38 protein-coding genes, 2 tRNA genes and 1 pseudogene are annotated in these 55,594 nt (G+C 65.9%); 27 read left to right on the top strand and 14 right to left on the bottom strand.

What is annotated here, in order from left to right; all coding sequences use genetic code 11:
* The 9 genes and pseudogenes from K206_RS0117575 to K206_RS0117540 all read left to right on the top strand — a co-directional run.
* Positions 1 to 288 (top strand): annotated as a pseudogene (locus tag K206_RS0117575) (hypothetical protein); the annotation flags it as partial.
* Positions 289 to 517: 229 nt separating this feature from the next.
* Entirely contained in the window at positions 518 to 1,876 is a 1,359-nt protein-coding gene (tig, locus tag K206_RS0117570; RefSeq protein WP_020203706.1) for a trigger factor, read from the top strand.
* A 96-nt stretch (positions 1,877 to 1,972) separates the two neighbouring features.
* Entirely contained in the window at positions 1,973 to 2,623 is a 651-nt protein-coding gene (gene clpP, locus K206_RS0117565; RefSeq protein ID WP_020203705.1) for an ATP-dependent Clp endopeptidase proteolytic subunit ClpP, read from the top strand.
* A 211-nt stretch (positions 2,624 to 2,834) separates the two neighbouring features.
* Positions 2,835 to 4,109, top strand: coding sequence for an ATP-dependent Clp protease ATP-binding subunit ClpX (gene clpX / locus K206_RS0117560; RefSeq protein ID WP_020203704.1), 1,275 nt, complete (start codon positions 2,835 to 2,837; stop codon positions 4,107 to 4,109).
* A gap of 249 nt (positions 4,110 to 4,358) precedes the next feature.
* The gene (gene lon, locus K206_RS0117555; protein ID WP_029043756.1) at positions 4,359 to 6,770 is read left to right on the top strand and encodes an endopeptidase La; all 2,412 of its coding nucleotides are present in this window, start codon (positions 4,359 to 4,361) and stop codon (positions 6,768 to 6,770) included.
* An 81-nt stretch (positions 6,771 to 6,851) separates the two neighbouring features.
* The gene (locus tag K206_RS42940; protein WP_155888115.1) at positions 6,852 to 7,046 is read left to right on the top strand and encodes a hypothetical protein; all 195 of its coding nucleotides are present in this window, start codon (positions 6,852 to 6,854) and stop codon (positions 7,044 to 7,046) included.
* Positions 7,047 to 7,093: 47 nt separating this feature from the next.
* Positions 7,094 to 7,169: transfer RNA gene (locus K206_RS0117550), tRNA-Val, on the top strand.
* Between the two features lie 92 nt (positions 7,170 to 7,261).
* A tRNA-Asp gene (locus K206_RS0117545) sits at positions 7,262 to 7,338 on the top strand.
* Between the two features lie 196 nt (positions 7,339 to 7,534).
* The gene (locus K206_RS0117540) at positions 7,535 to 9,472 is read left to right on the top strand and encodes a SurA N-terminal domain-containing protein (protein ID WP_020203702.1); all 1,938 of its coding nucleotides are present in this window, start codon (positions 7,535 to 7,537) and stop codon (positions 9,470 to 9,472) included.
* A gap of 151 nt (positions 9,473 to 9,623) precedes the next feature.
* Here the strand turns inward: K206_RS0117540 and K206_RS0117535 are convergent, their stop codons facing one another.
* Complete coding sequence (locus tag K206_RS0117535) at positions 9,624 to 10,289, bottom strand: arylesterase (RefSeq protein ID WP_020203701.1); 666 nt, start codon at positions 10,287 to 10,289, stop codon at positions 9,624 to 9,626.
* On the opposite strand from K206_RS0117535, the gene K206_RS0117530 reads away from it, so the two are divergent.
* The gene (locus K206_RS0117530) at positions 10,288 to 10,986 is read left to right on the top strand and encodes an ABC transporter ATP-binding protein (RefSeq protein ID WP_029043755.1); all 699 of its coding nucleotides are present in this window, start codon (positions 10,288 to 10,290) and stop codon (positions 10,984 to 10,986) included. The genes K206_RS0117535 and K206_RS0117530 overlap by 2 nt on opposite strands.
* A 57-nt stretch (positions 10,987 to 11,043) precedes the next feature.
* Here the strand turns inward: K206_RS0117530 and pgi are convergent, their stop codons facing one another.
* The 8 genes from pgi to K206_RS0117490 form a co-directional block, all read right to left on the bottom strand.
* Complete coding sequence (pgi, locus tag K206_RS0117525; protein ID WP_020203699.1) at positions 11,044 to 12,675, bottom strand: glucose-6-phosphate isomerase; 1,632 nt, start codon at positions 12,673 to 12,675, stop codon at positions 11,044 to 11,046.
* Between the two features lie 184 nt (positions 12,676 to 12,859).
* Positions 12,860 to 13,858 carry a DMT family transporter gene (locus K206_RS0117520; protein WP_020203698.1) on the bottom strand — a complete coding sequence of 333 codons (999 nt, stop codon included), beginning with the start codon at positions 13,856 to 13,858 and terminating at the stop codon, positions 12,860 to 12,862.
* Positions 13,855 to 15,465, bottom strand: coding sequence for an NAD(P)H-hydrate dehydratase (locus K206_RS0117515; protein WP_020203697.1), 1,611 nt, complete (start codon positions 15,463 to 15,465; stop codon positions 13,855 to 13,857). Before K206_RS0117515 ends, K206_RS0117520 begins: the two co-directional genes overlap by 4 nt.
* A 2-nt stretch (positions 15,466 to 15,467) precedes the next feature.
* On the bottom strand, positions 15,468 to 16,778 hold the full coding sequence (locus K206_RS0117510) for a D-amino acid dehydrogenase (RefSeq protein WP_020203696.1): 1,311 nt from the start codon (positions 16,776 to 16,778) through the stop codon (positions 15,468 to 15,470).
* A 74-nt stretch (positions 16,779 to 16,852) separates the two neighbouring features.
* Complete coding sequence (locus tag K206_RS0117505; RefSeq protein ID WP_020203695.1) at positions 16,853 to 18,163, bottom strand: TRAP transporter large permease; 1,311 nt, start codon at positions 18,161 to 18,163, stop codon at positions 16,853 to 16,855.
* Complete coding sequence (locus K206_RS0117500; protein WP_020203694.1) at positions 18,163 to 18,714, bottom strand: TRAP transporter small permease subunit; 552 nt, start codon at positions 18,712 to 18,714, stop codon at positions 18,163 to 18,165. Before K206_RS0117500 ends, K206_RS0117505 begins: the two co-directional genes overlap by 1 nt.
* A 160-nt stretch (positions 18,715 to 18,874) precedes the next feature.
* On the bottom strand, positions 18,875 to 19,837 hold the full coding sequence (locus K206_RS0117495) for a TRAP transporter substrate-binding protein (RefSeq protein ID WP_020203693.1): 963 nt from the start codon (positions 19,835 to 19,837) through the stop codon (positions 18,875 to 18,877).
* A gap of 204 nt (positions 19,838 to 20,041) precedes the next feature.
* Positions 20,042 to 21,385, bottom strand: coding sequence for an amidase (locus tag K206_RS0117490; protein WP_020203692.1), 1,344 nt, complete (start codon positions 21,383 to 21,385; stop codon positions 20,042 to 20,044).
* 320 nt (positions 21,386 to 21,705) lie between these two features.
* On the opposite strand from K206_RS0117490, the gene K206_RS0117485 reads away from it, so the two are divergent.
* The 3 genes from K206_RS0117485 (at position 21,706) to purL (ending at position 30,350) form a co-directional block, all read left to right on the top strand.
* Entirely contained in the window at positions 21,706 to 22,314 is a 609-nt protein-coding gene (locus tag K206_RS0117485; RefSeq protein WP_020203691.1) for a winged helix DNA-binding protein, read from the top strand.
* Between the two features lie 77 nt (positions 22,315 to 22,391).
* Positions 22,392 to 26,045, top strand: a complete 3,654-nt coding sequence (locus K206_RS0117480; protein WP_020203690.1) for a hydantoinase B/oxoprolinase family protein — start codon at positions 22,392 to 22,394, stop codon at positions 26,043 to 26,045.
* Positions 26,046 to 26,291: 246 nt separating this feature from the next.
* Positions 26,292 to 30,350, top strand: coding sequence for a phosphoribosylformylglycinamidine synthase (purL, locus tag K206_RS0117475; protein WP_020203689.1), 4,059 nt, complete (start codon positions 26,292 to 26,294; stop codon positions 30,348 to 30,350).
* Positions 30,351 to 30,456: 106 nt separating this feature from the next.
* Here the strand turns inward: purL and K206_RS0117470 are convergent, their stop codons facing one another.
* The 4 genes from K206_RS0117470 to K206_RS0117455 all read right to left on the bottom strand — a co-directional run bounded on the left by K206_RS0117470 (position 30,457) and on the right by K206_RS0117455 (position 33,134).
* Positions 30,457 to 30,735, bottom strand: a complete 279-nt coding sequence (locus K206_RS0117470; RefSeq protein ID WP_020203688.1) for a hypothetical protein — start codon at positions 30,733 to 30,735, stop codon at positions 30,457 to 30,459.
* Positions 30,736 to 30,995: 260 nt separating this feature from the next.
* Positions 30,996 to 31,835: a molybdopterin-dependent oxidoreductase gene (locus K206_RS0117465; protein ID WP_020203687.1), complete on the bottom strand. Its 840-nt coding sequence runs from the start codon at positions 31,833 to 31,835 to the stop codon at positions 30,996 to 30,998.
* The gene (locus tag K206_RS0117460) at positions 31,832 to 32,476 is read right to left on the bottom strand and encodes a cytochrome b/b6 domain-containing protein (protein ID WP_020203686.1); all 645 of its coding nucleotides are present in this window, start codon (positions 32,474 to 32,476) and stop codon (positions 31,832 to 31,834) included. The genes K206_RS0117465 and K206_RS0117460 overlap by 4 nt, the downstream gene beginning before the upstream one ends.
* Positions 32,477 to 32,486: 10 nt before the next feature.
* Positions 32,487 to 33,134 carry a hypothetical protein gene (locus tag K206_RS0117455; protein ID WP_020203685.1) on the bottom strand — a complete coding sequence of 216 codons (648 nt, stop codon included), beginning with the start codon at positions 33,132 to 33,134 and terminating at the stop codon, positions 32,487 to 32,489.
* A 148-nt stretch (positions 33,135 to 33,282) separates the two neighbouring features.
* Between K206_RS0117455 and K206_RS0117450 the strand changes: the two genes are divergently transcribed.
* From K206_RS0117450 to K206_RS0117395, 14 genes are all read left to right on the top strand, one after another.
* Entirely contained in the window at positions 33,283 to 33,954 is a 672-nt protein-coding gene (locus K206_RS0117450; RefSeq protein ID WP_020203684.1) for a heavy metal response regulator transcription factor, read from the top strand.
* A gap of 20 nt (positions 33,955 to 33,974) precedes the next feature.
* Complete coding sequence (locus K206_RS38535; RefSeq protein WP_081651434.1) at positions 33,975 to 35,447, top strand: heavy metal sensor histidine kinase; 1,473 nt, start codon at positions 33,975 to 33,977, stop codon at positions 35,445 to 35,447.
* A gap of 422 nt (positions 35,448 to 35,869) precedes the next feature.
* A complete protein-coding gene (locus tag K206_RS0117440) occupies positions 35,870 to 36,661 on the top strand; it encodes an ABC transporter permease (protein ID WP_020203682.1) in 792 nt (263 codons plus the stop codon).
* On the top strand, positions 36,658 to 37,320 hold the full coding sequence (locus K206_RS0117435; protein ID WP_020203681.1) for an ABC transporter ATP-binding protein: 663 nt from the start codon (positions 36,658 to 36,660) through the stop codon (positions 37,318 to 37,320). Before K206_RS0117440 ends, K206_RS0117435 begins: the two co-directional genes overlap by 4 nt.
* On the top strand, positions 37,317 to 38,420 hold the full coding sequence (locus K206_RS0117430; protein ID WP_020203680.1) for a hypothetical protein: 1,104 nt from the start codon (positions 37,317 to 37,319) through the stop codon (positions 38,418 to 38,420). Before K206_RS0117435 ends, K206_RS0117430 begins: the two co-directional genes overlap by 4 nt.
* A 2-nt stretch (positions 38,421 to 38,422) precedes the next feature.
* Entirely contained in the window at positions 38,423 to 40,174 is a 1,752-nt protein-coding gene (locus tag K206_RS0117425) for an SLBB domain-containing protein (RefSeq protein ID WP_029043752.1), read from the top strand.
* 8 nt (positions 40,175 to 40,182) lie between these two features.
* The gene (locus tag K206_RS0117420) at positions 40,183 to 42,315 is read left to right on the top strand and encodes a capsular polysaccharide biosynthesis protein (protein ID WP_369796899.1); all 2,133 of its coding nucleotides are present in this window, start codon (positions 40,183 to 40,185) and stop codon (positions 42,313 to 42,315) included.
* Positions 42,316 to 42,515: 200 nt separating this feature from the next.
* Positions 42,516 to 43,844, top strand: coding sequence for a capsule biosynthesis protein (locus K206_RS0117415; protein WP_020203677.1), 1,329 nt, complete (start codon positions 42,516 to 42,518; stop codon positions 43,842 to 43,844).
* An 83-nt stretch (positions 43,845 to 43,927) separates the two neighbouring features.
* On the top strand, positions 43,928 to 45,997 hold the full coding sequence (locus K206_RS0117410) for a hypothetical protein (protein WP_020203676.1): 2,070 nt from the start codon (positions 43,928 to 43,930) through the stop codon (positions 45,995 to 45,997).
* Complete coding sequence (locus K206_RS42935) at positions 45,994 to 47,622, top strand: class I SAM-dependent methyltransferase (RefSeq protein ID WP_155888112.1); 1,629 nt, start codon at positions 45,994 to 45,996, stop codon at positions 47,620 to 47,622. Before K206_RS0117410 ends, K206_RS42935 begins: the two co-directional genes overlap by 4 nt.
* Before the next feature lie 52 nt (positions 47,623 to 47,674).
* Positions 47,675 to 49,867 (top strand): glycosyltransferase family 2 protein, encoded by a 2,193-nt coding sequence (locus K206_RS41670; RefSeq protein ID WP_196812888.1) that lies wholly within the window; start codon positions 47,675 to 47,677, stop codon positions 49,865 to 49,867.
* 25 nt (positions 49,868 to 49,892) lie between these two features.
* A complete protein-coding gene (locus K206_RS42930; protein WP_155888111.1) occupies positions 49,893 to 50,747 on the top strand; it encodes a hypothetical protein in 855 nt (284 codons plus the stop codon).
* 63 nt (positions 50,748 to 50,810) lie between these two features.
* Complete coding sequence (locus K206_RS40920; RefSeq protein ID WP_081651430.1) at positions 50,811 to 52,286, top strand: glycosyltransferase family 2 protein; 1,476 nt, start codon at positions 50,811 to 50,813, stop codon at positions 52,284 to 52,286.
* A 337-nt stretch (positions 52,287 to 52,623) separates the two neighbouring features.
* Positions 52,624 to 53,928 carry a nucleotide sugar dehydrogenase gene (locus tag K206_RS0117395; protein WP_029043750.1) on the top strand — a complete coding sequence of 435 codons (1,305 nt, stop codon included), beginning with the start codon at positions 52,624 to 52,626 and terminating at the stop codon, positions 53,926 to 53,928.
* A gap of 244 nt (positions 53,929 to 54,172) precedes the next feature.
* On the opposite strand, the gene K206_RS0117390 is transcribed toward K206_RS0117395, so the two are convergent.
* Positions 54,173 to 55,384 carry a globin domain-containing protein gene (locus K206_RS0117390; RefSeq protein WP_029043749.1) on the bottom strand — a complete coding sequence of 404 codons (1,212 nt, stop codon included), beginning with the start codon at positions 55,382 to 55,384 and terminating at the stop codon, positions 54,173 to 54,175.
* Between the last annotated feature and the right edge of the window lie 210 nt (positions 55,385 to 55,594).

The raw sequence follows: 55,594 nt of genomic DNA, 5'->3' as shown, positions 1-55,594 counted from the left end.
CAGGACGCCGCGGCGCTGCGCGGCGCGCGCCTGCGCGACGTGCCGCGCCTGCCTGGCCTGTACGCGGCCCTTGCATATGGCTCGCGCGGCCTCACATGGGCCGCACTGGGCGCCGAACTGCTGGCCAGCCAGATCGACGGGGAGCCGTTGCCGCTGGAGCTGGAGCTGGCCGAGGCCGTCGATCCGGCGCGGCTGCTGGTGCGCGCCCTGCGGCAGGGGCTGGCGGGGGACGCGGGCGGGTCCGCGCCAGCCGCCTCCGGACCCGGTTCCGAGTCCGTTCCCGGCTAAAAACTGCCGGAAGCGAACGAAAACCGTGCGATAATCCCCGTTTTCCGTTTGCGCGGGGCCTGTGCCCGGAAGCTCCGGGGCGTGGTTTCCAGCGCATGCCGGCAAGCTTGCGGACAGGACTTCGCACTGGCACCGGCGCTCGCCGCCGCGCATTGCCCCGCTTCATGCCGGGCGCGCGGGCGGGGTGCGCTTACGAACACAACAACATCTCTGGATTGGATCAACGACCATGTCGAATGTCATTGAAAACCTTGGCAAACTGGACCGCAAGGTGACCCTGGCCATTCCCAAGGCCGAAGTCGAAAAGGAAAAGCAGGATCGTCTGGTTCGCCTGTCGAAGACGGTGAAGATGTCCGGTTTCCGTCCCGGCAAGGTGCCGATGAAGATGGTCGAGAAGCAGTACGGCCAGCAAGTCGAGTTCGAAGTGCGCTACGACAAGGCTGCCCGCAAGTTCTTCGACATCACCAAGGAACAGGACGTCAAGGTCGCCGGCCAGCCGCGCTTCGAAGTCAAGACCGAAGGCGTGGGCGAGGACGAAGTGGCGTTCGACGCCACCTTCGAGGTGTACCCGGAAGTCAAGCTGGGTGACCTGGCCACGGCCGAAGTGACCCGCACCAAGACCGAAATCACCGATGCCGAAGTCGACAAGACCATCGACATCCTGCGCAAGCAGCGCGTGCACTACCACACCCGCGGCGAAGCCGGCGAGCACGGCGACGGCGGCGGCGAAGCGGCTGCCCAGAACGGCGACCGCGTCACGCTGGACTTCGTCGGCAAGATCGACGACGTCGAATTCCCCGGCGGCAAGGCGGACGACTTCGCCTTCGTGCTGGGCGAAGGCCGCATGCTGCCCGAGTTCGAGCAGGCCGCCCTGGGCCTGAAGGTCGGCGAAAGCAAGAGCTTCCCGCTGACCTTCCCCGCCGACTACCACGGCAAGGAAGTGGCCGGCAAGACCGCCGAGTTCACCGTCACGCTCAAGAAGATCGAGTGGGCGCACCTGCCGGAAGTCAACGACGAGTTCGCCAAGTCGCTCGGCATCGCCGACGGCAGCGTCGAGAAGATGCGCGCCGACATCCGCGAGAACCTCGAGCGCGAAGTCAAGCGCCGTACCCACGCCATGCTGAAGGACCAGGTGATGGACGCGCTGCTCAAGGCCAGCGAGCTGGACGTGCCCAAGGCACTGGTCGAGCAGGACCAGGAGCGCCTGGTCGAGATGGCCCGCCGCGACCTGGAACAGCGCGGCATGCCGAACGCCAAGGACATGCCGATTCCGGCCGAGATGTTCACCCAGCAGGCCGAGCGCCGCGTCAAGCTGGGCCTGATCCTGGCCGAGATCGTCAAGGCCCACGGCCTGGACGCCAAGGCCGACCAGATCAAGGCCGAGATCGAGGACTTCGCCAAGAGCTACGAGGACCCGAAGGAAGTCATGCGCTGGTACTACGGCGACCAGCAGCGCCTGGCCGAGATGGAGGCCTACGTGCTCGAAAACAACGTGGTAAATTTCGTGTGCGACAAGGCCAAGGTCACCGACAAGACGGTGTCCTTCGAGGAACTGACTGCCGAAGGCAACCAGCCCCAGCAGGCCTGAGCCTGGCCAGTCCGGCGCGCCGTTTCCTGATGGCGGCGCCGGCCGCGGCCTCGCTTCTCGCCGCCTTGTCTCTCACCGAACTCCAGGAGAACTTGCATGACCCGCAATGATTTGCTTGACCGTCTGGCCACCACGCAGGCCTCCGCCCTGGAAACGCAGGGACTCGGGCTGGTGCCGATGGTGGTCGAGCAGTCCGGTCGGGGCGAGCGCGCCTATGACATCTACTCGCGCCTGCTGAAGGAGCGCGTGATCTTCATGGTGGGCGAAGTCAACGACCAGACCGCTAACCTGGTGGTGGCACAGCTGCTGTTCCTGGAGAGCGAAAATCCCGACAAGGACGTCTCGCTCTACATCAACTCGCCGGGCGGCTCGGTGTCGGCGGGCCTCGCCATCTACGACACCATGCAGTTCGTCAAGCCGGACGTATCCACGCTGTGCATGGGCATGGCCGCCAGCATGGGCGCGTTCCTGCTGGCAGCCGGCGCCAAGGGCAAGCGTTCGGCGCTGCCGAACTCGCGCATCATGATCCACCAGCCGCTCGGCGGCGCGCGCGGCCAGGCCTCGGACATCGAGATCCAGGCCCGCGAGATCCTGTACCTGCGCGAGCGCCTGAACGGCATCCTGTCGGAAGTCACCGGCCAGCCGGTCGAGAAGATTGCCCGCGATACCGATCGCGACAACTTCATGAGCGGCGACCAGGCGGTGGACTATGGCCTGATCGACAAGGTCATCGCCCGCCGTAGCTGAAAACGCCACCCCGGAACCTGCGGGTTCCGGGGCCGGCGCGGATTGAAGAAGGCTATGCAGAAACGAGGCCTGGCGCCTCGTTTTTTGCTTTTGCCCCACAGCGTAGGGGTTCCACCGCCGCGCCAATTGTTTTGGCGTATGATGCGTTTGAAGCGTATCCCCGCAGCGCCTTGGCCCTGCGGCACGCACACTGCTAATGTGACTGATTCCTATGGCGGATAAAAAAGGTTCATCCAGCGAGAAGCTCCTTTACTGCTCGTTCTGCGGCAAGAGCCAGCACGAGGTAAAGAAGCTCATCGCCGGCCCGTCGGTGTTCATTTGCGACGAATGCATCGACCTGTGCAACGAGATCATCCGCGACGAGGCAGCGGCATCCGACAAGGATGCCGGCGCCACGGCCAAGTCCGATCTCCCCACGCCGCACGAGATCCGCGAAAGCCTCGATCAGTACGTGATCGGGCAGGAACAGGCCAAGAAGATCCTGGCCGTGGCGGTGTACAACCACTACAAGCGCCTCAAGCACCTCGGCAAGAAGGACGACGTCGAGTTGTCCAAGAGCAACATCCTGCTGATCGGGCCGACCGGCTCGGGCAAGACGCTGCTCGCGCAGACGCTGGCGCGCCTGCTCAACGTGCCGTTCGTGATCGCCGACGCCACCACGCTGACCGAAGCCGGCTACGTCGGCGAGGACGTGGAAAACATCATCCAGAAGTTGCTGCAGAACTGCAACTACGAGGTGGAGAAGGCACAGCGCGGCATCGTCTACATCGATGAGATCGACAAGATCTCGCGCAAGTCGGACAACCCGTCCATCACCCGCGACGTGTCGGGCGAGGGCGTGCAGCAGGCCCTGCTCAAGCTGATCGAGGGCACGATGGCCTCGGTGCCGCCGCAGGGCGGGCGCAAGCATCCGAACCAGGACTTCCTGCAGGTCGACACGACCAACATCCTGTTCATCTGCGGCGGCGCGTTCGATGGCCTGGAAAAGGTCATCATGCAGCGCTCGGACAAGACCGGCATCGGTTTTGCCGCGCAGGTGCAGAGCAAGGAAGAGCGCGACGCCAGCGAAGTGCTGCCGCAGACCGAGCCGGAAGACCTGATCAAGTTCGGCCTGATCCCGGAACTGATCGGCCGCCTGCCGGTGGTCGCCACGCTGGCCAAGCTCGACGAGGCCGCGCTGATGCAGATCCTGGTCGAGCCCAAGAACGCGCTGGTCAAGCAATACCAGAAGCTGCTGGCGATGGAAGGCGTGGAGCTGGAAATCCGCCCGGCCGCGCTGTCCGCGATCGCGCGCAAGGCCATCCGCCGCAAGACCGGCGCGCGCGGCCTGCGTTCGATTCTCGAACAGTCGCTGATGGACGTGATGTACGACCTGCCGAACTACAAGGGTGTGCAGAAGGTGGTGATCGACGAGAACACCATCACCGGGGATGCCCCGCCGCTGCTGATGTACGAGGACCAGCCCAAGGTGGCCGGTTCGAACTGACGGCGAACGCCGGCGCTTTGTGTTTGATCGAGGCCGGCAGCGAGACCGAAAGGCCGCTCGCAAAAAGCGAGCGGCTTTTTTTCTTCATTTTCGTAAAACGAAGGGGAGGAAACGGGGGTATGCTGTTTGGACGGGTCCTGCAAGTGCGGAAACCGGCATTTGCATGGGGTCATGAATCGTTGGCGAAGCGTGTCTTGCAATCGATTCATGCGGCCCAATTTACGCCTAAATGACTGACTGGGGAAAATGATGTCCGGAACACAACTCCTCCCGGCTGAGCCGATTCGCCTGCCACTGTTGCCGCTGCGCGACGTGGTGGTGTTTCCGCACATGGTGATCCCACTGTTCGTGGGACGTCCGAAGTCCATCAAGGCGCTTGAAACTGCGATGGAGTCGGGCAAGAGCATCATGCTTGTAGCCCAGAAGACGGCGGCCAAGGATGAGCCGACCGCCGACGACCTCTACGAGGTGGGCTGCATCGCCAATATCCTGCAGATGCTCAAGCTGCCCGACGGCACCGTCAAGGTGCTGGTCGAAGGCACGCAGCGCGCGAATATCCGCGAAGTGAGCGAAGACGACTCGCACTTCATGTGCGAAGCCGTGCCCGTGCCGCCGGGCCCGGTCGAGACCGCCGAGACGGAGGCGCTGCGCCGCGCCATCGTGTCGCAGTTCGACCAGTACGTGAAGCTCAACAAGAAGATCCCGCCCGAGATCCTGACCTCGCTGTCGGGCATCGACGAGCCCGGCCGCCTGGCCGACACCATCGCCGCGCACCTGCCGATCAAGCTCGAGCAGAAGCAGAAGATCCTCGAGATGGTGAACGTCACCGAGCGCCTCGAGAGCCTGCTGTCACAGCTCGAGGGCGAGATCGACATCCTGCAGGTCGAAAAGCGCATCCGCGGCCGCGTCAAGCGCCAGATGGAGAAGAGCCAGCGCGAGTACTACCTGAACGAGCAGGTCAAGGCCATCCAGAAGGAACTGGGCGAGGGCGAAGAGGGCGCCGACCTGGAAGAGCTCGACAAGCGCATCAAGGCCGCGCGCATGCCGAAGGAAGCCAAGAAGAAGGCCGACGCCGAATTCAAGAAGCTCAAGCTGATGTCGCCGATGTCGGCCGAAGCCACCGTCGTGCGCAACTACATCGACACGCTGGTCAACCTGCCGTGGCGCAAGAAGAGCAAGGTCAACAACGACCTCACCAACGCCGAGCGCGTGCTCGACGAAGACCACTATGGCCTGGAGAAGGTCAAGGAACGCATTCTCGAGTACCTCGCGGTGCAACAGCGCGTGGACAAGGTGAAGGCGCCGATCCTGTGCCTGGTCGGGCCTCCCGGCGTGGGCAAGACCTCGCTCGGGCAGTCGGTGGCGCGCGCCACGAACCGCAAGTTCGTGCGCATGGCGCTGGGCGGCGTGCGCGACGAGGCCGAGATCCGCGGCCACCGCAGGACCTACATCGGCTCGATGCCGGGCAAGATCCTGCAGAGCCTGTCCAAGGTCGGCGTGCGCAATCCGCTCTTCCTGCTCGACGAAATCGACAAGATGGGCATGGACTTCCGCGGTGATCCTTCGTCGGCGCTGCTCGAGGTGCTGGACCCGGAACAGAACCACACGTTCCAGGACCACTACATCGAAGTGGACTTCGACCTGTCCGACGTGATGTTCGTGGCGACCTCGAACTCGCTGAACATTCCGCCGCCGCTGCTGGACCGCATGGAAGTGATCCGCCTCTCCGGCTACACCGAAGAGGAAAAGGTCAACATCGCCCAGCGCTACCTGCTGCCCAAGCAGATCAAGAACAATGGTCTGAAGGCAGGCGAGATCGAAGTCAGCGAGGAAGCGCTGCGCGACATCATCCGCTACTACACGCGGGAAGCGGGCGTGCGCTCGCTCGAGCGTGAAGTGTCGAAGATCGCGCGCAAGGTGGTGAAGCTGCTGCTGCTCAAGAAGGAATCGGGCACGGTCAAGGTGGCCTCGGACAACCTGGACAAGTTCCTCGGCGTGCGCAAGTACGACTTCGGCCTGGCCGGCAAGGAAAACCAGGTCGGCCAGGTGACTGGCCTGGCGTGGACCGAGGTGGGCGGCGACCTGCTGACCATCGAAGCCGCGATCATGCCGGGCAAGGGCAACATCACGCGCACCGGCTCGCTCGGCGACGTGATGAAGGAGTCGGTCGAGGCGGCCCGCTCGGTGGTGCGCTCGCGCGCCCGCCGCCTGGGCATCCCGGACGAGATGTTCGAGAAGCGCGACATCCACATCCACGTGCCCGAAGGCGCCACGCCCAAGGACGGTCCTTCGGCCGGCGGCGCCATGACCACGGCGCTGGTGTCGGTGCTGACGGGCATCCCGGTGCGCGCCGACGTGGCCATGACCGGCGAGATCACGCTGCGCGGCGAAGTGCTGCCGATCGGCGGCCTCAAGGAGAAGCTGCTGGCGGCCCATCGCGGCGGCATCAAGCTGGTGCTGATCCCCGAGGAGAACGTGAAGGATCTGGCCGAGATCCCGGACAACGTCAAGAACGCCATCGAGATCATCCCGGTGCGCTGGATCGACAAGGTCCTGGAACTGGCGCTCGAGCGCAAGCCCGAGCCGCTGCCCGAGGAAGTGGCCAAGCCCGCCGACGTGGCGGACAAGGCCGCGGCCAAGGTCGAGATGATCCATCACTGACATCGCAGGGGCCCGCTGTCCGGGGCCCCGCCGCATGACGGCAGCACGAGACGCCGCGGGTTTTGCCCGCGGCGTTTTTCATTGCGCGAAGACATCGCGCAGGTCGGCGCGCACGACCATCGCGTGGGGTTGCGCGGGGTTGCGCAGGGTTGTTTACGGGGGCTTTCACGCGGCCCGTACGCGGCTTTTGCGCCGCCCGATGCGGCCATGAAGAATGCTTGGCAAAACGGCGACGCCTGTATTACACTTGCGGCCTCGCAACGCAAACAGCAGTAAGTGCTCTGATATGTGCGCGGCGATACATGCAGATTCGCGGTACGAGCGGGTGCTTAGCTCAGTTGGTAGAGCGGCGCCCTTACAAGGCGTAGGTCGGGGGTTCGAGCCCCTCAGCACCCACCACGCTCGGTGCCTCGGACACCTCGCCGTCTCTCGCCTCTTCGGTCTCGTCACGACGAAGAACAGCGCGCAAGAGCACGGCCGCACTGAATCCAGGAGTGGTAGTTCAGTTGGTTAGAATACCGGCCTGTCACGCCGGGGGTCGCGGGTTCGAGCCCCGTCCACTCCGCCAAACAAGCAGTGAGCAGAACGTCAGCAGAACGGGCCCTTAGCGGCCCGTTCTGCTTTGCGGCGTCCGCCGGCTTTCCCCGTTCCCGGGCGGATCCGCGCGCAACCGCGCAATGGCGGGCCGTAAATCGCGTGAAGCGTGCCGCTCCTGATAGAATCCCGGAGTTTGCCGTTCGTACCAACCCTTCTCCTGAGTCCGCATGCTTGATTTCGTACGCAACAACCGCCGCTTGATGCTTCTGCTGCTGCTGGTGCTTGTCTTCCCGTCGTTCGTATTCTTCGGCGTGGAAAGCTACTCGCGCTTCATGGACAGCTCGCACGACGCAGCCAAGGTCGACGGCCGCGCGATCACCACGCAGGAAGTCGACAACGTCGTGCGCGACCAGAGCGAGCGCATGCGCCAGGTGCTCGGCCCCAACTATGACCCGCGCCAGTTCGAAGGCGCGCAGGCCCGCCAGCAGGTGCTCGACCAGCTCATCCTGCAGCGCGTGGTGGCCAACGACGTCGCCAACAAGCATCTGACGGTGTCCGACGTGGCGCTCCAGCAAGCCATCTACAGCATCCCGGCGATCGCCAGCCTGCCCAAGCAGGCCGACGGCCGCCTCGAGCCCAAGCCCTATCTCGAACTGCTGGCGCAGCAGGGCCTCACGCCCGAGCAGCTCGAGGCGCGCATGCGCTTCGACCTCGCCACGCAGCAGCTCGGCGGCTCGATCGGCGCCACGGCCTTCGTGCCCAAGTCGCTGCTCGACCGCCTGATCGCCATCCGCGACCAGCAGCGCGACGTGCAGGTGCTGCAGTTCAAGCCGGCCGATTTCGCCGCCAAGGTCACGCCCGACGAAGCCGCGCTGAAGGCGTACTACGAAAGCCACAAGACGCAGTTCGCCGTGCCCGAGCAGGCCAAGGTCGAATACCTGGTGCTGTCGGCCGACGCGCTGGCCGCCTCGACGCCGGTCACGCCCGAGGAGCTCAAGTCCTACTACGACAGCAACATCGCGCGCTTTCGCACCGACGAGCAGCGCCGCGCCAGCCATATCCTGATCGCCTCGCCCAAGGACGCGCCGGCGGCGGACCGCAAGGCCGCCCAGGAAAAGGCGGCCAAGCTGCTGGAAGACCTGCGCAAGCATCCGGAAACCTTCGCCGACGTGGCGCGCAAGGAATCGAAGGATCCGGGCTCGGCGGAGAAGGGCGGCGACCTCGGCTTCATGGGCCGCGGCGCGTTGGTCAAGCCGTTCGAGGACGCCATGTTCTCGCTCAAGGACGGCCAGCTCAGCGATGTGGTGGAAACCGACTACGGCTACCACATCATCAAGCTCACCGGCATCAAGCCGGCCGAGACCAAGCCGCTCGACCAGGTCCGCACCGACCTCGAAGCCGAACTGCGCAAGCAGCTTGCCGCCAAGAAGTTCACCGAACTGGCCGACGCGTTCGGCAACACGGTCTATGAGCAGTCCGACAGCCTCAAGTCCGCCGCCGACAAGTTCAAGCTGACCATCCAGACCGCCGACGGCGTGACGCGCGAGCCGAACCCGGCGCTGGGCGCGCAGAACCCGCTCAACAACGACAAGCTGCTCAAGGCGCTGTTCAGCGAGGACTCGCTCAAGAACAAGCGCAACACCGAAGCCGTGCAGGTCGCGCCCAACATGCTGGTGGCGGCGCGCATCGTCGACTACCGCCCGGCCACCACGCGCAAGTTCGAAGACGTGCAGGCCAAGGTGCGCGAAGGCTACATCGCGCAGCAGGCCGCCGAGCTGGCCGACAAGGAAGGCGCGGCGCGCCTGGAAGCGCTCAAGAAGAGCGGCGCCGCCGAAGGCTTCGGCCCGGTGCTCACGGTGTCGCGCGCCAAGCCCGAGAACCTGCCGCCCAAGGCGCTGGAAGCCGTGATGCGCGCCGACGTCGCCAAGCTGCCCGCGCTGGTCGGCGTCGACCTCGGCGCGGACGGTTATGCCATCTATCGCATCGCCAAGGTCAGTCAGCCCGCGCAGGTGGACCCCGCGCAGCGCCAGGGCGAGGCCCAGCAGCTGGCGCAGATGGCCGGCCAGACCGAGCTCGAAGCGTTCTATGACAGCCTGAAGGCGGCAGCGAAGGTGAAGGTGCTCAAGCCCGTCGCCGCGGCCGCGAGCGAGGCCGCCGCGCAGTAAGGATTGCCGGCCGGCGTCTTCGCACGCCACTGGTTTGCTCCCCTCTCCCGCGTGCGGGAGAGGGGAGCAAACCGGCAGCAAGACGACCCATCGGCACAAAGCCGGAGGCGCCCCAGCGGGCGCCTCTTTTTCATTCCGGCAGTCGTATGCCCTAGCGCTCGGCGGCGCGCGCCGCCGGCGCCTTCAGCAGCGGCCTGAGCTGCGGCCACACCGTATCGAGCAGCGTGCCCTGCGCCTGCGCCGTGGGATGCATGCGGTCCTGCTGGAACCAGTCCGGCCGGGCGATGACCCCTTCGAGCAGGAACGGCACCAGCCGCGTCTTGTACTCGCCGGCCAGCTTCGGGTAGAGCGCGAAAAAGCGTTCCGTGTAGTCCGGCCCGTAGTTGGGCGGGATGCGCATGCCGACCAGCAGTACGCCGGCCCGGGCCTGCTGCGCGCCGGTGACGATGCTGCGCAGGTTGGCCTCGGTGGTCTGCAGCGGCAGGCCGCGCAGCGCATCGTTGGCGCCGAGCTCCACGATCACCACGGCGGGGTGGTGGCGCGCCAGCAGGTCGGGCAGGCGGGTCTTGCCGCCCACGGTGGTCTCGCCGCTGATGCTGGCGTTCACGACGCTATAATCGAGGCGCTCGGCGCGTAGCCGGGCTTCCATCAGCTTGACCCAGCCCGCGTCGCGCGAGATGCCATACTCCGCGGACAGGCTGTCGCCCAGCACCAGGATGGCCGGCGCCGAGGCCGCCGCCGCCGTCAAGGGCAGCAGCGTGGCCGCACACAGCGCCAGCCCCAGCTTGCGCCAACCGCACCAGAACTTCTTGCTCATGTCTTCTTCCATTCTTGCAGTCGAGTCATTAGGAAAGACCGTAGCCGACACGACCGGTTCGCTGACGATTCTGCATGACGTCACGTTTTCCGTCACGCGCGGCGAAACGCTGGCCATCGTGGGAGCCTCCGGCTCGGGCAAGTCGACGCTGCTGGGCCTGCTGGCCGGCCTCGATCTGCCCACCACGGGCACGGTCCGGCTCAACGGCCAGGACCTGTTCCAGCTCGACGAGGACCAGCGCGCGGCGCAGCGCGGCCGCCACGTCGGCTTCGTGTTCCAGTCGTTCCAGCTGGTCGGCCACCTGACCGCGCTGGAGAACGTGATGCTGCCGCTGGAGCTGCGCGGCGAGACCGAAGGCGTGCGCGAACGCGCGGCCGACATGCTGGCGCGCGTCGGCCTGGGCGGGCGTCTTTCGCATTATCCGCGCACGCTGTCCGGCGGCGAGCAGCAGCGCGTGGCGCTGGCGCGCGCGTTCGTGGCGCGCCCGGACATCCTGTTCGCCGACGAGCCCACCGGCAGCCTCGACACCGCCACCGGCGAGGCCGTGATCGCGCTGATGTTCGAACTCAACCGCGATGCCGGCTCGACCCTGGTGCTGGTCACGCACGACCGCTCGGTGGCGGCGCGCTGCGGGCGCGTCCTGACCATCGAGGCCGGGCGCGTGGCCAGCGACGAGTTGATGGCGGCGCCGGTCTGAGCCGGCGGCGAACGAGACGCGCGGGAGGTCCGGGAAGTCCGGGAGGAGGCGGGAAAACTAGGCCATGCCCAGCGCGGCGCGCGCGCGGGCGATCAGGCCGCTGGTGGAGGCGTCGTGCGGCGCCGGCGCGGCCACCGCGCCGGTCAGCTCGGCTTCGATCGGCTTGGCCAGGATCTTGCCCAGCTCCACGCCCCACTGGTCGAACGAATTGATGTTCCACACCACGCCCTGCACGAAGGTGCGGTGCTCGTACAGAGCGATCAGCGCGCCGAGCGCATGCGGCGTGATGTCTTCCATCAGCAGCGTGTTGCTGGGCCGGTTGCCTTCGAACACCATATGCGCGATGCGCACCTCGTCGGTCATGCCGGCGGCGCGCAGCTCGTCGGCGCTGCGCCCGCGCATCAGCGCCTCGCCCTGCGCGAAGCAGTTGGCCAGCAGCTTGGCATGGTGGCCGGGCAGTTCGCGCGGCGGCCGCAGCGGCGCCACGAAATCCACCGGCACGATCTGCGAGCCCTGGTGGATCAGCTGGAAATACGCATGCTGGCCGTTGGTGCCGGCCGAGCCCCACACCACCGGCGCGGTATGCGCGCGCACCGGGCGGCCGTCGAGCTGGACCGACTTGCCGTTGCTCTCCATCTCCAGTTGCTGGAGGAAGGCGGGAAACAGTTCCAGCGAGGTCGAGTAGGGCGCCATGCAGCTGGTCGGCATGCCGAAGAAATCGCGGTACCAGATGCCGATCATGGCCAGCACCACCGGCATGTTGCGCGCCAGCGGCGCGCCGGCGAAATGCTCGTCCATCGCGCGGCCGCCGGCCAGCAGGTCGGCGAAGGCATCGTAGCCGACCGCCAGCGCGATCGACAGGCCCACCGAGGACCACAGCGAGAAGCGCCCGCCGATCCAGTCCCAGAATTCGAACATGTGCGCCGGGTCGATGCCGAACGCGCGCACCGCCTCCACGTTGGTCGACACCGCGGCGAAGTGGCTGGCCAGTTGCGCCTGGCTCACGCCGCGCGACAGGAACCACGCGCGCGCGCTGTTGGCGTTGGCCATCGTCTCGAGCGTGGTGAAGGTCTTGGAGCAGACGATCACCAGGGTCTGCTCCGGGTCCAGCCGCGCCAGCGTCTCGGCCAGCTCGGTGCCGTCCACGTTGGAGACGAAATGCATGCGCGGCCCGCCGTCGGCCAGGTGCGACAGCGCCCGGCACACCATGCGCGGGCCCAGGTCCGAGCCGCCGATGCCGATGTTGATGACGTCGGTGATGCGCTTGCCGGTGGCGCCGGTCCACTCGCCGCCGCGCACCCGTTCGGAAAACACGCGCATGCGCTCGAGCACGGCATGGATCGCCGGCGTCACCGGCTTGCCGTCCACCTCGAAGGTGGTGCCGGGGCAGGCGCGCAGCGCGATGTGCAGCACCGCGCGGTCCTCGGTGGCGTTGATGTGGTCGCCGGCGAACATGGCGTCGCGGCGGCGGGCCACGCCGGCCTCGTCGGCCAGTTGCATCAGCAGCGCGAAGGTCTGCGGCGTGATGCGGTTCTTGGCGTAGTCGAGGTACAGGCCGGCGGCTTCCAGTGAGAATTGCGCGGCACGCTGGCTGGCATCGTCGGCATCGAACCAGTCGCGCATGGGGGTGTCGCGGATGGTCTCGTGGTGTTGCAGGAGGGAGCGCCAGGCGTGGAAATCAGTGGGCATGCGTGCGGAATTCTCTGGAGATTCTTTGATATGCAGTACGGAAACCGGCCGGCGGCGCCGCGCATGAAGTATAGCGCCGCCACATGACGTGTTTTCGCCAAATAGCGGCAATAGACGGCATTGCTTCGTATTTCGAAACACTACCAAATAGGGGTATGGCGCGCTGTCGGTGCGTGGCTGACATTCAGCGCGCGCGGTCGAGCCTCCGCGCCAGCATGCGCAGCGCCGGTTCGCCGCCGGCCACGCACACGCCGCCGGCGCAGATCACGGCCACGCCCAGCGCCGTGATCCAGTCCGGCAACTGGCCGAAAGCCAGGTAGCCGATGGCGGTGGCCGACAGGATCTGCAGATAAAGGAAGGGGCTGAGAAACGATGCGTCCGCGTACTGGAACGCGCGGATCACGAAGTAGTGCCCGATCGAGCCGGTGATGCCGGTGCTCAGCAGCAGGCCCGCCTGCAGCGGCGTGGGCACCGACTCGAACCAGAAGAACGGCACCAGCGCGGTGGTCAGCGCCGCGCCGGTGACGCCGCTCTGGATCAGCGTGGTCATGGGCGCATCGTGCGCGGCGATGCGCCGCGTCAGCATCTGCATCAGCGCGAACACCAGCGCCGACAGCAGGCCCAGCGCGATGCCCGGCCCGCTCAGCTCGCCGCCGGGGCGCACCACCACCAGCATGCCGGCGAAGCCGACCGCCACGCCGCTCCAGCGGCTGGCGCGCGCGTGAAAGCCGGGGCGCTCGCCGAGCAGCCACGGCGACAGCGCCACCACGAACAGCGGCGCGCAGAAATTGAGCGCGGTGGCCTCGGCCAGCGGCATCAGCCGGAGCACGCTGAAGAACACCAGCGTGGATACCAGCATCAGGCCGCCGCGCAGCCATTGCAGGGCCGGCTTCGCCGGGCGGCACTGCGCGCGGAAGCGCGCCGGCCCCAGCAGCAGGAAGATCGCCGCCACGTGGCCCACGTAGCGCACCCAGGCCACGCCCATCACCGGCAGGCCCTGCTGGGTCAGCATCTTGCTGCTGGCGTCGAGCAGGCTCAGGATCCACTGGCCCAGCACCAGCAGCGCCACGCCGGTCAGCAACTGGCGGCGGGCCGTGGCGGGCGCGGCGACGGATGCCGCGCTGGATGCCGTAGCGGAACCGGCCGGCGCCAGCGGCGCGGCGCGCTCGGCGGCGTCGCTCATGCGCGGCCCGGCTGCCGCAGCAGGTCGTTGAACAGCGCGCGCAGCGGCAGGTAGAGCTCGCTGGCGGTCAGCCCGGCCGGCCCGATGCCGTCGGCCACCAGGCGGTCGGCGGCGCGCCCGTGCAGCCATACCGCGGCCTGCGCGGCCTGCAGCGGCGGCATGCCCTGCGCCAGCAGCGCGCCGGCCATGCCGGCCAGCACGTCGCCGGTGCCGGCGGTGGCCAGGCCCGCGTTGCCGGTCGGGTTGACCGACAGCGCCACGCCGCCGGCCGCGTCGGGCGGTGCCGCGATCACCGTGCCGGAGCCCTTGAGCACCACCACCGCCTGCCATTGCGCCGCCAGCGCGCGCGCCGCGGCGAGGCGGTCGCGCTGGATCTCGGCCACGCTCAGGCCGGCCAGGCGCGCGGCTTCGAGCGGGTGCGGCGTCATCACGCGCACCGCCGCGCTGCCGGCCAGCAGCGCGGCCAGCGCGGGGTCGGCGGCCAGCAGGTTGAGCGCGTCGGCGTCCAATACCAGCGCCGGCGGTTCGGCCGCCGCCGCGCAGCCGTGCAGCAGTTGCGCGAGCTGCTTGCGCGCCGCCGTGCCGGTGCCCATGCCGGGGCCGATCACCAGCGCGTTCATGGCGGACAGGTCGACCTCCGCGATCGGGTGCAGCATCAGTTCCGGATGCACCGGATCGAGCAGCGGCGCCGGCTGCGCCAGGAAGGCGATGTGCACGCGCCCGGCGCCGAGGTGCTGCGCGGCGCGCGCGCCCAGCAGCGGCGCGCCGGTCATGCCCACGCCGCCGCCGATCACCGCCAGCGAGCCGAAGCTGCCCTTGTTGGTGGCATGCCGGCGCGCCGGCAGCGCCGCGGCGAACGAGGCCGGCACGTTGACCGTGGCGCATGCGTGCTCGGCCGGCGGATAGATCAGGTCGAGCGGGGCGATGTCCACCTCGCCCGCGCAGTCGCGGCCGTCCAGCGTCAGCAGGCCCGGCTTGGCGCCGATGAAGGTCAGCGTGCGGCACGCGCATACCGCCGGCGCGCCGGCGCCGGTGTCGGCGAACAGGCCGCTGGGAATGTCGAGGGCGAACACCGGCAGCCCGGCGCCGTTGAGATGCGCGATCCACTGCGCGACGTAGCCGTCGGCGGGGCGGTTGAGGCCGATGCCGAGCAGGCCGTCGACCAGCGCGCGGGTCTCGGCCGGCAGCGGTGGCAGGCCGCCCTGGCAGGCGGACTGGGGCAGCACGCGCAGCGGCACGCCGGCGGCGCGGGCCTCCAGCCAGGCACGCGCCGCGTCGGCGGGCAGGCGGTCCGGCTCGGCCGTGAGCCAGGCCTGCACCGCGCGCCCGGCCAGGTGCAGGCGGGTGGCGGCCACCAGCGCGTCGCCGCCGTTGTTGCCGGGGCCGGCCAACATCAGCAGCGGGCCGTCCGGCGCATGCCGCGCCAGCCAGTCCGCGGCGGCGGCGCCGGCGCGCGACATCAGCTCGAAGGCGGGCAGCGTCGCCATCGCCGCGGCCTCGATGCGGCGGATGGCGGCCACGTCGTAGAGCGGGATGCCGGCGGCGCTGGCGGCGTCGAGCGGCAGCCAGGCCGCGGCGGAATGGGAAGCGGGCAGGGGTGTGTGCATGGTCAGCGCGGCCCGAGGCCGTAGCGGGCGGGCGTGAGGCCCTCCAGGTCGATGGCGGCGGCGTTGCCGGCGATCAGGTCGGCGGCGATGCGGCCCGAGCCGCAGGCCATCGCCCAGCCGGTCGAGCCGTGGCCGAGGTTGAGGAACAGGCCGGGCACGGCGGTGGCGCCGATCAGCGGCGGGCCGTCCGGCAGCATCGGGCGCGCGCCGGCCCACAGCGTGGCATTGCCGTAGTGGCCGGCCACCGGGAACCAGTCGCGCGCCACCTTGAGCAGGGTGTTGACGGCGGCCGGGCGCAGGTCGAGCCGGCGCGAGCCGAGCTCGGCCGTGCCGGCCACGCGCAGGCGGTTGCCCATGCGCGTGATGGCCACCTTGTACGACTCGTCCATCAGCGCGGCCAGCGGCGCCTGCAGCTCGTCGCTGATCTGCACGGTGGCGGAGTATCCCTTGACCGGGTAGAGCGGGATGTGCAGGCCGAGCGGGCGCAGCAGCGCGGCGCTGCCCACGCCCGCGCACACCAGCATGCGGTCCGCGGTGAGCGTCTCGGGCGTGCTTCCGGCGGCGTGGCCCGCATCGTGGCCCGTGCCATGGCCCACAGCGCGCAGGTCCAGCGCGAACCCGCCGCCCGGCAGCGGGCGCGGCGCGCCGGCGTCGCGGTCCATGACGAAGCGCACGCCCGCGGCCTCGGCCAGCGTGCGCAGGCGCCGCACGAACATCGGGCAGTTGCCGGATTCGTCCTCGGGCAGGTGCAGGCCGCCGGCCAGCGGCGTGTCGGTGGTCAGGCCGGGCTCGATGCCGCGGCAGCCGTCGGCGTCGACCAGGCGGTGCGGCACCTTGTGCTCGCGCAGCAGCGCCAGCGCCGGCTCGGCCAGCACCAGGTCGCGCCGCGTGCGGAACAGTTGCAGGTAGCCCTGCGACTGCTCGTAGTCGATCTCGAGCTTGCCGCGCAGCGCGTGCAGGCATTCGCGGCTGTAGAAGGCCAGCCGCTGCATGCGCAGCTTGTTCACGCGGTAGCGCTCCAGCGTGCATTCGCCGAGCCAGCGCGCGATCCAGCGCCACATGGCCGGGTCGGCGCTGGGGCGGAACAGCACCGGCGAGGTGCTGGCGAACAGGTTGCGCAGCACCTTGCCGGGCATGCCCGGCGCGGCCCACGGCGTGACGTAGCCGGGCGCGATCACGCCGGCGTTGCCGAAGCTCGATTCCTGCGCGGGCGCCGCGCGCCGCTCGACCACGGTCACGTCGAAGCCGGCTTCGCGCAGATACCAGGCCGAGCACACGCCGATCACGCCGGCGCCGATCACGATCACATGCATGGCACTCCGTCGGGGCCGCGGCCCCCGCTGTTGCGCAATGCCGCCGGCGGCATGCGGCGGCCGGCAGCGCGGTCCTACTTCAGTTCCTTCTGCATCACCACGTCGGGCAGCCACGTGACCAGCGTTGGCCATACCGTGATGATGCCGATGGCGATCACCATCATCATGAAGAACGGCAGCGAGACCCGCGCGATGTAGTTGCTGTCCTTGCCTGTCATGCTCTGCAGCACGAACAGGTTGAAGCCGACCGGCGGCGTGACCTCGGCGATCTCCACCAGCAGCACGATGAATATCCCGAACCATACCAGATCGAAGCCCGCCGCCTGCACCATCGGCAGCACCGTGGCGGTGGTCAGCGCGATCATGGAAATGCCGTCCAGCGCGGTGCCCAGCAGGATGTAGATCACCGTCAGCACGGCGATCAGCGCCCACGGCGACAGGTGCATCGACGCCACCCACTCGGCCAGCGCGCGCGGAATGCCGGTGAAGCTCATCGTCACCGACAGGAACGAGGTGGCGCCCAGCACGAACATGATCATGGCGGTCAGCCGCGTGGCCGACATCAGGCTTTCCCAGAACGCCTTGCGCGTCAGCGAGCCGCCCGCCCAGGCCAGCGCCAGCGAGGCCACCACGCCGTAGGCGGCGGCCTCGGTGGCGGTGGAGTAGCCGGTGATCATGATCCAGGTGATGAAGGCGATCAGGATCATGCACGGCATCAACTGGCGGATCGAGGCCAGGCGCGCGCGCCAGCCGAAGTGCTCGGCCGGCGGCGTCTTGTCCGGGTTGGACAGCGCCCACGCCACGATGTAGCCCGAGAACAGCAGCATCAGCAGCAGGCCCGGCAGGAAGCCGGCCAGGAACACGCGGATGATCGACACGTCCGCCGACACCGCGTACACCACCATGGTGATCGACGGCGGGATCAGGATGCCGAGCGTGCCGGCGCACGACAGCGAGCCCAGCGTCACGCGCTCGTCGTAGCCGCGCCGCGTGAGTTCGGGCAGCGCCGACTTGGCGATGGTGGCGCAGGTGGCGGCCGACGAGCCCGACACCGAACCGAAGATGCCGCAGCCCAGGATGTTGACGTGCATGAGCCGCCCGGGCAGCCAGTTCAGCCACGGCGACAGGCCGTTGAACATCTGCTCGGACAGCTTGGTGCGGAACAGGATCTCGCCCATCCACACGAACAGCGGCAGCGAGGCCAGCGTGTAGGACGCGCTCGAGGACCACCACGCATTGGCCAGGTTGACCAGCGCGTCGTGGTCGGCGAAGACCACCAGCCCCACCCACGAGGTGACGGCGATGGCCACCGGGATCCACGCCCCGATCACCAGGAACACGATCATCACCAGCAGCAGGATCAGGGAAACCAGGACGGTGCTCATCAGACGGTCTCCCCGAAGTCGCCGGCGGCCAGCTTGGCCTCCTGCGCGAGCTGGTAGCGCGGCTTCTGGCGGCGCGCCACGCGCAGCAGCTCGTCGAGCACGGCCAGCGCGAAGCCGGCGCAGCCCAGCACCGCGAAGCTCTGCGGAATCCACAGCGGCACCACGATCTGCCCCTGCGAGACGTCGCCGATCTCCCAGCTCTGCCAGGCGAAGCTCAGCAGCGCCCAGGTGGCATAGCCGGCGAACACCGCGCAGATGGCGAGCGACAGCAGCTCGAGCCACCAGCGCTGGCGCGGGCTCACCGCTTCGAGCAGCATTTCCACGCGCACGATGCCGCCGTGCTGGAAGGTCTGGCCGAGCACGAGGAAGGCGGAGGCCGCGCACAGCCAGGCGACGATGTCGTCGCCGCCCTTGAAGATGATGGTGGTCTCGCGCGAGAAGGACATCAGGATCATGATGATGCAGACCCCGAGGATGCACAGCGCGCCGAGCACGGCGAACAGGTCAAGCAGCCGGTCGAGCCAGCGCTTGTTGACGGCAGGAGCTTCCATGACGGCAGAGGAGGGAGGGTGCGGTGAAAGGAGACGCATGCCGCGGCGGCAGCGGGCGCCGCCGCGGCTGCGCGCGGAAGACGCGCGGGAAATGCACGGGAAACGCGCGGTGGCGCCGCATGCCGCGTGCATGGCGCCGGTCCGGCGCCGGCTGCCCGGCTTACTTCTTGTAGGCTTCGAGAATGGCCTTGCCGTCGTCGCCGGCGCTCCTGGCCCATTCGTCGACCATGACCTGGCCGACCTTCTGCATGTCCTGCCGCAGCTGCGGCGAGGGCGGCTGCACGGTCATGCCGTTCTTGCCGAGCACGGCGAGGTAGTCGCGCGTCTTCTGCTCGGAGACCTGCCAGCCGCGCTTCTCGGCCTCGGCCACGGTCTTGAGCAGCGCGTCCTGGGTCGGCTTGTCCAGCGCGGCGAAGGCCTTCTTGCTGACCACCAGCATGTTCTTCGGCAGCCAGGCGTCCACCGTGTAGAAGTACTTCACGCTTTCCCACACCTTGGTGTCCACGCCGGTGGCGCCCGAGGACATGAAGGAATTGACGGTGCCGGTGGCCAGCGCCTGGGCGAGGTCGGCGGCCTGGATCGTGACCGGCTGCGCGCCGACCAGCTCGGCGATCTTGGAGGTGGCGGGATTGTAGGCGCGCCACTTGAGGCCCTTCATGTCGGCCGCGGCGTTGATCGGCTTGTTGGCGTAGATGCCCTGCGGCGGCCACGCCACCGCGTAGAGCAGCTTCATGCCCTGCTTGTCGAGCACCTTGTCGGTGACGGCGCGCGAGGCCTGCCACAGCTTGTAGGAATCCTGGTAGCTGGTGGCCAGGAAGGGCACCGCGTCCACGCCGAACACCGGGTTCTCGTTGGCCAGCAGCGACATCAGGATCTCGCCCATCTGCACCTGGCCGGTCTGCACGCCGCGCTTGATCTCGTTGGCCTTGAGCAGCGAGCCATTGGGATGGATCAGGATCTTGAGCTTGCCGCCGGTGGCCTTCTCCACGTCGTTGGCCATCTGCTGCAGGTTCTCGGTGTGCAGGTTGTTGGTGGGGTAGCCGGTCGGCAGGTCCCACCTGGTCTGTGCCTGCGCCACGGGGGCCAGCGCCGACGCGGCGGCCAGCACCCCGCCCAGCAGCATGTACTTCAGTATTGCCTTCCCTTGCATCGATCTCTCCTGGTTGGTCGTTGCGGCTCGGTCTGTTCTGGTACGGCTTTTCTGTGCGGCTTGGGTCCTGCGTGTGTTTCGTGTGCTGCGTGGGTGCCGCATGGCGGTGCCCGTCCCGCGCGCGCGGCCTGGCTCAGGGGCCGCGCGGCGCGAAGGCCCGCCCGGGGGGCGAGCGTGTCAGGCGGCGGGCCTGACGATGGTTTCCAATGCAATTGCCGTGCCCAGCAACTGCGCGTCGCGCAGCGCACCGTGCGAGAGCATCAGCCCGACCGGCAGCTCGCCCGGCTGGTGGCAGGGCAGCGAGATCGAGCAGCCGTCGAGGAAGTTGAAGGCCGAGGTGTTGCGCAACAGCAGCGCGTTGGTGCGGAAGAAGAGGTCGTCGTCCGCCAGCAGCGGCGCGACCGGCGGCGCCACCATCGGCACCGTGGGGCAGGCCACCGCGTCGAAGCCTTCGATGCGCGCCAGCACGCGCGCGATCCAGGCGGCGCGCGCGCGTACCAGGTCCACGTAGTCGGGCGCGCTCATGGCGGCGCCGCGCTCGATGCGCATGGCCACGCGCGGGTCGTACTGGCCGCGCCGGGCCGCCAGCACGTGGCGGTGGATGGCGTAGGCCTCGGGCGCGGTGAAGCCGCCGGTGGCGTTGATGCCGGGCAGCTCGGCCAGTTCGGGCAGGTCGACCGGCTCGATGCGCACGCCGGCCGCGGACAGCAGGCCGAGGGTGCGGTCGAACGCGCGCGCCACGGTGGCGTCGAGGTCGTCCAGCAGGTACTGGCGCGGCACGGCCAGGCGGATGCCCGCCGCGGCCTTGCTGGCCGGCACCACGGCCTGGTCGGCGATCACGCTGTCGACCAGCGCGCAGTCGTGCACCGAGCGCGCCATCGCGCAGGCGGTGTCCAGCGTGTAGGACAGCGGAAACGCGCCGTCGAGCGGCACCCGGCGCTGGGTTGGCTTGAAGCCGGTCAGGCCGCACAGCGCGGCCGGAATGCGGATCGAGCCGCCGGTGTCGCTGCCCAGCCCGGCCACCGCCAGCCCCAGCGCCACGGACACCGCCGCGCCCGACGACGAGCCGCCGGGAATGCGCGCCACGCTGCGGTCGGCCGGGTTGACCGGCGTGCCGAAATGCGGGTTGATGCCGACGCCGGAGAACGCGAACTCGGTCATGTTGGTGCGCCCGACCAGCGCCGCGCCGGCCTCGCGCAGGCGGCGCACGACGGTGGCGTCCGCGGCGGCCGGCGCCGCATCGTCGCGCACCGGGGAGCCCGCGCGCGTGACCTCGCCGGCCACGTCGAACAGGTCCTTGACCGAGACCGGCAGGCCCGCGAGCGGATGCAGCGGCTGGCCCGCGCGGGCGGCGGTGTCGGCCGCGCGCGCGGTCTCGGCGGCGGCCTCGAAGGTGGCGTGGAGCAGCACGGACTGCGCCGCGGGCTGCCGCGCCAGTTCGGCCGCGGCGGCGATCACGCCGGCGCGCGTGGCGCTGCCGTCGTGAAGTTTTGTCTGCAATGTATGGATATCGGTGGGCATCTGGTTCGCGGTTCAGCCGCGCTCGGCAAGGTTCGGGTCGAGTCTAGCCAGTGCGCCGGTGCCGCGCAACCAGAGCGCCGGCGGGCGTCGCGCCGGCCCCGCGATAGTGCGTCCGCCGGTTTTCCTGCCCTGTCTTCGTGCAGAATCCACTGCTACGTCCCCGATGTTTTGCTTGGATTTATTTGGTGTTTATCCTCATAATTTGTTTATAAACTGTCAAGCCAAATCTGCGGGCCAGGCCCCCGGGGATATACCTAGCCGGGCCGCCGGCCGCGCCACGCGGGCGCATCGGACCAACAATGAGAGAGAGGAGTGTAGACATGGCGCGTAAGCCAGCCGCCGGCCAGGACCCGGCCGAGCACGACAACGGCGCGCAGGACGCGCCCGCGCGGTCCGCCGCCGCAGCCACCACGTTGCCGCGCGCGGTCGGGCCCAACATCGTGTCGTCCTCGCACCTGGTGTCCGAGCGCAGCCCCGAGCTGTCCGAGTTCGAGTTCGGCCTGAACACCGCCTACAACGCCTACAGCCGCTGGGTGGTGCGCTGCATGGGCGCCTCCGGCGTGCGCGACCTGACCTTCCTCGACGTGCTGGTGCTCCATCACGTCAACCACCGCGCGCGGCCCAAGCGGCTGGCCGACATCTGCTTCGTGCTGAACGTGGAAGACACCCACCTCGTCACCTACGCGCTGAAGAAGCTGCAAGGCATGGGGCTGGTGGAGGGCGAGCGCGTCGGCAAGGAAGCCATCTACACCACCACGCCGGCCGGCACGCAGGCCTGCGCGCGCTACCGCGAGATCCGCGAGCAGTGCCTGACCAGCAATTTCACCGCCGGCAGCGCGGAGAACGCCGAGATCGGCGAGCTGGCGCGGCTGCTGCGCGTGCTCACCGGCCTGTACGAGCAGGCCGCGCGCTCGGCCACTTCGCTGTAGGCCGCGGCATGCGCGCGGCACCGGCGCGCATGCCATCGTTCCCGACATCCCATCACGCCAGACAAGGAAGCCCCCGCATGCCGTCGCCAACGCCGCAGTCATCCTCCGTTGCAGCCCCGGACCGCCGCCGCTGGCAATTCTGGATCGACCGCGGCGGCACCTTCACCGACGTGGTCGGGCTGCGGCCCGACGGCGCGGTCGTCACGCACAAGCTGCTGTCCGAGAACCCGGAGCAATACCGCGACGCGGCCGTGGCCGGCATCCGCCACCTGCTGGGCCTGGCGCCCGATGAGCCGGTCACGCCGGCGCTGGTGGAGGTGGTGAAGATGGGCACCACGGTGGCCACCAACGCGCTGCTCGAGCGCAAGGGCGAGCCGCTGGCGCTGTTCATCACGCGCGGCTTCCGCGACGCGCTGCGCATCGCGTACCAGAACCGGCCGCGCCTGTTCGACCTGAACATCGTGCTGCCCGAGCTGCTCTACCGCGAGGTGGTGGAGGTCGGCGAGCGGCTCGACGCGCGGGGCGGCGTCGTCGCGCCGCTCGCCGAAGCCGCGCTGCGCGCCGACATGCAGCGCGTGTTCGCCGGCGGCACCCGCGCCATCGCCATCGTGTTCCTGCACGGCTACCGCGCGCCGGCGCACGAGCAGGCCGCGGCGCGCATCGCGCGCGAGACCGGCTTCACGCAGATCTCGGTGTCGCACCAGGTGTCGCCGCTGATGAAGCTGGTCTCGCGCGGCGACACCACCGTGGTGGACGCCTATCTTTCGCCGATCCTGCGCCGCTACGTGGAGCAGGTCGAGCAGCAGATGCCCGGCGTGCGGCTGCAGTTCATGCAGAGCAGCGGCGGCCTGACCGACGCGCACCGCTTCCAGGGCAAGGACGCGATCCTGTCCGGCCCGGCCGGCGGCATCGTCGGCATGGTGCGCTCGTCGCAGGGCGCCGGCTTCGGCCGCGTCATCGGCTTCGACATGGGCGGCACTTCCACCGACGTGTCGCATTTCAACGGCGGCCATCCCAACGATTTCGAGCGCGTGTTCGAGACCGCCGTGGCCGGCGTGCGCATGCGCGCGCCGATGATGAGCATCCACACGGTGGCCGCCGGCGGCGGCTCGATCCTGCATTTCGACGGCAGCCGCTTCCGCGTGGGGCCGGACTCGGCCGGCGCCAACCCGGGGCCGGCCAGCTACCGGCGCGGCGGCCCGCTGGCCGTGACCGACTGCAACGTCATGCTCGGCAAGATCCAGCCGCGCCATTTCCCCAGCGTGTTCGGCCCGGGCGCGGACGCGCCGCTGGACCGCGACGCCGTGGTGTCGCGCTTCGCCGAGCTGGCGCGGGCCGTGAGCGCCGCCACCGGCGACGCGCGCAGCCCCGAGCAGGTGGCCGAAGGCTTCATCGAGATCGCGGTCGGCAACATGGCCAACGCGATCAAGCAGATCTCGGTGCAGCGCGGCCACGACGTGACCGGCTACACGCTCACCACCTTCGGCGGCGCCGGCGGCCAGCATGCCTGCCTGGTGGCGGACGCGCTCGGCATGCAGACCGTGTTCGTGCACCCGCTGGCGGGCGTGCTGTCGGCCTACGGCATGGGGCTGGCCGACCGCACCGCGATGCGCGAGCGCGCGGTGGAGGCGCGGCTCGATGCCGATGCGCTGCCGGCGCTGCAGGCCACGCTCGACGCGCTGGCGCAGCAAGCGCGCACCGAACTGCTGGAGCAGGAAGTGGCCGACGCGCAGATCGAGGTGGTGCGCCGCGCCCACCTGCGCTACGAAGGCACCGACTCCGCGCTGGTGGTGCCGTTCGGCACGCTGGCCGGCATGCAGGCCGCGTTCGACGCCGCCTACCGCCAGCGCTATGCGTTCCTGATGCAGGGCAAGCCGCTGATCGTGGAAGCGGTTTCGGTGGAAGCCATCGGCAGCAGCGAGCCGCCCGCGGAAAAGCTGCCCGAGCCGGCGCCGCGCGGCGGCGGCCCGGTGCCGGCCGAGCGCGTGCGCATGTTCAGCGGCGGCGCCTGGCACGACACCGGCCTGTTCCCGCGCGACACGCTGCGCCCTGGCGACGTGCTGCCCGGCCCGGCCATCATCGCCGAGCGCAACGCCACCACCGTGGTGGAGCCCGGCTGGCAGGCGGAGCTGACCGCGCGCGACCACCTCGTGCTCACGCGCGCGGTGCCGCGCCCGCAGCGCCGCGCCGTGGGCACCGACGCCGACCCGGTCATGCTGGAGGTGTTCAACAACCTGTTCATGTCGATCGCCGAGCAGATGGGCCAGCGGCTGCAGAACACCGCCTACTCGGTCAACATCAAGGAGCGGCTCGACTTCTCCTGCGCCATCTTCGACGCCGCCGGCAACCTGATCGCCAACGCGCCGCACATGCCGGTGCACCTCGGCTCGATGGGCGAGAGCATCAAGACCGTGATCGCGCGCAACGCCGGCGGCATGGCCGACGGCGACGTCTACGTGCTCAACCACCCCTACAACGGCGGCACGCACCTGCCGGACGTGACCGTGATCACGCCGGTGTTCGACCAAGCCGGCCGCGAGATCCTGTTCTACGTCGGCTCGCGCGGCCACCATGCCGACATCGGCGGCATCACGCCGGGCTCGATGCCGCCGGACTCCACCGTGGTGGAAGAGGAGGGCGTGCTGATCGACAACTTCCCGCTGGTCAAGGCCGGCGTGCTCGACGACGCCGGCATGCGCGCGCTGCTGGCCGGCGGGCGCTACCCGGCGCGCAACGTCGACCAGAACATGGCCGACCTGCGCGCCCAGGTGGCGGCCAACGCCAAGGGCGTGGAAGAGCTGCGCAGGATGGTGGCGCAGTTCGGCCTGCCGGTGGTGCGCGCCTACATGGGCCACGTGCAGGACAACGCCGAGGAAGCGGTGCGCCGCGTCATCACCGCGCTCAGGGACGGCGCCTACGATTACCCGCTCGACAACGGCGCGCGCATCCGGGTGCGGGTGACGGTGGACCGGGAACAGCGCGAAGCCGTGGTGGACTTCACCGGTACCTCGGCGCAGCTGCCCAACAACTTCAACGCGCCGCGCGCGGTGTGCATGGCGGCGGTGCTGTACGTGTTCCGCACGCTGGTCGACGAGGACATCCCGCTCAACGCCGGCTGCCTCAAGCCGATCAAGGTGATCGTCCCGGAAGGCTCGATGCTCAACCCGCGCTATCCGGCCTCGGTGGTGTCGGGCAACGTGGAAACCTCGTCGTGCATCACCAATGCGCTGTACGGCGCGCTCGGCGTGGTGGCGGCCAGCCAGGGCACCATGAACAACTTCACGTTCGGCAACGAGCGCTACCAGTACTACGAGACCATCTCGGGCGGCAGCGGCGCCGGCAACGGCTTCGACGGCTGCGACGTGGTGCAGACCAACATGACCAACTCGCGGCTGACCGACCCGGAAGTGCTGGAATGGCGCTTCCCGGTGCGGCTGGAAAGCTACGAGATCCGCCCGGGCTCGGGCGGGGCGGGGCGCTGGCATGGCGGCAACGGCGGCATCCGCCGGGTGCGCTTCCTGGAGCCGATGACCGCCTCGATCCTCTCCAACAACCGCCTGCACGCGCCGTTCGGCATGGCCAGCGGCGCGCCCGGCGCCACCGGGCGCAACTACGTGGTGCGCGCCGACGGGCGGGAAGAGGCGCTCGGCCACGTGGGCCGCTGCGAGATGGCGGCCGGCGACGTGTTCGTGGTCGAAACGCCGGGCGGCGGGGGCTTCGGCGAGGCCTGAGCGGGGCGGGCAGAGGCGGCCCCGGCGGTACTCCGGCAGGCGCTTCGCGCGGCGAGTGGCGATAGCGCCGCTCGTTGGCCCTTGACCGGTCCGTGCCGGCCCGCGCCGGGGCGCGGCGGGCCGTGCTGCAACGCGGGAAAGGGCGGCCGACAAGGTATAATGCCAGTTTCCCGCCAGCACGGCGCCCCAACCAGCGGCGCCGGCCGGTAGCAGCCCCTACCTCCTGCCCTCCCGACCGCTCAGATCATGGCGCATTTTTCGTGCTTCCCCGGCGCATTGGCCCTTTCCGCCTTTCGCCAGCAACGCCTGCTCACCGCCCTCAAGCAGATCGACGCCGACATCGAGTCGGTTCACGGCCAGTTCCTGCATTTCGTCGATGCCAACGCGCCGCTGTCGCCGGCCGACAGCGAGCGCATCGCCGCGCTGCTGACCTACGGCGCGCCGTTCGAGCCGCAGGCCGAGGGCGACCGCTTCGTGGTGATCCCGCGCTTCGGCACGATCTCGCCGTGGGCCAGCAAGGCCACCGACATCGCGCACAACTGCGGCTTCGGGGAGGTGCACCGCATCGAGCGCGGCATCGAGATCACCGTGATCTGCAAGAAGGGCCTGCTGCGCGGGCGCAAGACGCTGGACGCCGGCACGCGCGCCGCCGTGGCCGCGCACCTGTTCGACCGCATGACCGAGACCGTGGTCGCCGCGCGCGAGGACGCCGCCGCGCTGTTCCAGGAACTGCCCGCCAAGCCGCTGCGCTTCATCGACATCGCCGGCGGCCGCGCCGCGCTGGCGCAGGCCAACGCCGAGATGGGCCTGGCGCTGTCGGAAGACGAGATCGACTACCTGGTCGAGGCCTACGCCAGGCTCGGGCGCAACCCGACCGACGTCGAGCTGATGATGTTCGCGCAGGCCAACAGCGAGCACTGCCGCCACAAGATCTTCAACGCCACCTGGACCATCGACGGCGTGCAGCAGGACAAGTCCCTGTTCGCCATGATCCGCAATACGCACCAGCTCAACCCGCAAGGCTCGATCGTGGCGTACTCGGACAACTCCGCCGTGATGGAAGGCGACGTGGCCGAGCGCTGGTTCCCGCGCGGCGCCGCGCAGAAGTACGGCCGCCACGAGGCGCTCACGCACACGCTGATGAAGGTGGAGACGCACAACCACCCGACCGCCATCTCGCCGTTCCCGGGCGCCTCCACCGGCGCCGGCGGCGAGATCCGCGACGAAGGCGCGACTGGCCGCGGCGCCAAGCCCAAGGCCGGCCTGACCGGCTTCACGGTGTCCAACCTGATGCTGCCGGACGCCGTGCAAAGCTGGGAAAACGCGCGCGACGCCGCCCAGCCGCTAGCGCACCGCAACCCCGACGACAAGGCCGGCCGGGCCGACAACATCACCGGCAAGCCCGACCGCATCGCCTCGCCGCTGCAGATCATGATCGACGGCCCGCTCGGCGGCGCCGCCTTCAACAACGAATTCGGCCGCGCCAACCTGGGCGGCTACTTCCGCGTCTACGAGCAGAACGTGGGCGGCACCGTGCGCGGCTACCACAAGCCGATCATGATCGCCGGCGGCATCGGCAACATCGACGCCGGCCACACCCACAAGAATCCGCTGCCGGCCGGCACGCTGCTGATCCAGCTCGGCGGCCCCGGCATGCGCATCGGCATGGGCGGCGGTGCCGCCAGCTCGATGGCCACCGGCACCAACACCGCCGACCTGGACTTCGACTCGGTCCAGCGCGGCAACCCGGAAATGGAGCGGCGCGCGCAGGAAGTCATCAACGCCTGCTGGCAGCTCGGCGACGACAACCCCATCCTGTCGATCCACGACGTGGGCGCGGGGGGCATCTCCAACGCCTTCCCCGAACTGGTGGACGGCGCCGGCCGCGGCGCGCGCTTCGACCTGCGCCAGGTGCACCTGGAAGAGTCGGGCCTGAGCCCGGCCGAGATCTGGTGCAACGAATCGCAGGAACGCTACGTGCTGGCCATCGCGCCGGACTCGTTCCCGCTGTTCCAGGCCATGTGCCAGCGCGAGCGCTCGCCGTTCGCGGTGGTCGGCGTGGCCACCGAGGAACAGCAGCTGCAACTGGTGGACGCGCACGTCGACGCTTCGCTCAAGGAGCACTACGCCGTCGACATGCCGATGGACGTGCTGCTCGGCAAGCCGCCGCGCATGCACCGCGACGTGCGCCATGTCGAGCAGGTGCTGCCGCCGGTGGACGTGACCGGCCTCGCGCTCGACCAGGCCGTGCGCGACGTGCTGCGCCACCCGACCGTGGCCAGCAAGTCCTTCCTCATCACCATCGGCGACCGCACCGTGGGCGGCATGAACGCGCGCGACCAGATGGTCGGCCCGTGGCAGGTGCCGGTGGCCGACGTGGCCGTGACCACGCTCGACTACAAGGGCCGCGCCGGCGAAGCCATGACGATGGGCGAGCGCACCCCGCTGGCCGTGATCGACGCGCCGGCCTCGGGCCGCATGGCCATCGGCGAGGCCCTGACCAACCTGGCCGCCGCGCCGGTCAAGGATCTGGGCAAGGTCAAGCTGTCCGCCAACTGGATGGCCGCCTGCGGCGTGGACGGCGAGGACGCGCGGCTGTACGACACCGTGCACGCGGTCGGCATGGAACTGTGCCCGGCGCTCGGCATCAGCATCCCGGTGGGCAAGGATTCGCTGTCCATGCGCACCAAGTGGGACGACAACGGCATCGCCAGGGAAGTGGTGGCGCCGGTCTCGCTGATCATCTCGGCCTTCGCCGCGGTGGACGACACCGACCGCACGCTGACCCCGCAACTGCGCACCGACGCCGGCGACACTGTGCTGATCGCCATCGACCTGGGCCGCGGCAAGAACCGCCTCGGCGGCAGCATCCTGGCGCAGGTCACGCAGCAGGTCGGCGACGCCACGCCGGACGTGGACAGCGCCGACGACCTGAAGCACTTCTTCAACGTGATCCAGCGCCTGAACCGCGAAGGCAAGCTGCTGGCCTACCACGACCGCTCCGACGGCGGCTTCATGGCGGCGCTGGCGGAAATGGCCTTCGCCGGCCACTGCGGCGTGTCGCTCAACGTCGACATGCTGGCGCTGGACCCGCAGCAGGAGCAGGACTACGGCGACGCCAAGAACTGGGCCCAGCAGATCGGCGAGCGCCGCAACGACCAGACCCTGCGCGCGCTGTTCTCGGAAGAGCTCGGCGCGGTGATCCAGGTGCGCCTGTCCGAGCGCGACGCCGTGTTCGGCGTGCTGCGCGAAGTCGGCCTGTCGGCCTGCAGCCACGTGGTCGGCAAGCCCAACGCCACCGACCAGATCGAGATCTACCGCGACGCCAAGAAGGTCTTCGGCGCCGCGCGCGGCGAGCTCCAGCGCATCTGGAGCGAGGTGAGCTGGCGCATCGCGCGCCTGCGCGACAACCCCGCCTGCGCCGACAGTGAATACGACCGCCTGCTGGACGCGGCCGACCCCGGCATCTCGCCGGTGCTGACCTTCGACCCGGCCGCGGACATCGCCGCGCCGTTCGTGGCCACCGGCGCGCGTCCCAAGGTGGCGATCCTGCGCGAGCAGGGCGTCAACTCGCAGATCGAGATGGCCTACAGCATGGACCGCGCGGGCTTCGACACGCACGACGTGCACATGAGCGACCTGATCGCCGGGCGCGCCAGCCTGGCCGACTTCAGCGGCTTCGTCGCGTGCGGCGGCTTCAGCTACGGCGACGTGCTGGGCGCCGGCGAGGGCTGGGCCAAGACCATCCTGTTCAACGCGCGCATGGCCGAGCAGTTCGCCGCCTTCTTCAACCGCCAGGACACCTTCGCGCTGGGCGTGTGCAACGGCTGCCAGATGATGAGCAACCTCGCCCCGATCATCCCGGGCGCGGGCGCGTGGCCCAAGTTCACGCGCAACCAGTCCGAGCAGTACGAAGCGCGCTACGTCACCGTGGAAGTGCAGTCCTCGCCGTCGATCTTCTTTGCCGGCATGGAAGGCAGCCGCATCCCCATCGTGGTGGCGCACGGCGAAGGCTTCGCCGACTTCTCGCAGCAGGGCGACCAGAAGCAGGCCCGCGTGGCGCTGCGCTTCGTGGATAACCACGGCGCGCCGACGCAGACCTACCCGCTCAACCCGAACGGCTCGCCGGAAGGCATCACCTCCGTGACCACCACCGATGGCCGCTTCACCGTGCTGATGCCGCACCCGGAGCGCGTGTTCCGCACCGCCACCATGAGCTGGGCGCCCGACGCATGGAAGCAGGTCGCCGACGGCGGCAGCCCGTGGATGCGCATGTTCCGCAACGCCCGCAAGTGGGTGGGCTGAACCGGCGCAGGCTGGTTGCAGTGGAAACGGGCCCTTCGGGGCCCGTTTTTTCATGGAGACGTGGCGGCGCGCGAGACAGGCCATGCCGACATGGGCCGCGCCCGCATCACCCCGCCACCGTGCTCCACGCCTGATAAACGTAATACAGAGGCCGCTGCGGATCGCAGCGGCGCGCCACGTCCGGCGCCGCGCCGCGCAACTGCATGGTAACGAGCACCATGCGCGCGGCCTTGACCGGCGAGTAGCGGTCGCGCAGCGGCAGCATGGGCAGCACCGCGCGCCATTCCGGCGGCAGGCCGTCGCAGGTGAAGGTGCCGAGCGCGCAGTAGCCCCAACCTTCGGAAGTCAGGTGCCAGAGTCGCCGGAACTGGTTGCGTGCGGGCATGATCTCCCTCGTTCGTCGCGGCGCCCGCCGCGGGAGAGGATGTGCGGGCATGGGCCAGGCCGGCCGCGCCTGGTCGGGCGGCGGCGGGCGAATGGGTTCGATCTTACCCACGGGCGGCCGCGCTGTGAATGCCCCGCGGCGTTGCCGGCCGGAAATGCGTGCGCGGGGCTGCATCCGGCGGCACGCCTGCAGCCATTTCCGGGGCCGGACCGCGCCGGCGTCACCCGCCGCCCGCCGCTGCCCGGCTACCGGCTGCCGGCCTAGATCCCGCTGAACCAGTTGTAGCCCTGGTCTTCCCAGTAGCCGCCGGGATTCTCGTTGGTGACGAACAGCGCGGCGATATGCTTGGGGTTCTTGAAGCCGAGCTTGGTCGGCACGCGCAGCTTGAGCGGATAGCCGTACCTGGGCGGCAGCGGCTCGCTGCCGAAGTCCAGCGCCAGCATGGTCTGCGGGTGCAGCGCGGTCGCCATGTCGAGGCTGGAGTAGTAGCGGTCCGCGCACTTGAAGCCGACATAGCGCGCCGTGGTGTCCGCGCCGATGCGCTGCAGGAACGTGCGCAGCGGCACGCCGCGCCATTCGCCGACGGCGCTCCAGCCTTCGATGCAGATATGGCGCGTGATCTGGCCCGCCTGCGGCAGCGCGCGCAACTGCGCCAGGCTCCAGCTGCGCTTGTCGGCGACGAGGCCGGAGACTTCCAGCCGGTAGTCGCCGCCGTCCACCTCGGGCACGTCGAATTCCTGGTAGAAGGCGTTGAACGGGAACGGCTGCGTGATCTGGCTGCGCGCGTAGGTCGGCGCCAGCCGCGCGCCGCTGAACAGCCACGCCTGCACGCGGTCGTTCCAGCGCGACATGGACCACAGCACCTTGTCCACGGTGTCGCCGTCCTGCAGCGTGCAGCCGGCCAGCATGGACACCGCGCCGAGCGACAGCGACGAGCGCAGGAACATGCGCCGCTGCAGGCGCGCCAGCTGCGGCCGGAAATCCGCCGCGCTGAGGGCCGGCCGCGCCGGCGTGGCGATGACGCCGGCCGCGCGCGGCGCGTCTTCGGTGCGGATGGAATCGGGACGCGCGGCTGGCGTCTTGCCGGACGGCTCGCTCATGCTTCGGCTTCTCCGTGATGGCCGCGCCGCGCGCGGCCGGTGAACATGGGCAACAAGGTGGACGGCACGGCCACGACCAGCGCCAGGTGCACGGCGACGAAACCGACGATGCCGGCCATCGCGAAGAAATGCACGCGGCGCGCGGTGTCGAAGCCGCCGAACAGGCCGGCCAGCCACCAGAGCTGGACCGGCTTCCAGATCGCCAGCCCGGACGCCACCACCAGCACGCCGAGCAGCAGCACCGCCACGTACATCAGCCGCTGCACCGCGTTGTAGGCGCCGGGCCGGTGCGGCAGGCGCAGGCGCAGCGCCAGGCCGGCGTCGCGCAGCGCGGCGCGCGCGCTCAGCGGCAGGAAATGCCGGCGGAAATGGCGCGTGGCCAGGCCGTAGCCGAGATAGAGCAGGGCATTCGCGCACAGCAGCCACATCGCCGCGAAATGCCAGGCGATCGAGCCGCCCAGCCAGCCGCCGACCGTGGCCCACGCCGGGAAGCGCAAGCCGAACAGCGGCGAAGCGTTGTAGATGGCCCAGCCGCTCATCACCATGCAGGTCATGGCGAAAGCGTTGATCCAGTGCGTGGCGCGCACCGCCAGCGGGTGGACGATGGCGCGCCGCGCGGCGGCGGGAGTGGGCTTGCGCATGGCACGTGCCTTACATCGGCGGCACGACGCCGTTCTTGCCGGCCGAGACGAAGCGCGCGGTCAGCGCGCCGTCGGCGGCCTTGCTGGCGAACAGCACCACGTGGGCGCCGGGCACCAGCAGCGAGCGGTCGCCCGGCTCCAGGTTGACGATGGGCACGTCGGCGGGGATCACGATGCGCTTTTCGCCTTCGGGGTACTTGACCGTGATGGTGCGGCCGTTGCTGACCACCACGCTGCCCACGGTGCCGTTGGTCATGCTGCTGTTCTTGCCCAGGTCCCAGGCGCGGTGGCCTTCGCCGCTGCCGCGCATGCTGGGCGGGAACACGTGCACTTCCAGCGCCTTGAGCGAGCCGTCGGCCTGCGGGATGGCGGCCGAGCCGATGTAGCTGCCGGCCTTGATCTCGTCGACCTTGGCCAGCGTCACGGCGCGCACCGCGGTGTCCTTGCCCAGGCCCACGTCGAGATCCTGGCCCGAGCGGGTATGCACCTTGAGCGTGTCGCCGGCGAGGGCGGTCACGGTGCCGCGCACGCCGATCGGCGCCGCGGCCGGCGCGGCGGTGGCCTGCGCCTGCGCCGCCGGGGCGCCTGCGAGGGCGGCGCCGGCCAGCAGGGCGGCGGCCAGCACGGTACGGCTCAACTTGCTCGAAACGATGTTCATCCTGCACCTCTGTAAGGGTGGAAACCGAGGTGCAGGTTAGGGCCGCCGGCGGGTCGCGCTGGTGACTTTTTGGTGACAAATTTGTCACTAATTCGCGCGTACCGCTCGCTAGAATGACAGCCATATCCGCACAACCGGGCAGTGCATCATGAGCATCCTCGTCATCGAAGACGATCCCAAGACCGGCGACTACCTGCGCAAGGGCCTGCGCGAAAGCGGCTATGCCGTCGACCTCGCGCGCACCGGCACGGACGGCCTGCACATGGCGCTCGAGCATCCCTACGACCTGGTCGTGCTCGACGTGATGCTGCCCGGCATCGACGGCTGGGAAATCATGCGCACGCTGCGCGCGCGGCGCGACCTGCCGGTCATCTTCCTGACCGCGCGCGACCACGTCAACGACCGCATCCACGGCCTCGAGCTGGGCGCCGACGACTACCTCGTCAAGCCGTTCTCGTTCGTCGAGCTGGTGCTGCGCATCCGCACGCTGCTGCGCCGCGGCGTGGTGCGCGAGGCCGAGCTGTTCGAGTTCGCCGACCTCAAGCTCGACGTGCTGCGCCGCAAGGTCACGCGCCAGGGCATGGAGATCACGCTGACCAACAAGGAATTCCTGCTGCTGCACCTGCTGGTCAAGCGCCAGGGCGAGGCGCTGTCGCGCACGCTGATCGCCGCCGAGGTGTGGGACATGAACTTCGACAGCGACACCAACGTGGTGGACGTGGCCATCAAGCGCCTGCGCGCCAAGGTGGACCAGCCGTTCGACAAGAAGCTGATCCACACCGTGCGCAGCATCGGCTATACCTTCGGCGAGGGCGCATGACCAGCGGCACGGGCACCGGCATGGTCACCTGGTACCGGCGGCCGTGGTCGCTCACGGTGCGCACCACGGTGTCGTTCGCGCTGATCGCCTGCGTGGTGATCGGCACGCTGGGCGCGTATTTCTACCAGTCGGTGAAGGCCTCGATGGAGGCGCACGCCGATCTCCAGCTGATCGGGCGCGTGACGCATTTCAGCCGGCTGGCCAGCGACGTCTACACCGTGGCCGAGCTCAAGCACCGCCCGCTGCTGTTCGAGACCATGCTCGGCGCCGAGCGCGACGTGCTGATCTTCCGCCGGCCGGGCGAGGCGCCGTTCATCCGCGTCAACCCGGACGACCTCGCGGTGCCGCCACAGCTTGCCGCGCTGATGGCCGGCGATGGCAGCGCGCCCACGCGCGAGGCCATCCTGCGCACGCGCCTGCGCGACGGCGTGCCGATTTACTGGGCGGCGGCGCTGGCGCGCTCGAACGAGGACGGCAGCATGGTCGAGGTGATCGCCGCCCATCCGCTGGCTAACGAGATGCAGATGCTCGGCGCCTACCGCGACCGCGTGCTGCTGGCCACGCTGGTGGGCATGCTGGCGGCCACCGCGCTGGCCTTCTTCGCCATCCGGCGCGGGCTGCGGCCGGTGGGCAGCATCGCCGCGCGCGCCGCCGAGATCAGCCCGGCCAGCCTCGACGTGCGCCTCGACGAGCGCGGCGCGCCGGCCGAGCTGCGCGGCCTCGTGGGCGCGTTCAACGCCATGCTCGACCGCCTCGGCGAAGGCTACGAGCGGCTCTCCCAGTTCTCCGCCGACCTCGCGCACGAGATCCGCACGCCGGTCGGCGCGCTGATCGGCCAGACCCAGGTGGCGCTCAGCCAGGTGCGGCGGCCCGAGGAATACGAGGAGGTGCTCGAATCCAACCTGGAAGAGCTCAACCGGCTCGGCAACATCGCCGAGAACATCCTGTTCCTGGCCCAGGCCGACCACGCGCGGCTGTCCATCGAGCATGCCGCGGTGGCGCTGCCGGCCGAGCTCAACAAGATCGCCGAATACTTCGAAGGGCTCGCCGACGAGAAGGGCATGCGCTTCGAGGTGGCGGCCGACGGCATGCTGTGGGCGAACCCGCTGCTGTGCCGCCGCGCCATCAACAACCTCGTGGTCAACGCCGTGCGCTACGGCGCGCCGGGCAGCGTGATACGGCTGTGCGGCGCGCGCGAGGGCGGCAGCACCGTGGTGTCGGTGGAGAACCAGGGCGAAGCCATCCCGCGCGAACAACTGGACCGCCTGTTCGACCGCTTCTACCGCGGCGACGCCGCGCGCAGCCGCGTGGCCGAATCCAACGGGCTCGGCCTGGCCATCGTGCAGGCCATCATGGCGCTGCACGGCGGGCAAGCGGAAGCCACCTGCCCGGCGCCGGGGCGCGTGCGTTTCGCGCTGCGCTTTCCTTCGCATCTGCCTTCGCATCTGCCCCCGCATTCTCCTTCGCAACTGTCGCCCGAATCCGCCGCGTAAGGACGCCGGCGCGCGGCGCGCAGGAAACGTCTTGCTACCTTGGCGGAAACGGCTGATGCGCGCGCGCCGCATCAGATCGATCGCGCCCGCCGACAGAAACATGCCGCGCATGCTTGGGAAGTGTCTGGTGCGCAAGCCGCATTCGGTCACGTACTATTTCCACGCTGCTGCAACGCATTTTTCGCAGCGATATTCTGGAAGGTAGCGGCAACGAGGCCGGGCAGCCGATGGCACCGTGCCTCGCGGCCATCTTGTCTTAGCCGGTGAAGTCTGCCGGGTGCCGGGCTTGCCTGCCGGGCGCCCGCCGCTTCCCGCCGCTTCCCGCCGCGGCCCCCGTGCGGCGAAGGCTAGTGCGCTCGCGCGCCACTCTCCAGCACGCTCCCCCGGCCGCCTGGCGGCCAATGGTCATGGTTTGTCCGAGCATGCCTTCAAACGTCGTCCGCTCCCGTTTCTCCGTCGCCCTCTCGGTGTGGCGCGCCCTGTTCCTGCGCGAGGCCAATGCGCGCCTGGCCACCGAGCGCGGCGCCTGGCTGTGGCTGCTGCTCGAGCCGGCCATCCACATCGGCTTCCTGATGCTGCTGTTCGGCGTGGTGCGCCACGTGCTGATCCCGGGCATGGCGTCCAGCCTGTTCATCCTGGTCGGCATCCTCGGTTTCTTCCTCGTGCGCAACGTCGCCGGCCGCGGCGCCGAGGCGATCAAGGCCAACGCCGCGCTGTTCGCGTACCGGCAGGTGCGCCCGGTCGATGCGGTGCTGGTGCGCGCCGCGCTCGAAGGCCTGCTCTACGGGCTGGTGTTCGTCGTGCTGCTGGCCGCCTGCGGCCTGGCCGGCGTGGACGTGTGGCCGCGCGACCCGCTGCAGGTGCTGCTGGCCGCCGCGCTGCTGTGGCTGCTGGGCGTGGGGCTGGCATTGAGCCTCGCCACGCTGGGCACGCTGGTGCCCGAGCTCGGCCGCATCGTCAGCCTGTTCTTCGCGCCGCTGTACTTCATCTCCGCGGTGATGTACCCGATCGCCAGCGTGCCGCGCCCGGCGCGCGACTGGCTGCTGCTCAACCCGATCCTGCACGGGCTCGAGGCCATGCGCGGCGGCTTCTTCCCGGCCTATCGCGGGCAGGCCTACGCCAGCCTGTCCTACCTGCTGGCATGGTCGCTCGGCAGCGTCCTGTTCGGGCTGGCCCTGCAGCGGCGCTTCGCCACGCGGCTGGTGGCGCAATGATCAGGATCTCCGGCCTGCACAAGCGCTATCGCGGCGCGCCGACGGACGGCTGGGTGCTGCGCGACGTGTCGCTCGAAATCCCCGCGTCGAGCCGGATCGCGCTGATCGGCCGCAACGGCGCGGGCAAATCCACGCTGCTGCGCCTGATCGGCGGCACCGACACGCCCAACCGCGGCGAAGTGGTGCGGCGCTGCCGCGTGTCGTGGCCGCTCGGGTTGTCCGGCGGCTTCCAGGGCTCGCTGAGCGGGCGGCAGAACGCCAAGTTCGTCTGCCGCATCCACGGCGCGCAGGCGGGGCTGGACGACAAGCTCGCCTTCATCGAGGACTTCGCCGAACTGGGCGCGGCGTTCGACGCGCCGGTCAAGACCTACTCGTCCGGCATGCGCTCGCGGCTGGCCTTCGCATTGTCGATCGCCTTCGAGTTCGACATGTACCTGGTCGACGAACTGACCGCGGTCGGCGACGCCGCCTTCAACGTCAAGTCCCGCCAGGCCTTCCAGGATCTCGCCGGGCGCGCCGGGCTGGTGATGGTGTCGCACAGCGAATCGACCCTGCGCAGCTATTGCGAATCCGCGGTCTGGCTGCACGAAGGCAGCGCCTACCGTTTCGACAGCGTGGATGACGCCATCCAGGCATACAAGAAGAGCATGACAAGGTGAGCAAGCTGTTCGGGCAACTCAAGCAATGCGGCTGGCTCTGGCGCATCGCCATCGGCGCGTGCCTGCTGGCCGCCGTCTACTGGGGCGTGGTCGCCTCCGACCGCTACGTGTCGGAAGCCAAGGTGGTGGTCGAGCGCAGCGACGCCGTGGGCGCCACCGCCACCGACTTCTATGCCTCGCTGCTCGGCGCCAGCGCGGCGCCGCAGGACCTGCTGCTGCTGCGCGAATACCTGCTGTCCGCCGACATGCTCAGGAAGCTCGACGCGCGGCTCGCGCTCAAGGCGCACTACAGCAGCGCGCAGCGCGATGCCCTGTCGCGCCTGTGGCCGGCCGACGCCTCGTTCGAGCGCTTCCATGCGTACTACCTCGGGCGCGTGAGCGTGGAATACGACGACTTCTCCCACACGCTGGTGATCCGCGCGCAGGCCTACACGCCGGCGATGGCGCAGGCCATCGCGCGCCTGCTGGCCAGCGAAGGCGAGCGCTTCATCAACGAACTGGCGCACCGCGTCGCCGGCGAGCAGGTCGTCTACATCGAGAACCAGGTGCGCGTGCTGGGCGAACGCATGAAGGCCGACCGCCAGGCGCTGCTGGCCTACCAGAACGCCAACGGGCTGGTGTCGCCGCGCGGCGACGTCGAGAACCTCTCCGGCGTGGTGGCCGGCGCCGAGGCGGAACTGGCCGACCTGCGCGTCAGGCGCGCCGCGCTCAAGGACGTCTACACCCCGCAGTCGCCCGCGATCCAGCAGATCGACGCGCAGATCGCCGCCGTGCAGGCGCAGATCGGCGCGCAGCGCGCGCGCATGACCTCGCCCAGGAACCGCGCGCTCAACCAGGTGGTGGAAGAGCACGAACGCCTGCAGGCCGCCGCCGGCTTCAGCCAGGACCTCTACAAGACCGCGCTCGGCGCGCTGGAGAAAGCGCGCATGGAAGCCACGCGCAAGCTCAAGAACGTGGCCGTGGTGCAAAGCCCCACGCTGCCCGAATATCCGCTGCAACCGCGCCGCGTCTACAACATCGCCGTGTTCGTGCTGGCGGCGCTGGCGCTGGCCGGCGTGCTCCAGCTGCTCGGCGCCATCATCCGCGATCACCGGGACTAGCCATGCTTCGTTTTCTTCTCGTCCTCCTGTTCGCCATGAGCGCGGCAACGCAAGGCGCGCACGCGCAGGCCGGCGCGCGCGCCGGTGCCCGCATCGGTGCTCCCATCAACGGCGAGCCCGACTACGCCGCCCTCGCCGCGCAGGGCGGCCTGCCGCCGCCGGGCGCCACCGGCATGGCCGCCGAAGCCGCCATCCCCACGGTGCCGGCACGTCCCGCCCAGCCCGTGCCGGACAGCGCGCCGCAGAATGATGACTATGTCGCCAACCTCGCCAGCGACGCCTTCGGCGCGCAGCTCTTCACCGGCGCCTTCAGCCGCGAGAGCGCATCGGTCTTCAATCCCAGCCACGTCATCTCCGTGGGCGACCGCATCCAGTTGCGCATGTGGAACGGCTACAACCTCGACACCGTGCTCGCGGTGGACGCCGGCGGCAACATCCTGCTGCCCGAGGTCGGCCCGTTCCGCGTGCAGGGCATCGCCAACGCCGACCTGCAGGCCGCCGTCACCGCCGCGCTGCGCCGCGTGTTCGCCAGCCGCGTCTCCATCTACGCCAGCCTGCTCGCCGCGCAGCCCGTGCGCGTGTACGTCACCGGCGCCGTCTACCGCCCCGGCATGTACAACGGCACCTCCAGCGACAGCGTGCTGCGCTACCTCGACCAGGCCGGCGGCATCGACCCAGAGCGCGGCTCCTTCCTCGACGTGGCCATCAAGCGCGGCACCCAGACCCTCGCCGTGGTCAACCTCTACGACTTCCTGCTCAAGGGCGAGCTCGCCACGCGCCAGCTCAACAACGGCGACGTGATCTTCGTCCAGCCGCGCAAGCACACCGTCAAGGTCGGCGGCCTCGCCGAGAACGCCCGGCGCTTCGAATTCCAGGGCGAGCAGGCGCGGCTCGACCAGATCGCCCGGCTGGCCAAGCCGCTGCCGTCGGCCACCAACGTGCGCGTGGTGCGCAACACCGGCACCATTCGCAATGTCGAATACTTCCCGATCTCCCAGGACCGGGAAATCATCCTGCAAGACGGCGACGAGATCGAATTCACCGCCGACAAGCGCCCCGGCACCATCACCGTGCGCGTGGAAGGCGAACACGCCGGCCCGCAGGAATTCGTGCTGCCCTACGGCAGCCGCATGGGCGAGCTGCTCAGCCAGGTCGCGTTCACGCCGCAGTCCGACGCCGACAGCATCCAGCTCTACCGCCTCAGCGTGAAGGCGCGCCAGAAAGTGCTGCTCGGCACCGCGCTGCGCAGCCTCGAATCCAGCGTGCTCACCGCCCGCTCCGGCACCGCCGACGAAGCCCAGCTGCGCAAGGAAGAAGCCGCGCTGGTCCTGCAATGGGTGGAGCGTGCCCGCAAGATCGACCCCACCGGCCAGACCCTGATCGCCAGGGCCAGCACGCGCGACCAGCTGCTGCTGGAAAACGGCGACATCCTGCGCGTGCCGGTCAAGGACGGCCTCGTCATCGTCAACGGCGAAGTCCTGTTCCCCAACGCCGTCGCCTTCGACGCCGGCATGAGCGTGGCCGACTACATCCAGCAGGCCGGCGGCTACTCGCAGAACGCCGACAGCGCCCGCGTGATCGTCGCCCACCGCGACGGCAGCTTCTCGGAAAGCAAGTGGGGCACGCAGGTGCGCCCGGGCGACGAAATCCTGGTGCTGCCGCGGGTGGACATGAAGACGCGGCAGTTCGCGAAGGACGTGTTTCAGATTCTTTATCAGTTGGCGATTTCGGCCAAGGTGGTGTTGGGGTTGTGAGGCGAGCTATGTCATATCGCGATGATTCATTGCCATCCGTCATGGACGCGGCGAGGGCGGAGCCGCAATCGCCCTGGCTGCGGACCGGTGCACGGCACCGCGTGGTCGGAGTCGTCTCTCGCGGGATTCTGCGGATTCCTCACCTCGCTTCGCTGCTTGGCTGCCGGTATCGGCCGATTGCTCGCTGGCGCCCGGGTTCGCCAGCGAGCGTATGCGCGATGGCTGGCTGGGGCCGTAAGCCGAGCGCCCTGCGGGCTCGCCGGTTGGCGGATGAACACGGAGTGCCCTATCTGGCATTGGAGGACGGCTTCCTGCGGTCCATCGCACCGGGCAAGCAGCAGGGTACGGTTTCGATGGTGATCGATGACGTTGGCATCTACTACGACGCCGGGAGCCCGTCTCGCCTCGAGATCCTGATCGGGCAGGCGGAACTGGATGAAGACCTGCTTGCACAGACGCGGCGTGGCATCGGCCTGATCCTGCGGCATCGGCTCTCCAAATACAACCACGCACCGGTCGTCCTGCTGCCGCAACGGCGTGGCGCTGCGCGAGTGCTCGTAGTCGACCAGACCTCGGGCGATATGTCGGTGGTGCTGGGCGGGGCCGGCGGACCAACATTCGCAGCCATGCTGAACGCCGCGCTGCGTGAATGGCCCGACGCCGAAATCTGGGTCAAGACCCATCCCGAGGTGCTGTCCGGCGGCAAATCCGGCTACCTGGACATAGGCAGGGAACTGCCACGGGTCCACTGGCTCGCGGAAGACTGCTGTCCGCTGTCGCTGATCGAGCAGGTCGACCGTGTCTATGTCGTCACCTCGCAGATGGGCTTCGAGGCGCTGATGCTGGGCAAACCTGTCACGTGTTTTGGGCAACCGTGGTATGCGGGCTGGGGGCTGACCGACGACCGCCACCCGGAGCGTGGGGTATTGCGCCAGCGGCGTGCCTGCTGCCGTACCTTGGAGCAACTATTTGCGGCGGCCTACCTGAAATACACCCACTATCTCGACCCCGCGACCGGCGCAGCCGGCACCTTGTTCGATGCCATCGATTGGCTTGCTCGCAACAAGATCTTGAATGACGAACATCGTGGCACCTTGTATTGCCTTGGCATGAGCATCTGGAAACGCGCCGTGGTACGCCCGTTCCTGAGCATGCCGTCGAACCGGTTGAAGTTCGTGAAAAGGCTTTCGCAAGAACAGGTCGCCGGGCTGCCTGCCGATGCGAGCCTGGTGGTCTGGGGGAGCCGGCATCCGTTGCTTCGCTCCACCGCATTCGAGCATGGCGTCCCGGTGCTTCGCATTGAGGACGGCTTTGTCCGCTCGGCCGGATTGGGTTCCGACCTGAATGTTCCGCTTTCCCTGGCACTCGATGGCCCCGGCATCTACTACGATCCGCGCCGACCAAGCCGCATGGAAACCATGCTTGCCACGGTCCGGCTCAGTGACGCGGACCGGCTGCGCGTGACGCGGATCCGGGAGCGCATTGCTCGGCTGGGGATCAGCAAATACAACCTGGGTGGCGCGTTCTCGCTGCCGGAGCACAGCATCAGCCGCAAGGTCTTGCTTGTACCCGGACAAGTGGAAGGGGATGCATCCATCCAGTTCGGGTCCCCGCGGATAAGAAAGAACCTGGACCTGCTGGCCGCCGTGCGCGCGGCCAACCCGAACGCATGGATTGTCTACAAGCCGCACCCGGATGTGGTGGCGGGCAACCGCCACGGCGCTGTCGCCGCCACGGAACTTGCCGCCTTGGCGGACCAGATCGTGGCACGGGCGAACATAAGCGCCTGCATTCGCGCAGCCGACGAGATCCACACAATGACCTCGCTGACCGGCTTTGAAGCGCTGCTGCAAGGCCGGAAAGTGCATTGCTACGGCGCGCCATTCTATGCCGGCTGGGGATTGACGGTCGATCACGTGCCGCTACCGCATCGCCAGCGCCGCCTGTCGCTGGACGAACTCCTGTTCGTGACGCTTTGCAGCTATCCACGCTATCGCCTGCCTGGCGCGGAAGGGTTTTGCTCGGTCGAGGACGTTGTCGCGCATCTGTCGGATAGCAGCCGGACACCGGCTGGTATCGGCAGTCATTGGATAGGCAGGCAGTTTCGCAAGGCACGGGAACTGGCTCGATTGCTGTTCTAGCTTGCGGAGATTGGACACCCTCATTGACACGCGCCATGAATACTCAGTCAGGGTCAGTTGGAAAGATCATGCACTTACTCTTGAGAGATCGCCGGAATACGATCGGTCGCCAGGCTGATCCGGGAATCGCCCGACGAGAACGAGCCGGGAAGGGATCGACGTCGTCGTTGGCTTCCTCAACTGCGTCCGGCGGAGCATCGGTGGAGCAGGCGAGCATCGGCCAGCTTGCCGGATATCGTCGCATCCTGCTGCTGCAAGGGCCGAATGGTCCCTTCTTTGCGGGCTTGCGCGATCAACTCGAGCAGTACGGCAGTTGCGTCTGGAAGATCAATTTCAACGGTGGTGACGATCTGTTCTACCACACCGGCAATATCCTGCGCTTCCGCGACAAGATGGGCGGCTGGGAGGATTTTCTGCTTGCGTTCCTGGCCCGGGAGAGGATTGAGGCCATTGTCGTGTTCGGCGATTGCCGGCGTCCTCATCGCATCGCTGCCAGGGTTGCCAGAAAGAAGGGGATCGCGTTCTGGGTGTTCGAGGAGGGTTATGTCCGCCCCGACTACATCACGCTCGAGGCCGGCGGTGTCAATGCCGACTCCCCGTTGGGGTCGTTGTCGCTGGATCAGATACCGGATATCGCGAAGCCGCCCAGGCACCTTGCATTCCATCACACCTTCCGCAAGATGGCGTGGTACTCGTTCTTGTACTTCGCCGCTGGCTTGGCCGGCGCCTGTCGCTACCCTCAATACCGGCACCACAAGCCGTTCGGCTTGCGAGAACTGTCGTGCTGGTTGCGGGCCGGCTATCGCCGGCCTTTGTACCAGCATAGGGAAAAGGGAACGATCAAGAGACTGCTGTCGCACGATCATCCACCGTTCTTCCTCGTTGCGCTGCAGGTCCACAACGACAGTCAGATCCGCATGCACAGCCCATGGCGGCGCGTCGAGGATTTCATCGAGTGGACGATGTTCTCGTTCTCCCGATACGCCCCTGCGGGCTCCATGCTGGTGATCAAACACCATCCGATGGATCGTGGTCACACGGACTACACGCGGATGATCAGCGCTTGCGCCCGACGCCTCGGCGTGGCATCGCGCGTGGCCTACGTGCATGACGCACATCTGCCGTCGCTATTGCAGCGCTGCAAGGGCCTGGTGACAGTCAATTCGACGGTCGGATTGCAGGCGCTCTTTCACAGCGTGCCGGTCATCGTGCTTGGCCGCAGCTTTTATGCGAAAGAGGGCGTGACCTTCCTGGGGAGCCTGGACGAGTTCTGGTCCAGCGGCGCGCCCCTCGACAAGGCCGCAAGCACTCGCCTGCGCAACTACGTCATACGCGCCTCCCAGATCAATGCGTCGTTCTACGCCAAAGCCGGCTCCGCGGATATCGGCTACGCCGCTCACAGGTTGAAGACGCTCGGGATGCGTCTCGCGTGCATTGCCAGTCTTGTGACACTCGATGTACTTGACGGTACCCCCTTCGATATTTCCGGAAAGCTGCGCTGGACGCTCGCCATATTCGGCGTTGGATGAGGCGTTTCTCCGATGGGGACTCGGCGTGGCGCCGGCACTTTGTCGAACGGCGTCCCGGTATGGAACGATCACAGGAAGTGACCATGAACAAGATTCTCATTGTCGGCCATCACTCGTCGCAGTATCAGGATGTCGAGCGACTGCTGAACGAATGTGGCATGAGCCGTCCCTTGCCGTCTCGGCGGGAGAAGCTGATGCCGGTAGAAATCGGCGCCACTCTTCTGAAGGCTCATGGCGTATCTCCCCTGAACAAGACCGGGGCGGATGGCCAGCTTCAGCAGATTGAAGCCAGTCCGATCTGGCACGGCATGGCGCTTGACCTGATGCTCGGCAACCTGGATCAAACGCTCTGGGGATGGGCGGATCCACAAGCCGTTCATCTGCTCGACTACTGGAAGTCGCTTGACCCGAGACTCACATTCATCCTTGCATACGACAGCCCGCGGAGCTTGCTTGCGCAGATCGAGGATGCCGACACCAAGCTGACACACGAGCACCTGCGGCAACGCATCCATGACTGGAGCGCTTACAACGCCGCCTTGCTGCATTTTTTCCATCGCAATACCGATCGTTCCCTGTTGGTGCATACAGGACAGGTCCGATTGTCCGCTAACCACTACCTCCAGCAGGTTCGGGCACGCATCGGCGCGCCATTGAACACGCCCTTGGGGATTCCCCATGCGGGGGAGGATGAAGCGCAATCTGAGCAGCGGTCCGGCGCGGCGCATCCGGAAGGCACCGCCGCCTCGGCCACGTCGCGCCCGGACGATGTCGGTACGCCATTCCCGCCAGCGGATGCGCTGAGTGAGTACCTGTCGGAGGCCTTGCTCCAGCAGTTTCCCCAGGCGCAGCAGATCTACGAGGAACTGCAGTCCGTTGCGGATCTTCCGCTCATCGAGCGTGTGCCTGTGGACAATGCAGCCCTTGGCGCATGGCGTGTCATGGCTGCACGCCATGTCCAACTGAACAGTCTGCGGTCCTCCCTGGCCCACACCCAGGAGGCGCTGGATAGTCTTCGCCTCGACTACCGGCATCAACGCGAGAAAGCAGAGTCATTGATGCTCTACAAGCGACTTGCGACCGAGCGGCTGGCACGTCTTGGCGAGCTGGGGACGACAATGGCCGCTCGAGCCCGGTTTGCCGAAGCACAGTCTGCCCAGCTAAAGGAAGCGCAAGGCCGGCTCGCAACGGAACGCGAGACCGGACTGAAAAATGCGCTCTTGCACGCACAGCTCAAGCAGGCCCACGAGGAACTGGAGCGCTGCCATCTCGAGGCCAAGCTGCAACGCGAAACAATCGCGTCCTTGACGCACAACGAAGCGCTTGCGGCTGAACGCCTGGCGCAGCTCGGGGAACTCAAGCTGCGGGTGGATGCTGGAGCCAGGCTCGCTGACGACCGGGCAAGTCAAGTCAAAGAGATGGGCATGCAGCTTGCATCGCGGCGGCAGCTCGAACAAGAAAACGAATTGCTGCTCAAGCAGCTTTATCAAATCCAGACGGAACTGGAGCGCAGTCATCTCGAGTGCAAGCAACAGCGCGAAAGAGTCGATGCCTTGCTGTCGAGCGAAAAGCTGGCAATCGAAGGATCAGAGGAACTGGCGGAACTCAGACTCCGGTTGGCCGACCACAGCCGGCAGGCGGAAGAGCAAGGCCGGATCGACATACGGCAGGAGCTCGAGCAGGAGAATCAACTCCTGTTCAAGCAGCTTCATCAGATGCAGGAAGAACAGGAGCGGCATCATCGTGAGATGCGGTCGGCCAAGGTCGCCGACCAACTGAAGACTCGCAACTTCAGGCCGGCGCTTGAATACCGTGGAGCGGCTGATCGCATCAAACACGGGCTGACCTACCGTCTGGGTACGACGATGATTCTGCGGTCCCGCTCCATAGGCGGGTGGATCACCATGCCCTGGGCACTACTGCGTGAGACGCGGCAATTCCGTGCCGAGGCGGCAAAGCATGCTCAGCTCGGGGTTCCCTTGCACGAATACCGTGATGTCCACGAAGCCGAACGCGCAATGCGGCATCTCTCATATCGGCTCGGCGCAAAGTTGCTTGCCGGTTTGGGCTCGCCGCTCGGCTGGCTGAAGTTGCCGATGGCGCTTCGTCGTGAAGTCAAGGCGTTTCGGCAAGAAAGGACGAGCCGGGCATGAAATCCAGGACCCTATCGCCCTCGGTTTTTTCATGGATGCGGCATTTCCTTGTGCTTCATCCTCCAGACGGCGTTCTTTATGTTGGAGCAGGGACCGGCGCAGGAAGGTGGGTACAACTCCTGCTGGAGGAAGACGTGCCCAATGTCACGCTTGTAGAAGCTGATGACGGGCAGTTCGTGCACCTGAAGCGCAGCATTGCCGGACATGAGGGATGGGACCTGCAAAAGCGCTTTATCGCTGCCAATGCCGGAACCGCCACCTTCCATGTGGCGAGCCAAAGCGCGGAAAGCGGCTTGCTGGATCCGGCGCGACTTCATGGCCTCTGGCCGAATCTCAAGAGCCGGGCGCAACTGGCTCTGCCAACCACTACATTGGAGAGGCTTCAGCAGGGAGCGGCCCTTTCCGCCAACTGGCTGGTGGTGGACTGCTTGCCTGCGCTGCCGATCCTTCAGAGCGCTGCCGACAAGCTCGACCGCTTTGACGTGATCACGCTGCGCACGCTGTTCGATAGCGTGGTTCCGCCGGAAGTCGGAGCGAGCCTATCCGAATTGACGCGCTTCCTCTGCACACGCGGGTATCGCTGTATCGCCACCGAAGCCGGGCGGCACCCGCTTATTGGTCATGTCATTTTTGTCAAGGATTTTCGATTCCTCCTTAGCGCATTGCAGCAGCAATCGACCGAGACGTTTCTGGATTTTCAGGCTGAAAAGAAAAGATTGATGCAGAATCTGAAACGCCTGGGGAAATTGGCGGAAGAGAAAGAAAATAATATCGACAAGATAGCCAATGAAAAAACAGCAGCGGAGATCCAGGCAATAAGAATCAGGAAAGAGTGCGAAATACTAAGGCGTGCCAATACGCGCATGGAATTAATGATCGGATGCGACGGCGAAAGGTATCGTCAGAGCAGTATAGCCAACAAGAAAAAAACAGAGAGAGAAAAATTGAGGACGGGTAACGGAATCCATCCGATGCGGATTGATTCTCCATCCGGAATTTCATCCGGAAAGCAGGAATTTTCCAGTGCAAAATACTGGAATGACAGGTATCTCAAAGGAGGGAATTCCGGATATGGATCATACGGGCGGCTTGCCGAATTCAAAGCCAGGATAATTAATGAGTTCATCCAGAATAATAAAATAGAAAAACTCATAGAATTTGGCTGTGGCGATGGAAATCAGCTCGGAAAATTCTCGGTAGGGCGCTACATTGGTGTTGATATAAGCCCCGCGATAATTCAGGTGTGCAAAGATAGATTCTCGACAGACCCAGGAAAATCATTCCTTGTGGTCGACGATTTTATCGAGAGTTCGGATTGCGCCGAACTGACATTATCATTGGATGTGATATTTCACCTGGTAGAAGATGATCTATTCGAGAGATATATGTCGATGCTATTTCGGAGTTCGACACGGTTCGTGTTGATCTATTCATGCGAACAGGAGTCTGTCGCAGGAGATGAGGTTCACTTGCGCAGACGGAGATTCACCAACTGGATCGATGAAAATCTTGCGTCCTGGCGTCTGATCGATTTTATCAGGAATGACTATCCTAGCGACGGAGAGAGGAATTCAAAATACTCGTCGTTCTCGGATTTTTATTTCTACGAACTGCAGCAGCAATGAACGACGTCCTCACGAAATTGGGGATTGGTTTTTGAATATTGAGGTGTCGAAAATGTCCGTTTATAGTGAAGACGTCAACCATACCATATTGCGTCATGATGAAGCCAGAATTCATTGCTTGTGTGATGCAACAAAACCGTCAACGCTAGATGACCGGTTGCGCGAACTATTTTCCGATTTCCTGGAGCACAGATCGAAAAATCCCGAGATATTCTGGCAGGCTTTTATCGATCCTGAGTACCAGGAAAGAACAACTCCGCGCATGAATGAAATCATGGTCTTTGCGGCACAGGCCAGGAATCAGAAGAAGGATATTTCGACTTTCCTGATCGATGAAACCGCGTTTTTGTTGTCGATTCCTCCTCCGTGCAAAATTCCGGATAATTTTCCAGAGTTCGAGAGATTGTTCTCGACTGCAGACCGTCGTAGCAGTGACTTCAATGATCTTCCCTCGCTAGAGGATTTCAAGAATGCCATCGCGGAAGGGAGGAGCCAGCGATTTCTGCGTGCAATTGAGAGGTTCTTACCGCAATACATTACCTATCTTTCATCAAGCCCAAGGATACAACGAAAGAGAATCAATGATCTCGTTTCAATATTGGGGTATTCGCAAGACATAACCGGGGTTCTTGAAAATATTGGGTTCAACTTGTCGGAGGCAATTTCCAGGATCGATTTCGTGGCAGATGATGAAGCAAAGGTGAGGGAGATCGACAATCTCCTTTATTTATCATTCGAGCTATCTTCTGAAGATTTCCCCGATCTTTTTCTTGCTAATTTCGAGAAATTATTATCTAAAATAAAAAATAGTTGCCCTGAACTTAAAATGTTCTGCCGGGGACTCAGGCAGAGTTTTCTGAAGGGGCTCGCATTGCGCAGACTATATTCCGATGCTATAGATTTTATTGCAAGAAACGTGAAATCCGAAGACGCCGATTCATTTGTTCTCATTACCCAGGCAATGGCAATACGGAAGGAGATTGGTGGGTTCGAGTCTGATTTTGGAGCGGCGACGGTCGAGAGAATTCTTCATCTGTCTGAGAAATCTCTTCTATTACTCTCGCGAGATTTGAGGAGAGCCAGCCTGGTGAAGGGCATGTCGTGTGAGGGCGATTCGTCGGAAATTGTTATTGATTTGTTCGAGAAAAATCTCTCTATTGATGCTTCGTCCGAAAATGATGCGAATATCTGGGCCGCCAGGTGCTTGGTTGCGTTGGCTGTTTTTGGTGTTGCCACAAAATTCCTGCTCTGGTTTCATGAAAACTTCCGGAGACTGGGGTTCGATGAGGGGCGACGAGATTCGCTCCTCGCCATTTCCGGATATGACATTCCATTTATATCAAATATAAACAGGAGTCTGATCGATTCCGGGTTCGGACACACATTGATTTCACCGTCGAGATACGGATCGGTGAGAGATTATATGGCGGGGGTGCTGGAAAAATGGGAAAGGGAATCGGCTGAGGTGGTTGGGGACACGGATGATCTTCCCTTTGTTTCCGTAATCATGACCACATTCTCGCCAGATTTCGAATTGCTGTATCTGTCGTTGCGCTCCATTGTGAAGCAGGAACGGGTACGCCTGCAGGTCATCCTGGTTGACGACTGCTCTCCCGGCAACCCGGATGCGGCATTCAGAAACACGATTGCCAGGGCCATGAATGGAATCGATCCGGGGCGATGCGAGATAGTCTTTATGCGGAATGAAATAAACCAGGGACAGTATGAGTCCAGAAATACGGCAATAGGTATTTCTAAGGGGGACTATATTGCCGTGCAGGATGATGATGATATATCTCATCCGGAGAGATTGATCTATCAGACAGGTCCGCTGGTTTGCGATGAAGGAATAATGGCAACACATGCCCAGCACCTGAGGATTTCAGAGGAGTCCGGCTTGATGCCGGATGGTTCCGTCCCAGGCGAAATTGAGGGGGACGGTCCCGTTTCATTCATCTGGAGACGTGGCGTGTTTGGCCAGATTGGTGGCTTCCTGCCAACTCGGACACGAGGAGATATTGAATTCCGGGCGCGGATGAAGCGAATTTATGGCGACCAGGCCATCGTGGCCATCAATAAGCCATTGGTCTTGACGCGGGGTGGGTTGGGCACGATTTCGTCGGGACGGGAATACATGTATCGCACTGCGTTGGAGACAATGCGATACATGATGACTCATACAGTCTGGAAACAAGGAGGAGGGGATGATGCCTTACTTTGGATCCCGCAGTTGCTGAGAAATTGAAAAAATTATAATTGAGCTATTGAAAATGGAAAAAATATTCGTTTGCCTGACCACAATTAGTTCCAGGCTGGCATCTGTTCATAAAGTGGTCGAATCTATCTTGTCTGCGAGATTTGATCTGGTAGATTATGAGGTAAGACTATATATTTCAAATTACCCCTATCTGCTGGACAAGGGATGCGGGGAAATCACGGACCAATTGAAAAATTTGGTCAGAAAAGAGAGAGGGAGATTTTCGATACATTACGTTGATAATTCCGGCCCTTACAGGAAGATATTGCCAATCATCAATCATGTCTACTCGTTGCCGCCCGCGGATTTCCTGGGATCTTTGATTGTGACTGCTGATGACGATACGCTGTATCCAAAAGACTGGCTCGATGGCCTGTACCGTTGTTTCAAAGAGAGGAAATGCGTTATCGGATATCGAGCACGCTCGATAGTATTCGATGGTAATAGTCCTGATAAATACAGGAAGTGGGATAAGGTTATTCGAGTTAACCCATCGATACGAAATGTCCTGACCGGAAAGGATGGAGTGCTGTATTCGCCTTTTCATTTCCACCCCAAGGTCAGGGATGTCGTTTCCGCAGTCAAATATGCCCCTAAAGCAGATGATTTGTGGCTGAAGGCGCACACCCTTGTTTTTGGCGTCGGCTGTTTTGCCATCAACGATGCGCTGTCGGATGCATTCCCTTCGGTCGAGGCAGGAGATCCAGGGCCTTCCTTATATGAGTCATTCAATAAGAGAGGTGGAAATGACGAGTCGGTTTCCAGATTGAACAATTACCTTGTTTCGAACTTCGGTGCCGGATTCTTCGAACTATGCAAAAATCCACGGCAGTATCCTGGCTACATGCCTATAGTTTCTGTTACGTAATTCTTGTGCGGATGATGCAAGATTTTTTATTAATTGTACTTGCTTTTTATTTATTGATTATTAATGATGGACATGCTGGATCGATTTATCTGTCTATGGAATTTTCGCAGAAACCGATTCGCGCATGTCCTTGCAAAGGCAGATGCGCACAGTTGCGCCAGCAACAGTCTTGAGCTTTGGTCGTATTACCGCCTGAAGATGTATGCGGCAATTGTTGAGCGAACACGCACGGATCGACATTGGCGTGGTCTGTTTGCCAAGGCCGTTGCGTTCGCTGCATGTGGCCGGCTGGGCGAAGCCGAGGTAGAAGCCCGGGAGTTCTTGCGGCGGGCGGACTGCAGACCGCATCGTGAGGCACTGGCCGGTGCGTTGGCCCCGTTCATGCCTGAATTGGCGATACAAATGCTCGATAACCCTTCGGCGTCGGTTTCCCTGCGAGCGGCCCTATTGCTGCGGACGGCTGCGTTTTCCGAAGCTCGCGCAGTATTGAAAGAGGCATTTGCAAAAGGAGAACAGCGCAGGTTCCCCGAACTCCATCTCTATCGATCCAATACGGAACGAGGAGCACCCGCTCAACAGTTGATCCGCCTGAATGCGTTCTTGCAGACATATCAATTGCCGCAGTTGTCGCTCTGCGATGCCGGTCTGCCGCCATCGCCGCTCAATGTGCAAGCCCCGGCACCGATTAAGACGGTTGATGGCCCGCTTGTCAGCGTACTCATGACGACCTACCAAACGGGGCAGCGGGCCGATATGGCGATCGGCGCAGTGCTTGGGCAGAGCTATCGAAATATAGAGTTGATAATCATTGACGATGCGAGCGATGATGAGACGCCAGACATCGTGCGGGCCTGGGCAACGCGAGACCACCGGGTCAAATATCTACGTCTCGGCTGCAATGGTGGCACCTATCTGGCAAAGAATATCGGTCTGCACCATGCACGAGGCACGTTCGTTACCTGCCACGACTCGGACGACTGGTCGCACCCTTTGAAGATCGAACGTCAGGTAAAGCCTTTGCTGGAGGACTCACGCTTGATCGCGACCGTTTCGTACTGGGTGCGCATGCAGGACGACGGGATCTTTTACGCGCGGCAAGTGCATCCGCTGATGCGCATGAATTCCTCGTCGCTCTTGTTTCGAAAGGACAAGGTCTTGAAGCGGGCGGGTGCCTGGGATCGCGTGCGGACCGGCGCGGATAGCGAGTTCCTGGCACGCCTTCGCCTGGTATTTGGCGATGCCGCCATACGGCGGGTAGTGCAGCCGCTGGCGCTAGCGGCTCATCGGCCGGATTCCCTGATGACCGCCGACGCTACAGGCTATTCGGACAGTGGTATTTCGTCGCAGCGCCAGGCTTATTGGGAAGCATGGTCTCGCTGGCATATCGACGCACTGCGCATGCGATACCAGCCGCGCATGCCATTCGATATCGAACGGATCGAGGCAGAGCGCCCGTTCGCCGTGCCCAGGGAGATTGCTCTCCGTGCGAGCGATGCCGCCGCGTGCATGGCCAGTATTGAATGCTTCCCGCAAGAATGATCCGATGGGGATCTGTTGCGAACGAGAAGCCGCGGCAAGAGCTATGGGTAAGGTGTCATAAGGCGGCTCATGCACAATCCGTGGTGGAAACCGAGGTGGCGCGCGCAATGCGGCGCGGAGCGCCAGGCACAACTGCCGCGTGTGGATATGAGCGCTGGATGCCCGAGTCTCGATGGGTCACATGAAAATGGAATAATTTCAGAATTTTCCCACCACAAGAAGAATCCATAAGGATTTGGGAATTTTCCACTAAATTGTGGCTTATGACCGCAATATAATATTTTTTCCTGACCAGGAATTTTATATTTTTATTGATGCCTGAGTTCATTGAGAAAAAATGAAAAATACTCTTGTGGAACGACTTAACAGCAAGCGAGCCGTAATTGGGATCGTCGGGCTGGGATATGTTGGACTGCCGCTGCTGCTGCGCTATGTGGATGTCGGCTATCACGTCATCGGTTTCGATATCGATCAGTCAAAAATCGATGCCTTGCGCCAGGGCAGGACCTATATCGAACACATCCCGTCCGCGCAGATCCAGGCTGCTGCCAGCGGAAATCTGGAGGTCACGACCGATTTTTCCCGAGCGAAGGAAGCAGACGCCCTGATCATTTGCGTGCCGACGCCATTGAACCGTTACCGAGAGCCGGATCTGAGCTTTGTCCTTGGGACGGTGGATGCGTTGATTCCTCATCTTCGTCCTGGCCAGGTGCTATCTCTCGAAAGCACGACCTATCCGGGGACAACTGAGGAAGAGCTGCTGCCGCGAATCGAATCGCGCGGGCTGACTGTCGGGCAAGAGGTGTTTCTGGTGTTCTCTCCGGAACGAGAGGATCCGGGAAATACTGATTTTTCCACGCGCACCATTCCAAAGATATGCGGCGGACATACGGCCGCATGCTTGGATGTCGGCATGGCTCTCTACGGAGCAGCGATCGATACCGTGGTTCCCGTCAGTTCCACGCGCGCCGCCGAGCTGACCAAATTGCTGGAAAACATACATCGCGCGGTGAATATCGGGCTGGTCAATGAAATGAAGATCGTCGCCGATCGAATGAATATCGATATCCACGAGGTAATCAGCGCCGCCGCGACCAAGCCATTTGGCTTTGTCCCTTATTATCCTGGCCCAGGTCTGGGCGGGCATTGCATTCCCATCGATCCGTTCTACCTTACATGGAAAGCCCGTGAGTATGGTTTGCACACTCGTTTCATTGAGCTGGCGGGGGAGATCAATTCATCCATGCCGGATTATGTGATTGAAAAGGTAATCGGCGCGCTCAATCAGGTCAAGCGCTCCGTCCGCGGCAGCAAGATCCTGGTGCTTGGCATCGCCTACAAGAAAAACGTGGACGATATGCGTGAGTCGCCTTCGGTCGTGCTGATGGAAAAATTGCGCGCACTCGGAGCCGAGGTGGCCTATAGCGATCCTCATGTACCGGTTTTCCCAAAAATGCGAGAACACAGCTTTGACCTGAGGAGCGTGGATCTGAGTGCCAGCGAGATCGGCCGGTACGATTGCGTTCTTGTCGCCACGGATCATGATCGTTTTGACTACGACCAGATCCGGAAGTGCGCGAAGGTGGTGGTCGATACTCGCGGTCGTTACCGGCAAGCGGCAGGAAATCTGGTCAAAGCCTGAGGCAACCTGTCTGTCCGATCATCACCGGGTAGGCATCCGGGGCCTTCAGCTCGCGGGCATTGATACCTGCCAATGGCCCGCTGCCTCCGATGCCGGTGGTAGCCAGCCGATCAGAGGCAATGCAACTGATCGGCCAGCGCTGCGAGACAGCATGAGCTGCTGCGCTGTTGGCTCGTTCCGGTGAGTTTCTCGATCTCGTCAGATTTGACCAGAGAAATCTCGAGCCGGGACCGGCTTGTCGTTCCTACAACAACCCATCCAGCAAATCCGGCCCGAACACCTCGCGATGCACGCGCTCCGCCTTTACCCCGCGCGCCGCCAGCGCGGCGCGCTGCGCCTGCATGAAGGGCAGCGGGCCGCAGAGGTAGAAGTCGGCGTCGGCGAGGTCGTCGCCGGCGAAGATGACGTCGATGTCCATGCGGCCGGGCAGGGCGGGCTGGGCCAGGAATTCGGCCGGCTCGCCGGACTCGAGGAAGAAGTGGGTGCGCAGGCCGGGCAGCTGGCGCGCGGCGTGCTTGACGTCCTTGACGTGGGCCACGTGCGAGGCCATGCGCGCGGCGTGGCCGAAGACGACCTTGCGCGCGGGGTTGCGCTGCGCGACGGCGTTGAGCGCGGAGATCATGGGCGTGACGCCGACGCCGGCGGAGAGCAGCACGATGGGGTGGGCGGGCTCGATGGCGGGCGCGAAGTCGCCGAACGGCTGGCTGACCATCAGGACGTCGCCGGCGCGGGCGTTGTCGTGCAGCCAGTTGGAGACCGCGCCGGCGGGCAGGCCGGCGTCGTCGCCGCGCTCGCGCTTGACGGAGATGCGCCAGGTGCGGCCGTTGGGCGCGTCGGAGAGGCTGTACTGGCGCTGCTGGAACACGCCGTGCGAGAGTTCCACCACCACGGAGATGTACTGGCCGGGCAGGAAGTCGGCGAGGGTGGTGCCGGGGACGGCTTCGAGCGTGAATGAGGTGATGTCGGCGCTCTGTTCCTCGCGCGCGACGATGCGCACCGGCTGGCGGTGGTCGGGACCGGTGCCGGCGCGTTCGTAGAGGCGCGTCTCGGCGGCGATCAGCTCGGCGGCGAGCAGCCAGTAGGCTTCGTCCCAGGCGGCGACGAGCTCGGGCGTGGCGGCTTCGCCCAGCACTTCGCCGATGGCACCGAGCAGGTGGCGGGCGACGACGGTGTAGTGGCCGGGCTTGATGCCGACCGAGGCGTGCTTGTGGACGATGCGGCTGACCACCGGGGCCAGCGCGCTGTTGTCGCCGTAGTTGGCGGCATAGGCGAATACGGCGGCGGCGAGCGACTGCTGCTGCGCGCCGTTGGCCTGGTTGCCCATGTTGAACAGGTTGGTCAGTTCGGGCCTGTCGGCGAACATATTGCGATAGAACGCGGCGGTGATGGCCAGGCCATGCTGGCGCAGCACGGGTACGCTCGCATCGATCAGGGGTCTCGATTTTTCAGACAGCACTGCAACCTCCAAAGATATACACTAAATGCAACAAATGGGGCGAATGAATCCGCAACAGGGGCGGCGGCGGGCGATCTGCGCTTTGTCCGCGTCACCTCGGAACCCATTCTATTAAACATGCATTTGCCGTGCAACATAAATTTGCGGCATCGCAAAAGATGTATCGAAGGGCCATGTTAGACTGCGTATGCCGCCGGCGCGGCGCCCGCG

The organism is Cupriavidus sp. WS (genome assembly GCF_000395345.1).
GTDB lineage: Bacteria > Pseudomonadota > Gammaproteobacteria > Burkholderiales > Burkholderiaceae > Cupriavidus > Cupriavidus basilensis_B.
This window is presented reverse-complemented; position numbering and strand designations above follow the sequence as displayed.

Bases quoted from the DNA above. Each gene is read 5' to 3' on its own strand.
- clpP (WP_020203705.1), top strand. From the start codon at position 1,973: ATGACCCGCAATGATTTGCTTGACCGTCTGGCCACCACGCAGGCCTCC.
- K206_RS41670 (WP_196812888.1), top strand. From the start codon at position 47,675: ATGTCCGTTTATAGTGAAGACGTCAACCATACCATATTGCGTCATGAT.
- K206_RS0117510 (WP_020203696.1), bottom strand. From the start codon at position 16,778: ATGCATGTGATCGTGATCGGCGCCGGCGTGATCGGCGTGTGCTCGGCC.
- clpX (WP_020203704.1), top strand. From the start codon at position 2,835: ATGGCGGATAAAAAAGGTTCATCCAGCGAGAAGCTCCTTTACTGCTCG.
- K206_RS0117455 (WP_020203685.1), bottom strand. From the start codon at position 33,134: ATGAACATCGTTTCGAGCAAGTTGAGCCGTACCGTGCTGGCCGCCGCC.
- pgi (WP_020203699.1), bottom strand. From the start codon at position 12,675: ATGCCCACTGATTTCCACGCCTGGCGCTCCCTCCTGCAACACCACGAG.
- K206_RS0117535 (WP_020203701.1), bottom strand. From the start codon at position 10,289: ATGAGCAAGAAGTTCTGGTGCGGTTGGCGCAAGCTGGGGCTGGCGCTG.
- K206_RS0117425 (WP_029043752.1), top strand. From the start codon at position 38,423: ATGCTTCGTTTTCTTCTCGTCCTCCTGTTCGCCATGAGCGCGGCAACG.
- K206_RS0117540 (WP_020203702.1), top strand. From the start codon at position 7,535: ATGCTTGATTTCGTACGCAACAACCGCCGCTTGATGCTTCTGCTGCTG.
- lon (WP_029043756.1), top strand. From the start codon at position 4,359: ATGTCCGGAACACAACTCCTCCCGGCTGAGCCGATTCGCCTGCCACTG.
- K206_RS0117530 (WP_029043755.1), top strand. From the start codon at position 10,288: ATGTCTTCTTCCATTCTTGCAGTCGAGTCATTAGGAAAGACCGTAGCC.
- K206_RS0117395 (WP_029043750.1), top strand. From the start codon at position 52,624: ATGAAAAATACTCTTGTGGAACGACTTAACAGCAAGCGAGCCGTAATT.
- K206_RS0117420 (WP_369796899.1), top strand. From the start codon at position 40,183: ATGTCATATCGCGATGATTCATTGCCATCCGTCATGGACGCGGCGAGG.
- K206_RS0117460 (WP_020203686.1), bottom strand. From the start codon at position 32,476: ATGCGCAAGCCCACTCCCGCCGCCGCGCGGCGCGCCATCGTCCACCCG.
- K206_RS0117440 (WP_020203682.1), top strand. From the start codon at position 35,870: ATGCCTTCAAACGTCGTCCGCTCCCGTTTCTCCGTCGCCCTCTCGGTG.
- K206_RS0117470 (WP_020203688.1), bottom strand. From the start codon at position 30,735: ATGCCCGCACGCAACCAGTTCCGGCGACTCTGGCACCTGACTTCCGAA.
- K206_RS0117465 (WP_020203687.1), bottom strand. From the start codon at position 31,835: ATGAGCGAGCCGTCCGGCAAGACGCCAGCCGCGCGTCCCGATTCCATC.
- K206_RS42935 (WP_155888112.1), top strand. From the start codon at position 45,994: ATGAAATCCAGGACCCTATCGCCCTCGGTTTTTTCATGGATGCGGCAT.
- K206_RS0117490 (WP_020203692.1), bottom strand. From the start codon at position 21,385: ATGCCCACCGATATCCATACATTGCAGACAAAACTTCACGACGGCAGC.
- K206_RS0117500 (WP_020203694.1), bottom strand. From the start codon at position 18,714: ATGGAAGCTCCTGCCGTCAACAAGCGCTGGCTCGACCGGCTGCTTGAC.
- K206_RS42930 (WP_155888111.1), top strand. From the start codon at position 49,893: ATGGAAAAAATATTCGTTTGCCTGACCACAATTAGTTCCAGGCTGGCA.
- tig (WP_020203706.1), top strand. From the start codon at position 518: ATGTCGAATGTCATTGAAAACCTTGGCAAACTGGACCGCAAGGTGACC.
- K206_RS0117515 (WP_020203697.1), bottom strand. From the start codon at position 15,465: ATGCACACACCCCTGCCCGCTTCCCATTCCGCCGCGGCCTGGCTGCCG.
- K206_RS0117485 (WP_020203691.1), top strand. From the start codon at position 21,706: ATGGCGCGTAAGCCAGCCGCCGGCCAGGACCCGGCCGAGCACGACAAC.
- K206_RS0117505 (WP_020203695.1), bottom strand. From the start codon at position 18,163: ATGAGCACCGTCCTGGTTTCCCTGATCCTGCTGCTGGTGATGATCGTG.
- K206_RS0117495 (WP_020203693.1), bottom strand. From the start codon at position 19,837: ATGCTGCTGGGCGGGGTGCTGGCCGCCGCGTCGGCGCTGGCCCCCGTG.
- purL (WP_020203689.1), top strand. From the start codon at position 26,292: ATGGCGCATTTTTCGTGCTTCCCCGGCGCATTGGCCCTTTCCGCCTTT.
- K206_RS0117450 (WP_020203684.1), top strand. From the start codon at position 33,283: ATGAGCATCCTCGTCATCGAAGACGATCCCAAGACCGGCGACTACCTG.
- K206_RS0117520 (WP_020203698.1), bottom strand. From the start codon at position 13,858: ATGAGCGACGCCGCCGAGCGCGCCGCGCCGCTGGCGCCGGCCGGTTCC.
- K206_RS0117480 (WP_020203690.1), top strand. From the start codon at position 22,392: ATGCCGTCGCCAACGCCGCAGTCATCCTCCGTTGCAGCCCCGGACCGC.
- K206_RS0117435 (WP_020203681.1), top strand. From the start codon at position 36,658: ATGATCAGGATCTCCGGCCTGCACAAGCGCTATCGCGGCGCGCCGACG.
- K206_RS38535 (WP_081651434.1), top strand. From the start codon at position 33,975: ATGGTCACCTGGTACCGGCGGCCGTGGTCGCTCACGGTGCGCACCACG.
- K206_RS40920 (WP_081651430.1), top strand. From the start codon at position 50,811: ATGATGGACATGCTGGATCGATTTATCTGTCTATGGAATTTTCGCAGA.
- K206_RS0117410 (WP_020203676.1), top strand. From the start codon at position 43,928: ATGAACAAGATTCTCATTGTCGGCCATCACTCGTCGCAGTATCAGGAT.